This window comes from Marinobacter sp. X15-166B, from assembly GCF_001752365.1.
Lineage (GTDB): Bacteria > Pseudomonadota > Gammaproteobacteria > Pseudomonadales > Oleiphilaceae > Marinobacter.
This window is the reverse complement of record NZ_MEIY01000001.1, coordinates 2,206,984-2,263,797: the sequence shown is the minus strand read 5'-3', so window position 1 is coordinate 2,263,797 and position 56,814 is coordinate 2,206,984. Positions and strand designations below refer to the sequence as shown.

The window sequence follows — 56,814 nt, the reverse complement described above, 5'->3', positions numbered from 1 at the left end:
GTTTCGTTGATATCCATAAAACTTCACCCTTCATAAACAACGGAAGCACCGACCTGCGATGCACTTGAGCACATTGTACACACCCTGCGGGATACTCACCAAACAGGTTCGCTCTCTTCGGCCCGCCAATACCGCCACGGCGTTGTCATGCTAGGGGTTACCCGCTAGACTTGGATGTCTGCCAGCACATAGGCACCCCAGACCACCAACCTTCCCGCGAACCGGTGCAATGAATGCATGCCGGTAGTGTCGTTGTTCCCGGCTGGGCATGGTCTGACACTTCCACGATTGACGGTTTATATACAGAAGGCCGAGAACATGGCAACAAGACATTTCCTGACCCTCAACGACATGACGTCCGCTGAGCTGACCGATCTATTGGCGCACGCCAGCAAACTGCGTCAAGCCTGGCGAAAGGGAGCAACCCGGGATTCATTGAAAAATCGCGTGCTGGCCATGGTGTTCGAGAAATCGTCAACACGCACCCGGGTTTCGTTCGAAGCCGGCATGACCCAGCTTGGCGGCGCCGCCTTGTTCTTGTCGCCCCGGGACACCCAACTGGGCCGCGGCGAGCCGATCGAAGACTCCGCCCGAGTGATATCCAGTATGGTGGATGCGGTCATGGTGCGCACCTTCGCCCATGATATTGTCACCCGGTTTGCCCAAGCCTCCCGCGCCCCGGTCATCAATGCGCTGACGGATGATTACCACCCCTGTCAACTGCTGGCAGACATGCAGACCTACCAGGAGCACCGCGGCAGCATTGCCGGCGCAACAGTCACCTGGGTGGGAGATGGCAACAACATGTGCAACTCGTACATCAATGCGGCACGTCAGTTCGGTTTTAACCTGCGCATTGCCTGCCCCCAGGGCTATGAACCCGACGCCAGTCTGGTCGCGGAAGCCGGAGACCGGGTCCGGATCATGCCTGACCCCGCCGAAGCCGCCCGCGACGCCCACCTGCTGGTCACTGACGTGTGGGCCTCCATGGGTCAGGAAGAGGAGCAAAAGGCCCGTAAACAAGCCTTTGCCGGTTACCAGATCAATCCCGGGCTGATGCAACTGGCGGACAAAGACGCGCTGTTCATGCATTGCCTGCCCGCCCACCGCGGCGAAGAAGTGTCAGCAGACATGCTCGACCACCCGGGGTCGGTGGTGTGGGATGAGGCCGAAAACCGCCTCCATGCGCAGAAGGCGCTGTTGGAATTTCTCATTCTCGGCAAACTGGACTGACGTACATATGAGCAAGGGGCAACTCGACAACCCAGGCTGGCACCTTGAGGTCAAAAACCTGTCCTGCGGGTATGAGGGCGAGGCGGTGGTCCGGGACATCAGTTTCGTGCTGGGCTACGGCGACATTGGCTGCCTGCTGGGCCCCAGCGGGTGCGGCAAAAGCACCACTTTGCGGGCGCTGGCGGGTTTTTTGCCCATCTCCGGCGGTGAAATCCGGCTGGAGTCCCGCCCCATCAGCCTGCCGGGTCGCATGCTGCCCCCGGAGCAGCGCAAAATCGGGATGGTGTTTCAGGATTACGCTCTGTTCCCCCATCTCACCGTCGCCGACAACGTCGGGTTTGGCCTGCACAATGAAACCAAAACGGAACGGCGCCGCAAGATCATGGAACTGCTCGATCTGGTTCATTTGCAGGATCTCGCCAACCAGTACCCCCACGAGTTGTCGGGCGGTCAGCAGCAGCGGGTCGCCCTGGCGCGTGCTCTGGCACCGCAACCCACCCTGATCCTGCTGGATGAACCCTTTTCGAACCTGGACTCGGATTTACGGCGGCGGCTCAGCATCGATGTGCGCGAAATCCTGAAGAGTCTGGGCATCAGCGCCATGCTGGTTACCCACGATCAGCACGAGGCATTTGCCATGTGCGACCAGGTGGCCGTGCTGAAAGCGGGGGAAATTCAGCAGTGGGACGTGCCTTACAACCTGTACCATGAACCGGCCAACCGTTTTGTGGCCGGTTTTGTCGGTCAGGGGGGGTTCATACCGGGTGTCGCCCTGGGGCCGGATACGATCAAGTCCGATCTGGGGACAATTCACGGCAATCGCGCTTATAACTGGTCTGCTGGCACGTTGGTGGATGTGCTGATTCGACCGGACGACATCGTGTACGATCCGGAGTCGGCCCTGAAACCCAAGGTGGTTGAAAAGACCTTCGCCGGCACTTCCACCCTGTACCGCTTCCGCCTGTCGGACGATACCGAGTTTGAAGCCCTGTTCCGCAGCCACCTGGACTTTCACCTGGGCGAAGCCGTGCCTGTGGCTGTAGACGCGGATCATTTGATCGCGTTTGAGCGCCTGTAAGGCAGTCACGCCATCGCAGCCGGTTGCTGACAGGCTCGCCCCATGCGAAGCCAGCCGCCGGTTGTCACCCGGCCGCGCCACCTTGGCGGCGTGGCCACACCAGACTGAATTGCGCACCACCCAGGGCGTCGCTGCGCCCGACGAACGCCTGACCGTTGTGCCAGTAAAGAATGCGCCGCACGATGGACAACCCCAGCCCATAACCGCCTGAAGTCCGCGTCCGACTGTCGTCCAGCCGGGAAAACGCCGTGAACACTTTCTCCCAGTCCGCCTCCGGGATGCCGGCACCGTCGTCTTCGACGTCAATACGGCAATTCTCTGCGTCCAGCCGACAACGTACCCGCACTTCGCTTTCGGCATAGCGGGCCGCGTTGCCCACCAGATTCTGAATGGCCCGGTGCAGGTAGCGAGGCTCTACCTCGGCCAGCGCACCTTGCGCCGCCTCTCCGGCAAAATCAGCACGGATGGCAATACCGGGCTTCACCTGCTGTTGCTCCGCCACAACCTGGCGCACTATATCGGCCACCGAAGATTCCACCAACGCGAACACAGGGCCGCCCTGCTCCAGCCGCGCGTAGGTCAGAATCTCGTCGATCAGCTCATCCAGCTCCTGGATATCGCCGTCTATGCCTTCCAGCTGTCGGTGCAGGGTTTCGGGGCTGTTACTGCTTTCGATCATCTGGACGCCAAAGCGGATGCGTGCGACCGGGGTCCGCAATTCGTGAGAGACGGCGTGTATCATCTCCCGTTGCACCCCGACCAACCGCTGGATATGCTCGGCCATGCCATTGAACGCGGCCGCCAGCCGGTACACCAGATCCGCCGGTTGCGCCTCCATCCGCGCGCTCAGGTCGCCACGGGCAATGCGTGCCGCCACAGACTCGGCAGCTTGCAGGTTGCGATCCAGAATGCGCAACGCCAGGTACAGCAGCAGCGCGACTGAAAGCGCCGCCAGGATCACACTCAGCGCCACCACCGGCAGCGACCAGGGGTTAAACGGGGCCGGCACCGCTTGGTGCACCAGTGTGCCATCATCCAGACGCATCAGCACACGACCATGGCCAGCGGAGTCCCGATAGAAGGCCAGGCCACGCTCAGAAACCCGCTGCAACACCGCCGCCGGGGGAATCATCGCGTCATCACGCACGGTCACCAGCCCCACCTGCAGGGCCCGGGACAACTCGGCCAGCACATGCTCGCGGGCGGCCTCCGGAACTTCGTTCAGATGCCACAGGGTAATTAACGCAATCGACTCGGCCACATCCCGATAAACGGATCGGAACAACATGCCCTGAATATCGCCGTTGCGGGCTTGCACCAACACCCGCAGACCGAGGCTGTTCTCCAGCGCCACCACCTGGCCGTAACCAAGCCGCTCCTGAACCCGCCGGCTGAGGCCGCCGGCGGGTGCGTCCAGGACGGTGAAGTCATAATAATCGCTGAGCCATTGGTAACGCGACTCGGGGGACGGCATGCTGGCGAGCCACCGCATCAGCGGCGCCGGATAATGCTCGTTCCAGGCCTGCAACCGAACCGAGTTGATGCCCCAGAACACCCCCAGAGAAAGGGCCAGCACAAAGGCGACCAGAACGGCCAGGCGGGCATACAGGTTCAGGAAGGCCTTAGGCGTTGCAGTCACTGCATCAGGCTTCTTTCACGAACAGATAGCCTTTGCTGCGCACGGTCTTGATACGCCGGGGGTGTACCGGATCGTCCCCGATTTTCGGCCGGATGCGGGACACCCGCACGTCAATCGACCGGTCCTGGCCGTCGTATTCAATACCTCTGAGCGCAGTGAATATTTCTTCCCGGCTCAGGATCCGTCCCGCGCTGCTTGCCAGCAGCCACAGTAAATCAAACTCGGCACTGGTCAGATCGATGCTCACATCATTGAGCCAGGCTTCACGCATGGATCGATCCACCACCAGCTCATTGAACTGAAGCCGCACTGGCTCTTCGCCGTCCCCTGCACCGCTGCTCTCGGACACCCGTCGCAGCTGTGCGCGGATGCGCGCCAACAGCACCCGCGGCTGCACCGGCTTGCCGATGTAATCATCGGCGCCCATTTCCAGTCCAAGCACCTGATCCAGATCGTCAGTGCGCGCCGTCAGCACAATGATCGGACCGGCATACACCGGTCGCACCCGCCGACAAATAGAAAGTCCGTCTTCACCCGGCAGCATCAGATCCAGAACCACCAGGTCGGGCTGTTCATTCTTGATACGCTCAACGGCGCGACCACCATGATTTTCCACGGTCACGGAAAGTCCGTTTGACTCAAGGTACTCGCGGGTGAGGTTCGCCAGCCGCTCGTCGTCCTCTACAATGAGGATCCGCCAACTTTCATTTGTCTGTTCCACACCATCCATCTCTATCTTATTATTCCAGGGAGGCCTCGCTTATCCGCGTCGCCCGACATTTCCCGATTCTTCCTGTTAACCCCAGGCCGGTCGCCTGAGTCCCGTTGCGGTTAAGAAGACCGGTTGTTTTTATAACGTTTCAAATATCCCTCAAAACTATACCTCGGCCCACCCGATTGTAACACCCTGTGACACCATCACCACTGAGCCGGTCATTTTAAGCTCTCAATACAAGGGCATACCGGCTTCAATTTCATCTTCGCTGGCGTCGCGCCGGGCGACAATTTCCAGCTCAAAATACAACGTCAGTCCCGCCAGTGGATGATTGGCGTCCACCCGAATGAGGTTGCCGTCAATGCCCACCACCTTTACCACCTGAGCCTCCGCGGCAGTATTGGTCTGAAAAATCATACCAACGTGCAGATTCTCTACGCCCTCAAACGCCGAACGCGGCACCTTGCGTACCAGCTCGGCCTGATGCTCACCGTACGCCATTGCCGGGGGGATGGTCACTTCCAGGCAATCGCCGGGACCGCGATCACGGACGGCTTCCTGAATACCCTTGATGACACGGTCCGTGCCCAGCAAAAAGTGCAGGGGTTCACTGCCCTCGGAGGTATCGACCACCTTTCCCTGCTGATCTTTAAGACGATAATGAACGGTGTATACGGCTGATTTTTGCATTACGAATTCGTGGTTCCTTTGGGGACAGGGGTTGAAACGGACGAGATGAGCTCGCGCAAGGCGTATGTTAACAGACGCCGATCCAGCCGCGCACGCAGGCCCGTGGGCCGACTCAGCTGCATGCGTTGGAGCAAGGGTTCCAGCCCGGAGTGATCGCCTGAGTGCATCAGCGCGCGCCAGAGTGTGACCAGTTTACCACGTCGGGTCGCGGTTACCGCCTGTAATCGGCCCAGGGCTTTGGCCAGGGTGCGCTCCTGACCGGTCAGGTCAGTGCCAAAAGGAAACTCGGGAAACATTCCGGCGTACTCTTCACAACCGAAGGCCTGCGCCAGGGCCGCCGGGGTATTCTTGCGCCAGTCCGCGGGCAGTTTGAATTCCGCGGCCACCTTGCCCGCCTTTTGGGCCTGTTTCAAGAGTTCGGCCTGAAAGCGGGCATCAGCGATGCGGATCAGCTGCAAACAGACCGTTTCATCGGACCGTCCTCGCAGGTCGGCGATGCCGTATTCGGTAATCACGATATCCCTCAAATGACGGGGTATGGTGCAATGCCCGTAATGGAAGACGATGTTGGACACCGTCTTGCCGGCGGATTTCCGGGTACTTCTGAGACAGATAATGGAGCGGGCGGCTGGCAGTTCGTGGGCCATGGCCACAAAATTGTACTGTCCGCCCACACCGCTGACCACGCGGCCATCGTCGAGGCCGTCCGACACCACTGCCCCACCGAGGGTACAGATCATCGCCGAATTGATCAGACGGCTCTCGCGCCGCTGGGCGACTTTCAGCGCCTGCAACCCGAAGCGGTGGTCATACAAATGGTTGATGTAGTTGACACTGGTCATGCATATTTTATCCCGCACCTTCGCTGGCAAGGTCCGCAACCGCCGATAAAAATCATTCGGTCCCAGAAAAAAGCCGCCGTGCAGGACCGTGCCACCCGCCAGGCGCTGCCCCAAGACACTGGTCGCCATCTGCTGTCGGGCCCGGGCACTGTCCAGATCAGGCACCACCGACTGTCCACCCGCCACCAGCAGGCCATCACGGAACGTCACCGCCTGGTGGAACACTCCGTGGTGTTGCAACCACTGCACATCTCTGGCTCGCATCGGCGACTCAATCAGCCGTTCGGCACGCAAACAATCGAGGGTCGCCATGGATACCTCGGGGGCAATTGCGCCTGCATTGACCAGCTCCTGCAGGCGGGCATGGCCGTAGACCTCACGGGTGAGCACCCCCGCTTCAAGCAGCTGCAGAAAACCGTCAACCAGCATTTCACTGCAGCCATAGAGTCCCTGCCGGAACACGTCATCACCGCCGATCCGCTGCGCGAGCGGAAAGCGCGCAGCGACATTCAGCGTCTGATACACACGCCGCCACTGGGCATTACGGGTATGACGTACAATCGTGCTGTGCACCAGTGCCGTTCCCAACGAACCGATCCCCACCTGCAAGGTGCCACCGTCTTTCAGCAAGGTGCTGGCGTAAAACCCGATGGCGTGGTCGGCCTGACTGACGGCCATCTGGGGCACTGAAAACAACGGATACTCTGTGGACGGGCAGGCAAACAGCAGATCAAAAGTAGCGGCAGGCACCTCGGCATCACGGCCCATATAGGGCAGGTTAGCGTTCACTTCGGCCACCAGGGCCACCGGCGCGCCCTGCTGTTCACGGGCGCGCAACTCGGGGAACAGGTCCAGACTCAGATCGGGGTTACAGCTGAGGCTGACCTGATCCCCGGCCGTGAGCGACGGGGCTACCAGCTGGGTCACCACGTTCACTCCCTGGGCGAGTATGTCGCGCAGGGCATGGGTGTAATTGGTGCACATGTAATGGCGCTGTTGATCAGGGTTTGTCAGGGCGCTGCCGGCTTTGAAAAAGAACTCTGACACTTTGACATTAGCGGGCAACCGCTGCCGGGCTGCATCGCGGGCGTACTCCAGTTCCGGGATGTCACTGTACAGACGCGCCACCAATGGCTTGAGAAAACGCCGCTCCAAGGACGACTGGCCAACCGGGGCGAGCATGGATAGCGCGGTGACAATATGCAGCTGAAGCTCCGGGTCCTGGCGCGCTCGCCGATAGAGTGCGTTGACAATCCGCACCGGTTTGCCCAAGCCCAGGGGCAACCCCAGCACGATGTGTTTGCCCACTCGCGCGATGATCGCATCCACGCAGGCGTGTTCATCGCTCACCGCGACAGGTTTTGACACTGGCATTGCCCCCTCCATCCCTGGCCAGACCTGATACAGGTTTAGCGGAATCATCACACGGCTGGGGGTGGCAAACAACGATTATTAACGGTTCTTCGGGGCGGTCAGACCGAGGGGAAAGGCGGGATTAAAACTTCCATTTCAGGTTGAGGCAGGCACCTTGCTGAAGCAACGCAATGCCGTGATCGGCTTGTGCGGGGTGCGACGCGTAGCTGCGTCCGGTCCGGGCGGACTTGCTGAACCCCAGGTTCAGCAGGCGCGAGCCGACACGGAGCCACTCGTCCTGCTCGGTGCGCTCGAAGTCACCCGACATCTGTTCCTGCAGCACATACACATCGGCCGACAGGGCACCCTTGTGAATCTGCTCGGACGCTTCTGCACGAACCACAAAGGTCACCAGATTGAGCACCAGAAGTGCGAGGAAAATGCGGATTATCATAACGGGAGCAGGCCACCTTGGGAACGCCGACAATTCTATGTTCCCTTGCGGCTAAAGTCTAACCCGGCGACCCATTTTTAATGTGATTTCCGGCACAAAACCCCGCAATCATTTTGTACCGGAAACCGCCTGTTGCGCGAGCATTGGCCAGCGCCCTGCAACATCAGGCACCCCGGGTGCCGGTCACAGGCAGCCGCCCGGTCAGGGGCATGGGTAAGTATAGATTTGATGCAACTGTTCGATCTCGGTCAGCACCTCGTCAGTGAGAACCACCCGGGTAGAGTCCAGGTTTTCCCGTAGCTGCGCCACACTGGTTGCGCCGATGATGTTACTGGTCAGGAAACCGCGACTGGTGACGTACGCCAGCGCCATGTGCACAGGTGACAGCCCGTGTGCTCGGGCCAGCTCCACGTAGGCCTGGATCGCCGCGTCGCTGTGCTCGCCGGTATAGCGGCTGAAACGGCTGAACAGGGTCAGCCGCGCCCCTTCCGGTTTCATGCCATGCAAGTATTTGCCGGATAAAGCGCCGAAGGCCAGCGGTGAATAGGCCAGCAACCCCACTTGTTCACGGCAGGCGACCTCCGCCAGACCTACTTCGAATGAGCGGTTCAGCAGGTTGTACGGATTCTGAATGGCAACCGGGCGGGGCCAGTTGTGGCTCTCAGCCAGGCGCAGATACTCCATGACCCCCCAGGGGGTTTCGTTGGACAGCCCGATGTGACGGACCTTGCCGGCCTGCACCAGCTCCGCCAGTGCCCCCAGGGTCTCTTCGATGGGCGTTGCGTCTTCCGCCGGGTCGTGGTCATAGCCAAGCCGGCCAAAAAAATTGGTATTACGATCCGGCCAGTGCACCTGGTACAAATCGATGTAGTCGGTCTGCAACCGCCGGAGGCTGGCGTCGCAGGCGTGCCGGACCTGCGCGGCGGTCAGGCGCGGGCCATTGCGGATGTGGCCGAGGCTGTCGCCGGGGCCCACCACTTTCGTCGCGATCACCAGCCGCTCCCGACCGCCCCGTGCGGCAAGCCAGTTGCCCAGGTACTGCTCCGTCAGCCCCTGTGTTTCTGGCCGCGGCGGTACCGGGTACATCTCCGCCGCGTCGATAAAGTTGACCCCCTCGGCGGTGGCCAGGTCAAGCTGCGCCCAGGCCTCGGCCTCGGTGTTCTGCTCTCCCCAGGTCATGGTGCCCAGGCACAGCTCGCTGACGCTGATATCCGTGTGGCCAAGTTTACGCTGTTTCATACTTCCTCCCGTTAAGAACCTCTGCCCCATGAATGCCCAGGGCCATAGAGTGTCATGCAGCGGTCATCGCACTGTCATGAGTGCGTCACTGTCGTTTTCCAGAATGGTCTCAGGATAGAGGTCTGAGTGCATGGCCGCCATCCAGACAACCTTCTACCGGAGAACCGGGATGCCAGAACCAGCTCCAAACCTACGGCCAAGCCGCCACATAGCCATCGTGTCGGAGACCTTCGCGCCCGACGTCAACGGCGTGGCAAACACCCTGAAACACCTCCGTCGCGGTCTGCTGCGGCGCGGCCACACCGTGTCCGTGATTCGCCCCCGCCAGCCTCACGAAAACCGTCGTGACCGCAGCAGTGCCGACAACCGCCTGCTGAGCGACGAGTACGTGGTGAGTGGCTTCCCGTTGCCGGGGTACACAGCTTTGCGCTTTGGCCTGGTGCGCTCCTCCGTGCTCATCCGGCTATGGCAAGCACGCCGTCCCGATGTCATTTACGTCGCGACTCAAGGGCCGCTGGGGGTGGCCGCAACCATCGCCGCACGCAAGCTCGGTATTGATCTGTGTTCGGGTTTTCACACCAACTTCCATGCCTACAGCCGTTATTACGGCGTCCGCTTTCTGGAATCCTGGTTGTGTCGCTACGGTCGCTGGTTCCATAACCGCACCCAGATGACCCTGGTGCCAACCGCAGAAGTGGCAACAAACGTGCGTGCGATGGCCATTCAGCCCACCGCCGTATGGAGTCGCGGCGTGGACTGTCAGCAGTTTTCACCCGCCAAGCGGGACCATCAACTGCGGGCGCAGTGGGGGTTACAGCCTGACAGCTGCGCGGTGCTTTACGTGGGCAGGCTGGCAGCGGAAAAAAATCCTGCAACTGGCGGTGGCCTGCTTCGAGCGGATTCGCCGCTTGCACCCAAGCGCCCGATTCATTCTGGTGGGCGACGGCCCGCTCAAACACCCGTTAAGCACCAGCCACCCAGACTATGTTTTTTGCGGGGTCAAGCAGGGCCACGACCTTGCAAGGCACTACGCCTCGGGGGATGTGTTTTTGTTTCCCAGTCAAACCGACACGTTTGGCAATGTGGTCACCGAGGCCATGGCCAGCGGTCTCGCGGTCACCGCCTTCAAGTCCGCTGCGGCCCGCGAGCACATCAACCACGAACGCAACGGGCTGGTCTGCGAACCGGGCAACGACAGCGCCTTTATTGACGCGGCGATGAAACTGGCGGGCATACCCGCGCTGCGCCAGCGCGTGCGCACCCAAGCCCGACTGGACGCCCTGGAACTGAACTGGCACACGCAAATTGCACGTTTTGAAGAACTGATATTCAACTTACCCAAAAAGGCCAAACACCATGTCATCAAGCAGAGCCGGGCGCTTCTTTGAACGGGTGGATCAACGGGAATATGCACTCTGTCAACGCATCAACCGGTCGCTCCGCTTTACCCCCATCCACAATTACTTCCAGGTGATCAGCCGCCTGGGTGATGGCTGGTTGTGGTATGCGCTGATCTTGGTCCTGCCGGTGCTGCGCCCTGACGACGGCCTTGGCATTGCGCTGGGTATGACCGGGGCGGGACTGGCCTGCGCCCTCACCTACAAGGCCCTGAAACACTGGCTCATCCGAGAGCGCCCGTTTATTTCTTTCCCGGCCATCCGTTGCGGCACCCCTCCCCTTGACCGCTACAGCTTCCCTTCTGGACACACCCTGCACGCGGCGTGCTTCAATACCGTGCTGGCACTGACCGCGCCAGCCATCGCCTGGGTTGTGCTTCCTTTTACCCTCAGTGTGGCCGTATCACGGGTCGTGCTGGGACTGCATTACCCCAGCGATGTGTTCGCCGGCGCGATCATTGGCGCGAGTCTGGGAGCGTTGATGTGGTTTGCACTGCTCCAGCACTGAGCCATCCTTGTCTGACGCCTCATCCAGCCCATTCCTGCCGGCAACGCGGCAGGCGCCCGATACCGGCGAGTCAGTCGAACAGCCGCAACTGAAAAGTCGGCGCTTCATCGTTGCGAAAGCGCACACCCAGGCCCAGCAACCGCACCGGGCGTTGCAGGTCGGTCATCAGTTCAGCGAGCAAGGGCGTAAAGTCGTCCCTGTGCGGTGTGCTGACCCCCTCCCGAACCCGCTCCAGCGTGTGGGTTGAGAAGTCGCTGTAGCGAATTTTAACAAACAGTTTGTGAATGGGCTTAGCGGCAGACTTGCGCAACAGCCGGGCCTGCAGATCATCCACCAGGCCCTGAAGTACAAACTCACAAGCCTGCTGGCCGGACATGTCTTCGGCGAACGTACGCTCCACGCTGACGGATTTGACCAGGCGCGTCGCCATGACCGGCCGATCATCTTCACCGTGGGCCATCTGATACAACCGGTAGCCCTGCTTGCCCAGCGCCTCAGTCAACACTTCCGGCCGGGTGGCTTGCAGATCCTGACAGGTCCGTATGCCCATGGATTCCAGCTTGCCCGCCGTCACCTTCCCCACCCCAAAAAGCCTGGTCACTGGTAACTGGCGCACAAACTCTGCCACATCCTGCGGCGGTATCACCATCTGGCCGTCCGGCTTGTTCCAGTCGCTGGCGATCTTGGCCAGAAACTTGTTCGGAGCGACCCCTGCTGAGACGGTAATGCCAACCTCTTTTCTGACCCGCGCCCGCAGGTATTCTGCCATGAGGGTAGCGCTGCCACGGTGAGCGGTCACATCGCTGACATCGAGAAAAGCTTCGTCCAACGACAAGGGTTCAACCAGATCCGTCAGTTCCCGGTAAATGGCCATGACCTGCTGGGAAACCGCGCGGTATTTGGCCATATTCAACGGCACGGTGACCAGATCCGGACACAACCGACGCGCTTCGCCCCCGGGCATGGCGGATCGCACGCCGTAGGCCCGGGCCTTGTAATTGCAGGTCGTCACCACGCCCCGGCCCGACGCCCCGCCCACCGCCAGAGGCACGTTGCGCAAGCTGGGGTCATCGCGCATCTCGACCGCGGCGTAAAAACAGTCGCAATCAAGGTGGATAATTTTTCGCTGGCTCACCTTCCAAACCACCTCCCGAAAACAAATTGTACGCTACCGCATTAAACTACGTTTAAGAAGCCGGTCTTCCGGGCTGCGACATTTATACCCTCTGCGTCTTGCGGTAACATACCTGCTATCCTTGATTCACTGCACTCATTCGATGGATGTTAAATCAAATGTCATTACCTTCTTCAGATCAGCAGCGCATCGAAATTGAAGCCGCTGCGTTTCGCAGATTGGTCAGCCACTTGCAGGAACATACCGAGGTTCAGAATATTGACCTGATGAACCTGGCCGATTTCTGTCGCAACTGCCTGTCCAAATGGTACCGGGCAGAAGCACTGGAACGGGGCGTTGAATTGACCGACCCGGAAGCCCGTGAGCTGATTTACGGCATGCCCTACGACGAGTGGAAAGAACGCTACCAGCTAGGCGCCAAACAACCCCACAAGGGTGCACAACCTGGATGACCATTGCAGAGGCGATCAATATTCATCTGGCTGCGCTGCGGGCCGGACGTTCCGATTTTGAAGACACGCTGGCGTTGGTCGAGCGCTTTTTTGACTATACGCCAACCGGTTTTCACAATGGCTCGCTCGTCAACGCCGCCAATGAAAACCCCGGCTCGTGCAAAGTGTTCGCCCTCGGTCAGTATTGCAATCTGAACGAACCGGACACGCTGCTGTGCTTTGGTCGCCATTACCAACAGGTTCTTGACCATCCCGCCGGTGAATGCCACAGCAACATCCGGCAATTTATAAGCACGGGTTGGTCCGGCATCCGCTTTGAGCAACCGCCCCTGCGGCGGCGCCCGACCTGCCCACCCGACGCCAATACGGAAGGCACCCACGCATGATGGCTACCCAAACCACCGAACAGTGTTTCCAACTGAAGAGTGCCTCGGTTTCCTTAACCGCTCTGGAGCTCTACTACTTCGACAGTGACGATTTTGAAGCCACCCTGCGGGATAAAATCAGCCAGGCTCCAGGGTTCTTCCGTGACATTCCGCTGGTGATCAGTCTGGAGAAATACCGCGGCGTCGACAGCGAACTCGACTTTTTCAGCATGATCGGCACCTGCCGCCGGCACAACATCCACATCATCGGGGTGCGCGGTGGCAGCGACGATCAGCGGCGGCTGGCCCGCAATGCGGCTCTGGCGCTGTTGCCTGCCACACCGCCAAGACAGACACCGGAAGCCACCGAAACCGCTGTGACCGCCCCCAAGGAAGCAGCGCCTGCCGAGCCCGCTCCTGAGCTGGCCTTGGCAAAAGTCGTGACCCAGACGGTGCGCTCGGGGCAACAGGTCTACGCGCCCTCCGGTGATCTGGTGATCATGGCGCCGGTACAGGCTGGCGCCGAAGTGCTCGCGGCGGGTAATATCCATGTGTATGGCCCGCTGCGGGGCCGGGCTTTGGCAGGAATACACGGCGCCACTCAGGCCCGCATTTTCTGCCAGTCACTGGAAGCTGAGCTTGTCTCCATAGCCGGGCATTACAAAATCTCCGAAGACCTGCAGGACAGCGGCTGGCAGTCTGCTGTCCAGTTTCAGCTTCGGGGGGACCTGCTGGTGGCTTCGCCGCTGGACAAAAACTGATACAACGCAACTAAATACACCGAGAAGGGATTGCAATCTTGGCTAAAATCATTGTCATTACCTCAGGAAAGGGTGGCGTTGGCAAAACCACCACCAGCGCGTCCATCAGTACCGGTCTGGCCAAGCGCGGCCACCGGACCGTGGTTATCGATTTCGACGTCGGCTTGCGGAATCTCGACCTGATCATGAATTGCGAACGCAGGGTTGTGTACGATTTCGTCAACGTAATCCAGGGTGAAGCCACGCTGAATCAGGCGCTGATCAAAGACAAGCGGGTCGATACGCTGTACATCCTGCCCGCGTCCCAGACCCGTGAGAAAGAAGCTCTGACCAAAGACGGGGTGGAAAAGGTCATTAACGAGCTGTCGGAGACCTTTGAGTACATCATCTGCGACTCTCCGGCGGGGATAGAACACGGTGCCCTGATGGCCCTGTATTACGCCGATGAGGCGATTGTTGTCTCCAACCCGGAGGTGTCGTCGGTCAGAGACTCGGACCGCATTCTGGGTATCTTGCAGAGCAAATCCCGGCGCGCAGAACTGGGCCTGGATCCGGTGAAAGAACACCTGATGGTGACCCGGTACAACCCGCTGCGGGTCGAAAAGGGGGAAATGCTTTCGGTTGCGGACATCGAAGATATTCTGTCCATTCCTCTGCTGGGCGTCATTCCCGAGTCTCAGGTGGTGCTCAACGCCTCGAACCAGGGCATGCCGGTGATTCTTGATCTGGACAGCGACGCTGGCCAGGCCTACGACGATTCCGTTGCCAGATTGTTAGGAGAAGAACGTGAGCACCGGTTTATGACGGCACAGAAAAAGGGATTTTTCTCTCGCATGTTCAAGGGGTAATGGTAAATGAGCTTTCTGGATTATTTCAGGACTAAAAAGACCAACACCGCCAACGTGGCCAAGGAGCGACTGCAAATCATCGTTGCTCATGAACGTGGCCAGCGCGGGCAGCCGGATTACCTGCCACAGCTGCAGCAGGAGTTACTGGCCGTTATTCGTAAGTACGTGCAGATCGATGACGATATGGTGCAGGTAGAAATTGACCGCAACGACAGCTGTTCGGTTCTGGAACTGAACGTCACACTCCCCGAATACTGAGCCGCAGCCGGGCGTTTGCGCGGGCCGGATGAACCGCTCACCGGCCGGCGCACCTCCACTTGCCCCCTCACCCGCAACGCGACCGCAACCGCCCGCCGATCGTTGACCTCAACGTGGGGATGACGAGCCCTCCGAGAACCGTTAAGCTCTTATTCAGACTGTAAATAACCGTTTTCATCCTATGCCGGCGAGCCTCCCCGATGACCATTTTTGCAAATGCCATCTTCACACCCAGCAGCAAGGCGCTCCCCAACCATGAACCACAGATCGGTTGAGCCGGTTGCACCCCATAACATCGTCGTCTGCCAGAGAGGTAACGAGCCCTATGCCCAAAGCTTCACACGCTCGCAAAAAGTCGTACGTCCTCGACACCAATGTGCTCATCCACGACCCGAGTGCGCCACTGAATTTCGAAGAGCACGATGTCATCATTCCCATGACCGTGCTGGAAGAACTCGACAGTCTGAAAACCGGCAAACAATCGGTTGCGGCGGACTGCCGTCAGGCCATCCGTACCATTGACCGGCTGCTCGGCGACGCCGGCCCCCGGGAGATTGAACAGGGTGTCCCCATTGTACGGGCATTGAAAGCCGAGCCGCTGGGTACGCTGTCCATTCTGATGAGCACCGAACACACCGGCAACCACGCCCTGCCGGAACACCTCAACGACAACAGGATCATCAACTCCCTGGCGGCCTTGCAGGCCCAGCAGGAAAATCGCGACATCATTCTGGTCAGTAAAGACATCAACATGCGTCTGAAAGCACGCGGGTTCGGGGTCGAGGCCCAGGATTACCACAGTGATCAGCTGCTCGATGACATCAACCTGCTGCCGACCGGATACAAGGAGTTCGCGGGTTCGTTCTGGGACACCATCAGCAAGGTGGAAACGCTTCAACGGGCAGGGGTTACCGAGCACATTCTCAAACGGGAAGGTGAACTGGCCAGCCTCAACATCAACGAGTTTGTCGTCGATGAGCAGGGCTTTACCGGCAAGGTTTCCGAAGTGCAGGATGACAAGCTGGTCATACAGGATCTGCACCAGCACGACCTGATGAACGAAGAAGTCTGGGGGTTGGTGCCCCGGGACCGGTATCAGGCGCTGGCCCTCAACCTGTTGCTGGACCCGGACGTGCATCTGGTGAATCTGACCGGTTCGGCGGGGTCAGGGAAAACCATCCTCGCGCTGGCGGCGTCCATCGAAATGACGGTGGCCAACAAACAGTACAAACGCATCATCGTAACGCGCAGCACCCAAGGGCTGGATGAAGACATCGGGTTCCTGCCCGGGACCGAAGCTGAAAAAATGGAGCCCTGGCTTGGCGCCATCGTCGACAACCTGGAAGCGCTGCACGAGGACGATGAGAACATGACGGCGAGTGTGGACTACATCCTCAGCAAGGTGCCGCTGCACTTCAAATCCATGAACTACATCCGCGGCCGCAGCTTCCAACGCAGTCTGATTATTATTGACGAATCCCAAAACCTGACACCGCACCAGATGAAAACCATGCTCACCCGTGCCGGCACCGGCTCCAAGGTGATCTGTCTGGGTAACCTCGCGCAGATCGATACGCCCTACCTCAGCGCCCTGAGTTCAGGACTGACCTACATGACCGAACGCTTTAAAAATTTCAGCCATGGCGGGCATATCCATCTGCAAGGCGTGCCCCGTTCGTTGCTGGCCGAATACGCAGAAGCCAATCTGTAAGGCCCGGTCGGCCCCAGAGGCTACCAGACCGGTAGCCTCTGATACACCCCGCAGCGATCAGGCCAACGCACCCGTATTGGCGTCTTGCTGGAACTCCTTCGCGGCCTGCTGGCGCAACAGGAATCGCTGAATTTTGCCACTGGAAGTTTTGGGCAAGGCGTCCACAAACTCGATCTCACGGGGAAACGAGTGCGTCGACAGGCGCTTGCGCACATGCTGTTGCAGCGCCTTCACCAGCGTCTCATCGGCGGCTGTACCCGGGCGGGTCACCACATAGGCTTTGACAATCGTCCCCCGTTGGGTGTCCGGTTTGCCGATCACGGCACTTTCAACGACCGCGTCATGCTCCAGCAAGGCGCTTTCCACCTCCGCCGGCCCGATGCGGTAACCCGCGGACGCAATGATGTCATCGTCCCGGCCGGCATAAGAAAAAGACCCCTCGCCATTATTGGTAACCACATCACCGGTCAGATAGTAACGACCGTGGAACGGGGATTTTTCGCCCCAGGTGTAGCCTTCGAAGAAATGCAGTGGTGAATTGGCCGTATCTACCGCCAATTCCCCGGTCTCACCCACACCCACTTCCTGGTAATTCGCGTCCAGAGCGACCAGACGGTATCCCGGCAAGGGGTATCCCATACTGGCTTCACGGTAGGGGTGGGCCAGCTCGTGAAAGTTGGCTGAGGTCATGCCGGTCTCGGTTTGCCCGTAATGATCGTACACCTGGCAGCCGAATACCCGATTCATCCAGGTCACCACTTCCGGATTCAGCGCTTCCCCCGCACTGCTGGCCACCCGCAACCGAACGGTCGGGTAATTCGCAACCACTTGTTCATCGGACATCAGCAGCCGGTACACCGTAGGAGCCGCCGCCAGGTTGGTAATAGCATACCGGCGCATGAACTCACAGGCGTTGTCGGTGGTGAATCCGGCTTCATTGAGGTGGGTGGTGCAACCCAGCAGCAGGGGGCCCAGGATGGCGTAGTACAACCCATAGGCCCAACCGGGATCGGCCACGTTCCAGAAATTATCGTCCTGACGCAAACCCACCGCGTAGCGCATGTACACATAGAACGCGGGCAACGCCTTCACCGGCACCGATACACCTTTGGATTTACCGGTGGTGCCGGAGGTAAACATTTGCAGGAACGGGGCGTCGGGGCCCAGCCTTACCGGTTTGAATGTATCCGCTTGCGTTGCCAGCGCGTCTTCGAACAGGGCATCCGCCTCACCGGCGAAGGCATCACCGGCCCCGGCCAGCAACAAGGTCTCCGGCACCCCCTGTACGTCCTTCAGCTTGGGCCATTGTTCCGGATTGGTGACAATCAGTTTGGTGGCGGCCTGTTGGATACGGTACTCAATGGCACCGGCGCCGAAGGCGGTGAACAGGGGCTGATACACCGCCCCTGCCCGGAGTGTGCCAAGGACGGTAATCAACAGTTCTGGCGTACGCGGCAACAACCCGGCCACACGATCGCCCGGGCCAATACCCCGGGAGGCCAGAAACCCGGCAAATTGGGCCGAGCGTCGCTGCAACTCAGCAAAGGTCATCTCGCCACGTCGGCCGTCTGCCCGCTCATAGCGCAAGGCTACGCGGCCGGCATCGGCTGCGTGACGATCACAGATCGCCTCGCAGACGTTAATGCCGTCGTTATAATCCCCTGCAAACTTCTGTAAGATTGTCTCGACTGAAAAATCCGCTGCCAAATCATCATACGTGATCACTGTCATATCAAAACCTGCCTGTTTGACTTGTTCTCTCGTGCCGGTACGGTGGGTGCAAGAGCGACCGCTGGATACGCTTGCTCCAAACAGGTTAAGCAATCGCTGTTGCGAACAAAATGACAGGATCGGGCAGATAATTTGACAAGTATTGCAACCTCCAGAGCCTCCGGTTCATGAAACATCTGACGTTTTCCTCCCACTATGCCCGCGCGATTCTGTATGGCCTCGAGCAAACCGGGGAGTCGGTGGACCCACTGCTGGCGCGTGGGGGCATTGATGCGGAGGTGATTCGTCAACCCAAAGCGCGGGTGCCCACCGATCAGTTTATCCGCCTGTTCCGGCTGGTGTGGAAACACATGGATGATGAGTTCATGGGGCGCACCAGCAAACCCTGCCGGCTGGGCCACTTTCACCTGATGGGGTCACTGGCGGTGCACGCCGCCAATCTGGAAGAAGTGATCCGGCAAAGCATTCGGTGCTATGGGCTGTTTTCCGAGGATATCGTGATCTCGCTCAATCTTGACGGCGCCGAGGCCGAATTGAGCCTGACCCACCGCCGCCCGGAACTGGACCCGGACGCTTTTCTGGTGGAATGGTTGTTGCTGGTCTGGCACCGGCTCATTGGCTGGTTGATCGGCCGTAAAATCATTCTCAGCCACACCACCATGACCGGCCCGCTGCCGGCCCATTTCGATGAATACCGTTTTATGTTTCCCTGCCGCTGCTCCTTCGAGCAACCCCGTAACAGCCTGTTTTTCAGCAAGCAGTATCTGAGCATGCCGGTGACCCGCAGTCCCGGGGAACTGGACAGTTTTATGCGCAAATCACCGCGGGACCTGCTGATCTGGGCCGACGACGACGACAGTGTCACCACCCGGGTACGCCAGTTGCTGGAACAGAGCGAAACCCGCCGCCTGCCCAATCTTGAACGGGTGGCCGCCCGGTTGCACATGACCTCTTATACCCTGTCCCGGAAACTGAAAGCGGAAGGGTCGTCTTATCAGAAGATCAAGGACAACCTGCGCCGGGATCACGCGGTGACCCTGCTGACCCGGCAACACCTCAGCGTGGCGGAAATATCCCACCAACTGGGGTTCGCCGAGCCCGGGGCCTTCTCCCGTGCATTCAAGCACTGGACCGGGCTCAGCCCCCTGGCGTACCGCCAGCAAGATCAATGATGACGGCCTGGCCGGTATTGCTTACAGCAGTTCCACCGCCACTGCGGTTCCCTCGCCGCCGCCAATACACAATGAGGCAACCCCACGGCTCAGGCCGCGCTGACGCAAGGCACTGATCAGGGTTACCAGAATGCGGGAGCCGGAAGATCCGATCGGATGCCCCAATGCGCAGGCACCGCCGTACACGTTGACCTTGTCGCCATCCAGCCCCAACTGCTGTATGGCCAGCAACGTGACCACCGCAAAGGCTTCATTGATTTCGTACAAATCCACGTCGTCCTGGCGCCAGCCGGCCTTGTCGAGCACCTTCTGGATGGCGCCGATGGGCGCCAGGGTGAATTCGGCCGGCAAACGGGCGTGGGTGGCGTGCGCCACAATGCGTGCTATCGGCGTCAACCCTTTTTCCCGCGCCACCGCCGCAGTGGTCAGCACCAGGGCCGAGGCGCCGTCACTGATGGAACTGGAATTCGCGGCCGTCACGGTACCGTCTTTTTTAAAGGCGGGTTTCAACTGAGGAATCTTTTCCGGTTTCGCGTTGCCTGGCTGCTCGTCGGTATCCACCACCGTATCACCTCGGCGCCCCGGCACCTTCACGGCGGCAATTTCCTCGTTGAACCATCCGTTTTGGATCGCTTGCAGGGATTTCTGCAATGAACCAATGGCAAACTGGTCCATGGTTTCGCGGTCAATGCCGTACTCATCGGCGCTGCGCTGAGCGAACACCCCCATCAGTCCGCCGTCATAGGCGTCCTCCAGACCGTCGAAGAACATCGAATCCATCACCTGCCCGTGGCCCATGCGCATGCCTGCGCGGGCTTTGGGCAACAGATAAGGTGCCTGACTCATGTTCTCCATACCGCCGGCAACCATCACCTTGTTGGTGCCGGCCCTGATCTGGTCATGGGCTAAAATCACCGCCTGCATGCCCGAGCCACACATTTTGTTCACCGTGGTGCAACCGGACGCATCCGGAATACCCGCGGCCCGGGACGCCTGGCGGGCCGGTGCCTGACCCAACCCGGCGGGCAACACACAGCCCATCACCACCTCGTCGATATCGGCCGGCGTCAGCCCGGCCTTTTCAATGGCTGCAGCAATCGCCACGGCCCCCAATTCCGGAGAACGCACGCTACTCAATGCGCCCATCATGCCGCCCATCGGTGTGCGGGCGGCCCCGGCGATCACAACAGAATCGTCATTCATCATACTGTCCACCTGTCAGTTGCTTAAGCTATCAGTCTTTACCCAGCACCGAACGGGCGATGACTTCTTTCATCACCTCCGAGCTGCCACCGTAGATCCGCTGTACCCGCGCATCGATGAACGCACGGGAAATCGGGTACTCGGTGGTGTACCCATAGCCGCCGAATAATTGCAGACAGCCATCGGCGACCCGACACTGCATTTCCGTGGCGCTGTATTTCGCCATGGAGGCGGTGGCGGCATCCAGCGCCCCGCGGCTGTAATCAGCGATGCACTGGTTCACAAAAGCCTGGTTGATACGGTAATCGGTTTCCATCTCGGCGATGCGGAACCGGGTGTTCTGCAGCTGTTTCAGCTTCTGCCCGAACAACACCCGTTGATCGGCGTAATCGATGGTCAGATCCAGCGCCCCTCTTGCCGCCGCGACTCCGATGGCACCAATGACCAGACGCTCCCTCGGCAATTCCTGCATCAGATAAGCAAAGCCCTGACCTTCTTCTCCCAGCAAGGCCGAGCGTGGCAGGCGGACATCCTCAAAAAACAACTCCGAGGTGTCGCCGCTGTGCTGGCCGATTTTCTCCAGGTTACGACCCACGCTGAAGCCCGGCAAGGAGGTGTCCACCAGAAACAGACTGATCCCCCGGGCCCCCGCTGACGGGTCGGTTTTGGCCGCCACAATCACCAGCCCGGCGTACTGTCCGTTGGTGATAAACGTTTTGGAACCGTTGAGAACATAACCGTCGCCGTCAGCCACCGCGCTGCTGCGCATGGCCTGCAAATCACTGCCGGCACCGGGTTCGGTCATGGCAATAGCCCCCACCACCTCGCCGGACGCCATTTTCGGCAGCCAGTACTGACGCTGTTGGTCATTGCCCAGATGACTGATGTAAGGCGCCACAATATCCGAGTGCACCATGACATTGGTGGCCAGCCCGCCGAACCCCATACGCGCCAGTTCTTCAACCACCACCACCGAATACTCGAACGGCACGCCGGAACCACCGTATTCTTCGGCCACGTCCACGCACAACATGCCCGCATGCCCCAGGGTGCGCCACAATTCCCGGGGCACAATGCCGTCGGTGTCCCACTGTTCATAGTAGGGTTGCACTTCCGCTTGCAGGGCTTTTACGGCCATCTCGCGGAACATTTTTAACTCGTCTGAGTCACCATAATTACGCATCACTATACTCCAGCGCTATTTATCAAACCGCAGCCCGCGGTTAGCGGGGGGCCATCCTCAATGCACAGTCCAGCCGAATGGTCTCGCCGTTCAGCACCGGGTTTTTAACGATCTGTTCAACCAACATGCCAAACTCCGCCGGTTTACCCAGCCGCTGGGGAAACGGTAAAGTAGCAGCCAGGCTGTCCTGAACCTCCTGCGGCATCCCTTCCATCATGGGCGTCATAAACAGCCCCGGAGCAATCGTGTTCACGCGGATACCGCTGCGCGCCAGCTCACGGGCCGCCTGTAAAGTCATCGCCACCACGCCCCCCTTGGAAGCACTGTAAGCCACCTGGCCGATCTGACCTTCAAACGCAGCCACCGATGCGGTGGCGATAATCGCGCCGCGCTCGCCGTCGGCGTTGGGTTCACGCTGAGCCATATCCGCTGCCGCCAGACGCATGAGGTTGAAGGACCCCACCAGGTTAACCTGAACCACCTTGTTGAAGCTTTCCAAAGCCATCGGGCCGTCTTTACCCAAAATTTTCGCCGCGGGTGCGATGCCGGCACAATTCACCGCCACACCGCACAACCCATGGGCATCGCGAGCCTGAGCCATGGCGGTTTCGGCACTTTGTGCCGAAGACACGTCGCACTGTACGAACACGCCGCCCAACTCCCGGGCAACGGCCGTACCGCGCTGTTCATTCAGGTCCAGAATGGCGACCTTGCAACCCGCTGCCGCCAACGCCCGCGCCGCGCCCTCACCCAATCCCGACGCGCCGCCCGTGACGACCGCCGCAACACCTTGAAACTCCATAACCGTCCTCACTTATCAGCTACAGTGAATATAATTGATATGAGTTTAGTCTGAACCACACGCAAGGCGGGAGCCATGACATATTTGCGCAGGAAAATTGTTAAAACCTGCACAGGGTATGGTGGGAGGGGTTGCGCTTCAGATCATCCGTAACGCGGTGGTTAACGAAGCTGGAGGAAGCAGGCCGGTCGACTGCCCGGCAACCCCCAGGGGTACGTGTGCCTCAGGTCCGCAATCTGGCAATGGCAATCAGGGAGGACAATCCGATGAGCGACAGGTTATTTGCAACCGATGTGCTCTTCTTTCAACGGCTGCTGAAATCCGAAGGATTTTACAAGGGCGCCCTTGACGGCATTTGGGGGCCCCTGTCGGAGGCCGCCTCAGCGAGTTTTGACGCCGGCTACGACGCCCTGAAAAGCGAATTGGGCACCTTTGACCGTCGCACCGAACTGCACATTGCGTCACTGTCCATGCGCGCCCAGAGAGAAGCCCGCCAGTTCATGCACAGGGCCCTCAGCCGCGGGGTGAATGTAAAAATCATCTCGGCCACCCGCACCTACGAAGAACAGAACCGGCTGTTCCGCCAAGGGCGTTTTGGTAACGCCGGTAACATTGTCACCAAAGCTCGCGGCGGCCGCAGCAATCACAATTTCGGGATCGCCTGGGACATAGGCATCTTCAGGGACGACGGCTCCTACTCCACGGACGCCAGCGACTACACCGCGGTCGCCGAATACGCCACCGGCCCACTGGTCTGGGGCGGTGACTGGGTGTCGTTTCCGGACCCACCCCACTATCAGCTAGCGACCATCCAACCAAAAATTGCCTGGGTCCGGTCGCGGTTTGAAAACGGTGAAGCCTACGTCGTTTAAGCGGCGGCGCGTGGCTTACTTCTGCAAATCGTCCCACGGGTGCGCCGGCATGACCGCGTCGCTGCCGTCGCTGTCCATGGAGTCGCGGAAATAGCTCATGGCTTTTTCGGCTTCGCCGAGCTCCTCAAACCGGGCGATGTGGTAGATGGCTTCGCCTTCGTTCACCAGGGGCAGATTATTCACGCAGATCACTATGCCCGAACAGGGCGAGCTGATTTCCCGTTCGACCGCTCCGAACGGGTCAGCGACCATGGCCAGCTTCTGGCCTTTGCGCACTTGTTGCCCCAACCTGGCCAGCGGCCGCATGATGCCGTCCATATCGGTCCGGACCCATTGCGAACTGGCGGCTATTTCGCTGCGTTTGCGTGGCGCCCTGGGGCCGGTTTTCGGGGGCACCATGCCCAACTCGCGCATCACCCGGATGACCCCTTTCACGCCGCTGGTGATCACCACATCGTCAAACCGGAGCGCCTCCCCCCCTTCGAAGGTGACTGCAGGAATGTCCTGGGAATCGGCGTACGCCCGCAAGCTGCCATCGCGCAAGCCCGCGTTAATGACCACGGGTGCCCCAAAGGCCTGCGCCATGCGAATGGTTTCCGGGTTTTTCAGTTCAGCGCGGATCTGCGGCAGGTTGAAGCGGTGAATGGCGCCGGTATGCAGGTCAATAATGTGGGTCACCTGCGCCATGATTTTGGTGCGCAGCAGGTACGCAATGCGCCCCCCCAGCGAACCGGTCTCCGTCCCCGGGAAGCACCGGTTCAGGTCCCGGCGATCCGGCAGATAACGGGTACGCTGCACAAACCCGAACACGTTGACGATGGGGACCGCCACCAGAGTGCCACGCAAGTGACGCAGTACCGAGCTTCTTAATAGCCTTCGGATGATTTCAACGCCGTTGATCTCATCCCCGTGAATCGCCCCGCACACCAACAGCACCGGCCCCTTGCGCCGACCGTGCACCACTTCGATCGGAATGTTCAACGGGGTGTGGGTATACAATTTGGCCACCGGCATCTCCACCGTTTGTCGGCTGCCTGGTCGAATATCAACATCTGCAATCCGGTACGGGGCTCGGGCCATATCATCCGGTTCCTTTGGTACGTGTTTTGTGGGGCTTCTGATTTTTTTCGATCCAGTTGAGGATCAAACCGGCAACGTTTTTACCGGTGGCGTTTTCGATGCCCTCAAGCCCAGGCGACGAGTTGACTTCCATCACCAGCGGCCCGCGGCTGGAGCGCAATAAATCCACCCCCGCCACATTCAGCCCCATGGCTTTCGCGGCGGCGACTGCGGTACGGCGCTCTTCCGGGCTGATGCGCACCAGTGACGCAGTGCCGCCGCGATGCAAGTTGGATCGGAACTCGCCTTCCAGCGCCTGGCGTTTCATGGCGGCTATCACCTTGTCACCGATGACAAAACAGCGAATATCGGCCCCACCGGCTTCTTTGACAAACTCCTGCACCAGTATATCCGCCTTCAACCCCATGAAGGCTTCAATCACGCTCTCCGCGGCCTTGCGGGTTTCCGCCAGCACCACACCGATGCCCTGGGTGCCCTGCAGCAGCTTGATCACCACCGGCGCACCGCCCACCATTTTGATCAACTCCGGCACGTTGTCCGGCTTGTTGGCAAACCCCGTTACCGGCATGCCCACCCCTTTGCGCGCCAGCAACTGCAACGAACGCAACTTGTCCCGGGACCGGGAGATGGCCACCGATTCGTTCATCGGGAACACCCCCATCATTTCGAACTGGCGCAATACCGCGGTGCCGTAAAAGGTGACCGAGGCGCCGATCCGGGGGATGACCACATCAAAACCGTCCAGGGTTTCGCCGTGGTAGTGAATCGACGGTTTGGCCGAGGTAATGTTCATGTAGCAATGCAAAACATCGACTACCCGCACCTCGTGGCCGCGGTTCAGGCCTTCCTCGACCAGCCGGCGGGTGGAATACAGTGATGGGTTCCGTGACAGAATCGCTATTTTCATGGGGTCACCTGCTCGCCCGCTTCGTCAGTCAGGTAAGATGATTCCGGAATTACGATGCAGCGCCCGGCCATTGCGGTCCGGCCCAGCAGCATGCGAAACCGCATGGTGTCCCGGTTGGTCAGGGTCATTTCGATGGGCCACTGCTGGCCGCCGATCTGCAGGCTGGTGGTGATCACCAAGCGCAGTTCCTTATGGCCGCCGGAATCGGTCACCTGGCGTTCATCCACCACCAGTGCATCGCACTCCACCACCTGGTGCATGTCCTGCTGATCGGGGTGCACCCAGAAGCGCACCCGCCGTTCGCCGTCGTCCGTGGTGTAGGGTTCGGTGCGGAAGGTGTGCAGGCAGGAGGTGCGGGCGCCGGTGTCCACTTTGGCCTTGATGCGCGGGATATCCAGGTCCGGGAGCGTCACCCACTCCCGCCAGCCCAACTGCATTCGGGTTGTGTGGTCAGTGTCCGACAACTCTGTGTGCGGCTCCGCCGTTGGCATTGACATCATCTTGTTCCTCTTCCTTGTTGTGCTGGGGGGTCACCAATTCGATACGGAAGGGTTCCGAGTGACTGCCAGCATAAATGCTGGTGTGCGGGAAGGGTATTTCTATGCCCTCCCGATCCAGCATGCGTTTAACCGCGACCATCATGTCGCTGTGTCCCTCACGGACATTGTCCTTGGTTACCCAAAATGAAAACTGCAGATCCACCGACGAGGGTCCAAACCCGGTGACCAGAACAAACGGCTCGGGCTCTTCGAGTGTACCGGGACTTTTCGCCGCCAGCGCCATCAGCAATTGCTCTACCCGCTCAATATCCTCGGCGAAGGCAATCCGGATACTCAGGTCCAGCCGTCGAATGGGGAAGCGTGACCGGTTCACCACCAGCGTCTTGATCAGGGTTTCGTTGGGGATCCGGATGTACAGATTGTCCGGAGTCCGCAGTTTTACACTCAACACATCAACCCCCACGACCTCCCCCAAGGTGCCATCCACCTCAATATATTCGCCGATCCGGAACGGACTTTCGACCAACAGGAACAACCCGCTGATCATATTCGACGCGGAGGTTTGTGACGCGAAGCCAATTGCAACGGTGAGAATACCGGCGGCGCCCAGCATCACATCCATCGAAAACCCGGCTTCGTACATCGCCGCAATGCCAAAAAACACCAGGATCGCGTAAAACACCAGCCGCCGCACCAGCACGGCGTGGTGACGGGACGCCCGTTTGTGCATCAGGTGATTGATCCACCGGGCACTCATGGAGGCCAACACCACCCCGGCGAGTAACAGCACAATGGCGCTGAACCAATGCTCCCACTGTATGCCGGAAAACACCCCCAACACGCTCAGTCCGCTCTGCTCGCTCATCCAAACATCCTGTCAATGGCCCGATGAAGGTAAACCCGCTCGCTGTAGTCCCGTGCGGGGGCAATCAGGGTGCAGTTTCCGGCCAGCTCAATCAGATTCTTGTCAATTTTCAACCGCGCCGAGTTCATCTCGGTTTCACAGGTTACCGTGACCCGCGGGGTCCACAGCTCGCCGTGCTCGTTTTCATGAAGCGACAACAACCGGGTAGGCAAACTGAACCGTTCCACCAGCAATGGCTCATCGCGGCGATTGCGGATACGCACCGGGGTCACCGCACGCCAGGGCCGGCGGGGTACCGCGTCCAGCAGCAGACGGGCATAGCTCGGCGCGGTGTAACACAAATCGCCCTCCATGGTGGACGGGCCCACCCAGGTCAAGGACGGTTCCGACAACGGCAGATCGACGAGCTCCTGCCGCTGCGGACCGACACAGATACGCATCCACACCACGGTGCCAACGTAGATGGTGCACTCACCGCCGGCTAGGATGGTCAGCGGCTGATAGGGCCGGATTACGGTGGGCAGTTTGGCCATCACGGGCAGATACACCACCGTACTCTTGTCTTCCGGACGCATGAACCGCTGCAACGTCACCTCCGTGCCGGGGAGGACGTAATTCACGGTCTCACTCCAGCGCAACCGGTCGGGTTCATCGCCCGAGCGGTCTACCCGGATCTGCCATTCGCTGTCCAGCATGGTGACCCACAATCTCAACTGGGCGAGCTCGTGGTACTGGGTTTCACCCGAGTTAAAGGTATAAGGCGTGTTCCAGCGACCGTCTTTCACGACCGCTTCCGGGTTCAATAAATGTGTCACTGCGCCTGCATCCTCCCTATGCCACATGGCCCTGTGGGGCGCGAATTAGACGGCCGCGGCGGGTGACGAACAATACGCACAAACGCTCACCACACCGCAGCCCAGCTGAATTCCACTATAATCCAATCAGAGAGCCCCGGCGAATACCCAAGTCAGTGATTTTATTACGCCACTCACACACTTGAGGATAGACCATGACACGTCTGGTCTGGTTTAGAAATGACCTGCGGCTGGCCGACAACCCGGCCCTGCACGCGGCCTGCCAGGGCGACGCCCGGGTGATCGCCTGTTTTATGGTCACCGTGGATCAATGGCAACTGCATGACTGGTCACCGGCGCGCCTGCGCTTGGTGGTGGATAGCGTCAACCAGGTCAGCAAGGAGCTGGCCCGCCTGGGTATTCCGCTGACCCTGCTCAGCGCGCACCGGTTCGCGGACGGCATCGACCAGCTGGTCGACTGGTGCCGCACGGAGGGCATCCGCCAGGTTTACTGCAATGAAGAATACGGTGTTAACGAGCGTCGCCGCGACACCGAGACGCGACAACGACTCGCAGCGCTTGAGATTGAGTGGCGGCCACACCACGACCAGTGCGTCGCCCCGGTCGGCAGCATTCTGACCCGGCAAGAGCGGCCCTACTCGGTGTTCACACCCTTTGCACGCACCTGGCGGCAGTGGACGGACGCTCAAGCTCTACCCATTCATCCCATCCCCAAGGCCCGTGGGGAGCCGGTTCACGCGGCGCAGCTGAACACCGACCTGCCCGGCTATGCCGCCGCCCCGCCACCACTGGTTGCCAGCGGTGAATCTGCCGCCCACGATCAGCTGGAAGCGTTTCTGACGGAACGCGGCGGGGACTACCACCAGGCCCGGGAATATCCGGCCCTGGCGGGAACCAGCCAGATCTCTCCCTACCTGGCCAGCGGAGTGCTCTCCGGACGTCAATGTTTACAGGCGGTGAGGCAGTGCGCGGACGACACGGCCGCACAGGAAGGGCTGCAGACCTGGGTCAACGAAATTGCCTGGCGCGACTTCTACATCCACATTCTGTACCACTACCCCCGGATCAGCATGCACCGGGCGTTCAAAACGGAGACCGAACGGTTGCAGTGGAACCCGCCAGGGGAAGCATTCGAAGCCTGGAAAGAGGGGCGTACCGGGATTCCCATCGTGGATGCGGCCATGCGCCAGCTGAATCAGACAGGCTGGATGCACAACCGGTTGCGCATGATTAGCGCCATGTTTCTCAGCAAAAACCTGTTTGTGGACTGGCGGCTGGGGGAAGCTTACTTCATGTCAAAACTGATCGACGGCTTTCTCGCCGCCAACAATGGCGGCTGGCAATGGAGCGCGTCCACCGGAACCGACGCCGCGCCCTACTTTCGGATTTTTAATCCGGCCACGCAAAGTGAACGGTTTGACGCGCAGGGCCGGTTCATCCGTCAGTATGTACCGGAAGTTGCCGACCTGGATAACAAACAGATTCATCAGCCCTGGGTGGGTGGCCACATCCCACCGGGCTATTGCCGTCCCATTGTCGATCTGAAAACCAGCCGACAGGAGGCAATTGCGCGGTTTCAGGCGCTAAAGAACTGACGGGGCCGCGTGGGCGGGGGCGCACACCGGACAACCGGGATCGCGGGCCAGTTTCAGCTCGCGCCACTCCATTTGCCACACGTCCAGCAGCAACAGACGCCCCACCAGCGTACGACCGATACCGGTGATCATTTTGATGGCTTCCATGGCCTGGCTGGCCCCGATCATGCCCACCAGCGGTCCGATCACACCGGCTTCGGAACAACTGAGGGATTCGTTGCCCTGCTCGGAATACAGACAATGGTAGCAGGGGCTGTCTGCCTGGCGCACATCGTACACGGTGACCTGACCTTCACCGCGAATCGCCGCGCCGGACACCAGCGGTACCTGCGCCGCCACACAGGCTCGATTGAGGGCAAAACGGGTGGCAAAGTTGTCGGTGCAGTCCAGCACCAGGTGGGCCTTGCGGGCCTCGGCGGTCAGCTCTTCCACCCCCATACGCTGCACCAGCGGCACCGCCACGATTTCGGGGTTAATGGAGCTGATCCGCCGCGCCAGACTTTCTGCCTTGGGGGTATCCAGCAGCGTCTGGTCAAAGGCGATTTGCCGTTGCAAGTTGGGCAGTTCGACCAGGTCGTCGTCCACCAGGGTCAGATGGCCCACCCCCGCGCCCCCCAGATACATGGCCACCGGACAACCGAGGCCGCCGGCGCCAATCACCAGCACCCGCGCCGCTTTCAGTTTGAGCTGGCCGGCCACATCAAACGCCGGCATCAATACTTGCCGACTGTAGCGCAGTAACTCGTCATCGTTCAGCATGGTCATACTCCTGCGCCTGGCGCTTTGCAACCCAGCGTCAGACGCTCGTTGCCGCCATAATCTTTACGGGTTTCGATGGCCTGAAACCCGGCCTGGTTGAATAAAGCCCGCACGGCGGTGCCCTGATCGTGGCCATGCTCGACCAGCAATACCCCCCCCGCCACCAACCAGGCGGGCGCTTCGGCCACTATATGGCGCAGATCGGTCAGCCCGTCCGCACCGGACACCAGAGCGGTGGCCGGCTCGAACCGCAGGTCGCCGTTGGTTAAATGGGGGTCGTCTGCCGCAATGTAGGGCGGGTTGGAGACGATCAGCTCGAATGACTGGGCGGGCAGACCGGCAAACCAGTGACTCTGCACCACCGTCACCGGCAAGCCAAGCCGCTCGGCGTTAGCGCGCGCCAGAGCCACCGCCGCGGGCATGAGGTCGCAGGCGCTTACCTGCCAGTCTGGCCGCTCACTGGCCAGGGCCAGCGCAATGGCGCCGGTACCGGTGCCGAGATCCAGCACCCGGGTCTGGTCCGGCACCGCCAGTCCCAACGCGGTTTCCACCAGACACTCGGTATCCGGTCGCGGGATCAGGGTGGCCGCGTTGACCTGCAGCGGCAGTGACCAGAAGCCCTGCTCACCCAGCAGGTGGGCGACCGGTTGGCCCGTGGCACGTTGGCGGACCAACTGCCAGAAACGCACCGCCTGGGCTTCAGCCAGGGGCCGTTCGGGCCAGGCCCGCTGACTGGTGCGACTCCAGCCGGTGGCATGCTGCATCAGCAACTCCGCGTCCAGCAGGGGGCTGTCACTGTCAATATCGGCTGCGGCCTGCTGCACGGCATCCACGGTGGTCAGCGCTGCGTCACTCATCGCCAAGGCTGGCCAGCAAATCGGCCTGATGCTCTTGCTGCAACGGCTGAATGAGCGGTGCCAGATCTCCGGTAATGATTTCATCCAGCTTGTACAGGGTCAGGTTGATGCGGTGATCGGTGACCCGGCCCTGGGGAAAGTTGTAGGTGCGAATACGCTCGGAGCGGTCGCCACTGCCGACCAGACTCCGACGGGCTTCGGCCTGGGACTGCTGGTGACGTTCCGCCTCCATGTTTTTCAACCGCGCCGCCAGCAGACTCATGGCCCGTGCCCGGTTCTTGTGCTGGGAGCGTTCATCCTGACACTCCACCACTATGCCGCTGGGCAGGTGGGTAAGACGAATGGCGGAGTCGGTTTTGTTCACGTGCTGGCCACCGGCGCCGGACGCGCGGAACGTGTCCACCCGCAAATCGGCCTTGTTGATTTCGATGGCTTCGGCCTCATCGGCTTCGGGCATCACCGCCACGGTGCAAGCCGAGGTATGTATACGGCCCTGGGATTCAGTTTCCGGCACCCGTTGTACCCGGTGCGCACCGGATTCAAATTTCAGCGCTCCGTACACCCCGTCACCGGCCACTCGACTGATGATTTCTTTGTAGCCACCGTGTTCACCCACGCTTTCACTGAGTACTTCCACTTTCCAGCGGCGGGTCTCGGCGTAACGCAGGTACATACGGAACAGGTCACCGGCAAAAATAGCGGCCTCGTCACCGCCAGTGCCGGCGCGTATCTCCAAAAACACGTTTTTGCCGTCGTCCGGGTCTTTGGGCAGCATCAGCGCCTGCAGCTCGAGCTCCAGTTGTTCGCTGCGGGCCACGGCCCGGGCCTGCTCTTCGGCCGCCAACGCACGCATTTCCGCATCGCTGTCGGTCATCAGTTCCTGCGCGGCGGCAAGGTCGTCCTGTGATTCTCGGTAGGCCCGAAAGCAGCGCACCACCGGTTCAACTTCGGCGTACTCCCGGGACAAATCGCGGAACCGGTTCTGATCGGCAATCACACCCGGGTCGCTCAACAGCGCACTGACTTCATCAAATCGTTCGGTTAACTGCACAAGACGGGACTTGATCGACGGCTTCATAGACGTTCCGAAGTGGTAGAAATCTCATGGTCCTGAGTTTCCAGCTGATGCAATTCCCGCAGCCACTGGGTAACTTCAACCCGCCCTTCGGCGGTGGCTTTACGCAATTGAACGGATGGTTCATGCAGGAGTTTATTGGTCAGACCCCGCCCCAGACTGCGCAACACAGTTTCAGGGTCGCCCCCGTTGCGCAGGGCGCGCAACGCCTTTTCAACTTCCCCATCGCGCAGGGTTTCCGCACGCTCACGGAACTGTTTCAGCGTGGACACCGCCTCCAGGGCCCGCAGTTGTCCGAGGAATTCCTCGGTGCCGGCACTGACGAGGTGCTCGGCCTCCCGGGCGGCGCCTTCCCGGGAACGAATGTTTTCTTCGATGACCTGACGCAAATCATCCACGGTGTACAGGTATACGTCGTCAAGCGTGCCCACTTCCGGTTCGATGTCCCGGGGTACGGCAATATCGACCATAAAGAAGGGGCGGTGCTTGCGCTGCTTCAGGCTGCGTTCCACCGCACCCTTGCCCAGTATCGGCAACGGACTGGCGGTGGAAGAAATAATGATATCCACTTCGCGCAGGTAATCGGGTATTTCCGACAACACAATCCCCCGCCCTCCCCGCGCCTCAGCCAGTGCCTGGGCGCGCTCCAGAGTACGGTTGGCCACCAGAAAATCGGTGACTCCCGCTTCTGCCAGGTGGCGCGCTACCAGTTCCATGGTTTGCCCGGCACCGATCAACAAGGCCTTGTGGCGGGACATATCCGCGAAAATATGGCGCGCCATACTGACCGCGGCATAGGCCACTGACACCGGGTTTTCACCAATCGCTGTCTGGGTGCGTACCCGCTTGGCAACCGCAAACGTCTGCTGGAACAGACGCGACAAAAACCGGCCGCTGGCTCCGTGCTCATGCGCCAGATCATAAGCGTCCTTGAGTTGACCGAAAATCTGCGGTTCCCCCAGCACCATGGAATCGAGCCCGGCGGCCACCCGCATCATATGACGGACCGCATCGGCGTCGCGATGCACGTACATGGCTTCTTCGAGCTCAGCCGCATCCAGACCGTGAAAGCCTGACAACCAGCGCAACACCGTCGGGGCGCATTCATCGTCACCGGCAAGATACAATTCGGTACGGTTGCAGGTAGACAATATCGCAACTTCCGAGGCACCGGTGGTGGCCCGTATTTCGGCAAAGGCCGCCGCCATGCGTTCGGGGGTAAACGCCACGCGTTCACGCAACTCTACCGGCGCCGTCCGATGATTAAGTCCCAGAGTGAGCAATGCCATAGATATAGGGAAGACAACCTTGTTGTGACCTGTTAATTCCGCCATTTTAGCGGCCTGGGACGGTATCTGCCACCCTTAAGCCGCGGCATGACGGGAAGTGCTGATCCCCCGGCCGGCGGTGGATCCGGGTTTGACTGCACGGGGGGTTGGGCAAGATCCGGCGCTTATGCCATCATAAGAGCGCGCCGGAACAGCGAGCTACTGACGGCTTTTCCTGCCTGGCGTGATGCCGCACCAACACGGGATACCTCATGCAAAAAACTGCCTTGTTACTCGCTACCAGCCTGCTGGCCACCTTTATAGCAGGTTGTGCGGCCCTGAAAAGTGAGCCTGCAGAATCCAGCGACACGCCCGCCGACCAGGTCATCCGCATTACGCCAGCGGAAAACACTGCGCCCGTTGAATATGCGGAGCTGGACCCGGAAGTCCTCTATTTACTCACCTCGGCCGAAATTGCCGCACAGCGGGGACGCTATGATATCACGCTGGGCAACTATGTCCGGGCGGCGGAAATATCCCGGGACCGGAGCGTCATTACCCGAGCCATGCGGATTGCCCAATCCCTGAACGGCGATAACGCCCAGCTGCGCCTGGCCCAATTGTGGCTGGAGGTTGAGCCCGACAGCATGGCAGCCCTGCGCATCCTTGCCATCCAGGCCGTTCAGCGCAACGATCTTAAAACCGCGCTGCAGCACATGGAGCGCATAATGGATCTGGGGGGCGATGCAGATTTCGACAATCTGGCGGCCCTCGCCTCCAATCTGCCCCCAGAGAGTCAGCAAGAACTGCTGGTTTTGTACCAGCAGCTCAGCGAGCGCTACCCGGACAATCTCGAAATTGAATACAGCATCGCCCTGCTGTTGAAAATAGCCAAGCAACCCAACACCGCGCTGGTGCGACTGGAACCGATCCTGCAACAGCACCCGAATTTTCAGCCGGCGCTGGTGCTGAAGGGAGATCTGCTGTATCAGGCCGGACAACCCACCGCAGCGCTGGATTACCTGCAACGGACCACCCGCCGCTATCCGCAGAACCGTCAGATGGGCACCCTCTATGGCCGCATGCTGGTCAGCGAGGGGGAGATGCAGGGCGCTCAGGATGAATTCGCCCGCTTGATGAAAGCATTTCCGAACATTCCGGGGCTGCGCTTATCCCACGCCCTGATCGCCATTGAAAACGGCGAACCGGAGCTTGCCCGCGATGATCTGCACCTGTTGATAGAACAAGGCCACCACCTGGACGAAGCCCACTTTTACCTTGGCAAAATCGCCGATGAGCAGGATCTGACGGAGCAGGCCCTGAGTTATTACGAGCAGGTGACCGAAGGCGGCCATTACTTTGCCGCGCTCGCCCGGATCAGTGCGCTGCGCGCAGCCGACGGTGATGTAGACGGCGCTCTCACCCGCCTGCAGCAACTGAAAGCGGTCAACCCGGAGCAAGCGGAAAGTTTCTGGCTGCTGGAGATCAATCTGTTGCTGGACTCGGACCGCCATCAACAGGCGTTTGAGACGGCCGGTGCGGGATTGGCAGCGCTGCCCGACAGCATTCGCATTCGCTATGCCCGCGCCATGATGCACGACCGGGACGGCAACATCGCTGATGCGGAAAAGGATTTACGCGCCATCCTTGAGCGTGAACCGGAAAACGCCGTGACCCTGAATGCCCTGGGCTACATTCTCACCTCGCAACCGCAGCGCCTGGATGAGTCGGAAGCCCTGATCCGCCGGGCCCTGCAATTGGCACCCGACAACGCCGCTATTATGGACAGCATGGGCTGGGTTCTGTTCTTACAGGGTCACCCCGCAGAGGCACTGGACTATCTGAAACAAGCGTACAGCGCCTACCCGGATCCGGAGGTGGCCGCCCACTTGGGCGAGGTGTTGTGGGAAATGGGTGAGCAGGAGCAGGCCCGCATCATCTGGCGCGAAAGCCTGCAGGACTTCCCCGAGCACCCCACCCTGATTGAAACCATCGAGCGTCTGACGGACGGGCCGACCCGGTGAGCCGTCACAGCGCGGCCATGGCCGTTGTACTGCTGGCGCTGGTACTGAACGGCTGCGCCTCCTTCAGGACCGACCCGCTGCCGGAAGGTCTGACCAGTCAGCCGCCGGCAGACTGGGCCGACCGCCAGCAGCGCCTGCAAACCCTGACCCATTGGCAACTTGCCGGCAAACTCGCGGTGCGGCAGCCGTCGGACAGCGCCAGTGCGGTCATCAACAGCTGGGTGCAGCAGCACGAACACTACGCACTGTCCTTGTCGTCGGCTTTTCTCGGGCTCGGCCAGACGCATCTGGAGGGCACCCCGGCCTACGTCGAACTGACCCTCCCCGACGGGGAAACCTATTACTCCACCGAACCGGAGGTATTGATCGAAGCGGCGACCGGCTGGCAACTCCCCATGGACAGCCTGGCCTGGTGGATTCGCGGGCTGCCCGGCCCGGACGCTGACTTCCGCCTCTTTTTTGACAGCCAGGATCAGCTGGCCATGATCCGACAGCACGGCTGGGAGGTGCGCTATGATCGCTGGCGTACTTTCTTTCCGGACCAGCCGGATCTGCCGGCACGTATCACCGCCACCAAAGATGACAAGCGCGTCCGTATCGCGGTCACCGCCTGGCGCGCTCTGAAAACCCGGACCCAGCCATGAGCCTGACCTTACCTTCACCCGCCAAACTCAACCTGTTCCTGCACATCACCGGTCGCCGGGCGGACGGTTACCATGAGCTGCAGACGCTGTTCCAGTTTCTGGATTACGGCGATGAACTCACCTTCACCGCCCGGACCGATCGGGCCTTGGTGCTGTCGCCGCCCCTGCCGGGGGTCGCCGACGCCGACAACCTGATCCTGCGGGCGGCCTCGTTGCTGGCGCAAAAATACCCGCAACAGGCGTCCGGGGTGACCATCTCCCTCAATAAGCGTCTCCCCATGGGCGGCGGCCTGGGCGGCGGCAGTTCCAACGCCGCCACCACTTTACTGGCGTTAAACCGGTTGTGGCGGCTGCACCTGACTCTGGACGAGCTGGCAGACATGGGGCTGGCACTGGGGGCTGACGTACCCGTGTTTGTGCACGGCTTCGCCGCCGTGGGCGAAGGGGTGGGCGAGCAGCTGACCCCCGCAAACCCGCCCGAGGACTGGTTTCTGGTGATCAATCCGGAATGTAACATCAACACCGGAAAGATTTTTTCCGCAGATGGCTTGACAAGGGACACGCCACGGATGACAATAGCGCCCGCTTTTGAGGGAGACGCCTCAAGGTACCGAAACGATTGCGAGGAGACAGTTTGCGAGCTGTATCCCGAGGTCCGAAAAAGCCTCAATTGGCTTTCACAATTTGGACCCGCAAAATTAACCGGTACAGGGGCTTGCATTTTTGGACGTTTCCCTTCAGAATCCGCAGCCCGGATGATCTGGGAAAGCAAACCCTCCGGCATCAAGGGGTTCGTCGCTAAAGGGGTGAATAGATCACCACTTCACCAACAGCTGACAGAACTGAAATGATGCCAACAAAGCACGACACTGGGGTGTCGCCAAGTGGTAAGGCAACGGGTTTTGATCCCGTCATGCGCAGGTTCGAGTCCTGCCACCCCAGCCATCTTTCTTCTGCTTCCTCTGACTCCTGCGCTGATACCAAAAAGGACTCAACCGTGTCCAAATTGATGATCTTTACCGGCAACGCTCACCCTGAACTTGCCAAACGTATTGCCAAAAAACTCCAGGTTCCCGTAGGCAAGGCCCATGTTGGTGCATTCAGCGATGGTGAAACCACCGTTGAAATCAACGAAAACGTGCGTGGCCACGACGTTTTTATCATTCAGCCTACCTGCTACCCCACCAACGACAACCTGATGGAACTGGTCATGATGGCGGACGCCCTGCGGCGCGCCTCGGCCTCGCGCATAACCGCTGTTATCCCCTATTACGGTTACGCCCGTCAGGACAGACGCGTGCGCTCGACCCGAGTGGCCATCAGCGCCAAAGTTGTTGCGGGCATGATCGCCAGCATCGGCGTTGACCGCGTGCTCACGGTCGACCTGCATGCCGATCAGATTCAGGGCTTCTTTGACATCCCCGTGGACAACATTTACGCCACACCGGTGTTACTGGAAGACATCGACAAGCAGCGTTTTGAAAACGTGGTGGTGGTTTCCCCGGACGTGGGCGGCGTAGTGCGCGCCCGCGCCATTGCCAAGCGCATGAACGACGCCGATCTGGCCATTATTGACAAGCGTCGCCCCAAAGCGAACGTGTCCCAGGTCATGCACATTATCGGTGACGTCGAAGGCAAAACCTGCATCCTGGTGGACGACATCGTCGATACCGGCGGCACCCTGTGCAAAGCGGCCGACGCTCTGAAGGAGCGCGGGGCCGAGCGGGTCGTGGCCTACATTACCCACCCGGTACTGTCCGGCAAGGCCATCGACAACGTCAACAACTCCATTCTTGACGAACTGGTGGTCTGTGACACCATTCCGCTCAGTGACAAAGCGCAGCAGTGTGATAAAATCCGCCCCCTTGGCATGGCCGGCCTGCTGGCCGAATCCATTCGCCGTGTCAGCAATGAAGAGTCCATCAGCGCCTTGTTCGAATAACGTCGGTTGGACAGGCGCACACGGACACACGCATTCAAACCAGGAGCCCTGCACGGCTCCTGGTTTGTTTAACCCGCCGGGAATTTTGGTTCCGGCTTTTAAACCATGCTCGCCTGCAGCCAGGTCTGGTCGCGGACAGCTCAGGTGACGATTGAGGTAATAATCATGTCCCAGGAATTTGTTATTGAAGCATTCCTTCGTGATGACCAGGGGAAAGGTGCGAGCCGCCGCCTGCGTCGCGAAGAAAAGAAGATCCCTGCCGTTATTTACGGTGGTGGCAAGGACGCTGTGTCCGTGTCCATCTGGCACAACGAGCTGAGCAAGGCCATCGAGAATGAATCCTTCTTCTCCCAGGTTCTGACCATCAACCTCGATGGCAAAAAAGAAAGCGTCATCATCAAGGACCTGCAGCGTCACCCGTACAAGCCGCTGCTGAACCACGCAGACTTCCAGCGCATCAGCCAGGACGAAGTAATCCACGTTCACGTGCCGATTCATCTGCTCAACGAAGACGCCGCCCCGGCGATCAAGACCTACGGTGGCGTGGCTTTCCGCCTGTTGACCGAAGTCGAAGTCGTGTGTCTGCCAAAAGACCTGCCATCGTTCATCGAAGTGGATCTGATGGATGTGGAGATGGATCAGGTCATTCACCTGAGCGATCTGCAGCTGCCCGAGGGCGTACAGATAGTTGCTATCCAGCACGATCTGGAGCACGACCAGGCCGTCGTCAGCATCAACAAGCCACGTGGCGCGCAGGTTGATGAAGAAGCAGAAGACGCTGAAGAAGAAGGCGGCGAAGAAGGCGAGAAAGAGGCCTAAAACCTCTCAGGGTGACGGTAGATGACACAGGATATTGTCATGGTGGTTGGGCTGGGTAACCCCGGCTCTGATTATGAGAATACTCGTCACAACGCCGGCGCGCTGTTCGTCGAAGCCCTGGCCCGCCATGCGGGTCAGGTGCTGCGCCCCGAGAAGAAATACCACGGCCACTATGCCCGCATCCAGTGGCAGGGGCTTGATCTGCATTTACTCAACCCCACCACCTTCATGAACCGCAGCGGCCAGGCGATCAAGGCGCTGGCGGATTTTTACAAGATCTCTCCCGAACATATCCTGGTTGCCCACGACGAGCTTGACCTGCCCCCGGGTACCGCCAAATTCAAAAAAGGCGGCGGCCACGGCGGTCATAACGGCCTGCGGGACACCATTGCCCATCTCGGCGGTAACCAGTTTCAGCGTCTGCGCCTCGGCATAGGCCACCCCGGCGACAGCCGGCAGGTTACGGGCTACGTGCTCGGACGACTGGGCAAGCGGGAAACCGAACAACTGGACGACCTGATTGACGAGGTCATCCGGGTGTTGCCAGACGCGGCCAACGGTAAACTGGCGGCGGCCATGAACCGGCTCCACAGCTATACCCCTGTGCCCTAGCGCCCTGCCCGGCACACTCGCACCAGACATTGGTCGCCGGTATAATTCCGGCATTTTCACACACTCGTTTCGCATTCAGCAGAGGCTTTTCCATGGGTTTTAACTGCGGCATCGTCGGCCTGCCCAACGTCGGCAAATCCACCCTGTTCAACGCATTGACCAAGGCCGGCATCGGTGCCGAAAATTTCCCGTTTTGCACCATCGAGCCCAATGCGGGGGTCGTTGCCATGCCCGATCCGCGTCTGGACAAACTGGCCGCCATCGTCAAACCGGAACGCACCGTGCCCACCACCATGGAATTCGTAGACATTGCCGGATTGGTGGCGGGCGCCTCCAAAGGGGAAGGCCTGGGCAACCAGTTTCTGGCCAACATCCGCCAGACCGACGCCATCGCCCACGTGGTGCGCTGCTTTGATGACCCCAACGTCATTCACGTAGCCAATCAGATCGACCCTGCGGCCGACATCGAGATCATCAACACCGAACTGGCACTGGCCGACATGGACACGGTGGAAAAAGCCATCAAACGGGTGCAGCGGGTGGCCAAGAGTGGCGACAAGGACGCCAAAGCCCAGTTGGAAGTCTTCGAACGCCTATTGCCGGTACTGAACGAAGGCAAACCGGTGCGCAGCATGGGGCTGGATGACGACGACCTGCTGCTGATCCGCGAGCTGTGCCTGCTGACCATCAAGCCCACCATGTACATCGCCAATGTCAGCGAAGACGGCTTTGACAACAATCCCTATCTGGACACTGTGCGCGAGATCGCGGCCGCCGAGAATGCGGTGGTGGTGCCCATCTGCAACAAGATCGAATCGGAAATTTCCGAGCTGGACGATGACGAAAAGAGCATGTTCCTTGACGAAATGGGCATGGAAGAACCCGGCCTGGACCGGGTGATCCGCGCCGGTTACCGGCTGCTGGACCTGCAGACCTACTTCACCGCAGGCGTCAAGGAAGTGCGGGCCTGGACGGTCAGAGTGGGCGCCACCGCGCCCCAGGGAGCGGCGGTCATTCATACCGATTTCGAACGGGGCTTTATTCGCGCCGAAGTGATCGCCTACGATGATTTTATCCAGTACGGTGGTGAGGCCGGTGCCAAAGAGGCCGGTAAATGGCGTCTGGAAGGCAAGGATTATATTGTGCAGGATGGCGACGTCATCCACTTCCGGTTCAACGTCTAAGCGGTCGCATTCGCTCCGGTGCCCGTCCCGGCGGGGGTGGGCACCGGCACCGCATTTGTTCTCTCTAACCGGGCGGCCAATCCAACACCGCAGAAGGAGCATGTGTGAAGACTCCCCTTATTACCAAGCAGGGTTACGAAGACCTGCGCACCGAACTCGACACTCTGTGGCGGGTGGAGCGCCCCGAAATCACCAAAAAAGTGACCTGGGCGGCGAGTCTGGGCGATCGCAGTGAAAACGCCGATTACCAGTACAACAAGAAACGGCTGCGCGAAATTGACCGCCGGGTGCGCTACCTGCGCAAGTGCCTGGAAAACCTGAAGGTGGTCGAATACCACCCGCAGCAGGAAGGCAAGGTGTTTTTCGGGGCCCGGGTCGAGATAGAAAACGAAGACGGCCAGACGTTGAACTTCCGTATTGTGGGCTACGACGAAATTTTCAATCGCAAAGATTACATCTCCATCGACTCACCCATGGCCCGGGCGCTGCTGAAGAAAGAAGTGGGGGACGAAGCCGAAGTCACCACCGAAGCCGGCACCGTCATCTGGACCATTGTCTCCATCGACTATGGCCGCCCGACAGCCTGAGCGGGGCAGCCATGCTATTCAGCACAGAGGGAAAGCAGGCTCAGGGGCCGGCAGTGACTCGGAGCTGAACTGTCCGGTAATTTTACACATGCGCCGCAACGAAAATATAACCGGTTGAAATAAAGACGCTTTAAACGATGGCCCGGGGTTTGCTTGGGTTTCACCATGGGGGGTGGTCGCCCCTTCCTGAGGAAGGCGACACATCCACAACTGTGCTGAAACTGGAGCTCCAATAATGAAAAAACTCCTGCAGGGCGTAGCCCTAGTCTCCACCGCAGCGGTCTGCCAGACCGCTTCCGCACTGGTGATTGATGCCACCTCAACCGACGGTACCGCCATGGCGAATGCCTTGCTGGGATCGGGTGTCACCATCAGCAACGCCAATTACATCGGCGGCCCGAATCAGTCCGGTTTTTTTTCCGACGGGGCTGCGGTGCTGAACATTGATGAAGGCCTGATCATGACCACCGGCGACGCCACCGACGCACCCGGGCCGAATTCCGCCGGCGGCACCACCACGGTTGTTGGCGGTGCCGGTGATGCCGATCTGAGCGCGCTGATTGGCGGAGCGACTACCAATGACGCCGCGGTGCTGACCTTCGATTTCACCACCACCACGGGTGACCTGTTTTTCAATTACGTGTTTGCTTCCGAGGAATACAACGAGTTTGTGGGCACACAGTTTAACGATGTCTTTGCGTTCTTTGTCAACGGCGTCAACATCGCCGAGGCGCCCGACGGCCAGCCGGTCAGTATCAACAACGTCAACTGCGGAAATCCTTTTTCGGGTGCCGGTCCGAATTGCGATTTTTACAACAACAACGAGACAGGCGTTTTTGATATAGAGTACGACGGCTTCACCGACGTGTTCACCGCCTCCGTACTTGGCCTGGATCCCGAGGCCACCCATTCCATGAAAATCGCCATCGCCGACACCGGCGATTCTTCCTGGGATTCTGCAGTCTTTCTGCAAGGGGGCAGCTTCACGGATGCGCCGCCTCCCGTCAGCACGGTTCCGGAGCCGGGCAGCCTGGCACTGATGCTGCTGGGCCTGGGCGGCCTGCTGGCCAACCGGCGTCGACTGCACAGCTGAGGCTGTCGCCCGGGGAAAACCACCAGCCTCCTTCGGGAGGCTGTTTGCTGTGCTAGGCGCCCGCCACCACCGCGCGGCGTTCCAGTAACTTGTCCAGCCAATCCGGATCCATCTCCGGTTCGGAGGACAACAGCAGATCGGTGTAATCCTGATGGGGGGGCGTGAAGATGGTGGCCCGGCAGCCGCTGTCCACCACTTGTCCGGCCTGCATGACCACCACCTGATCGGCAATGGCCCTGACCGTGGCCACATCGTGGGTAATAAACAGGTAAGACACCCCGAACTGCTCCTGCACCCGGTTCAGCAACTTCAATATGCCTTCGGCCACCAGTTGATCCAGCGCCGAGGTGACTTCATCGCAGATGATGAAATCCGGCTCGGCAGCCAGCGCCCGGGCGATGCAGATGCGCTGCTTCTGCCCTCCTGACAACTCCGCCGGGCGGCGGTCAATGAACCGGTCCGGATCCAGTTCCACCAGTTGCAGCAGCTCTTTTACCTTGGTGCGCACCGCACTGCCGCCAAGCCCGTGGTAAAACTTCATGGGTCGCCCGATGATTTCGCCGATGGTCTGGCGCGGGTTGATCGCGGTATCGGGGATCTGGTAAATCATCTGCACCTTGCGCAGCATGTCCTTGTCGCGCTTGCGGTAATCGCCCGGCAGAACCTCACCGTTGTAACGTACCTCACCGCTACCCGGCGCCAACAAGCCGCTGATGACCCGCGCGGTGGTGCTTTTGCCACTGCCCGACTCACCGATCACCGCTACCGTTTGCCCTTTATAGACGCTGAACGATACATCCTCGAGCACCTGCTTGGCACCGTAACCGGCGGTGACGTTACGCAACTCCACCAGTGGCACCTCCGCGTCCGGACGGGGCTTGGGCGCCGTCTGGAACAGGCGCACCGCCCACAACGACTGGGTGTAACTTTCCTGGGGCGCGGCCAGCATCTGGCGGGTTTCAGCCTCTTCCACCAGCTTGCCATGACGCAACACCATGATGCGGTCAGCCATTTGCGCAACCACCGCCAGATCGTGGGAAATGTATAGCGCGGCGGTGCCAAACTTTTCGACCACTGCACGGATAGACGCCAACACCTCTATTTGGGTGGTCACGTCCAGCGCGGTGGTGGGTTCGTCAAAGATGATAAGGTCCGGCTGGCAGGCCATCGCCATGGCGGTCATCGCCCGCTGCAACTGGCCACCGGAGACCTGGTGCGGGTATCGTTCACCGATGTGCTCCGGGTCGGGCATGTTCAGACTGCGGTATAGCTCGATGGCCCCGGCACGCGCGGTGGCTCTGTCACTTACCCCGTGATGCAACGCAGCCTCGATGTGCTGGTCGATCAGCCGGTGCGCCGGATTGAATGAGGCCGCAGCACTCTGGGCCACGTAGGCAATGCGCACCCCGCGCAACCGGCGCAGGGTTTCTTCGCTGGCCCCCACCAGGTCCTCACCGTCGAAGCGCACTTGCCCCCCGGTGATTTTGCAGCCGTCCTTGCAATACCCCATCGCCGCCAGCCCCAGGGTGGACTTGCCCGCACCGGACTCGCCAATCAGACCCAGGATTTCACCCCGGTGAAGGGTCAGGTCGATGCCCTTGACGATGTCCTGCCACGCATCCTCGCTGTGGCCGGCGATGCGGAGGTCGCGGATTTCAAGCAGCAGGTCGGTCTTGTCATTGTTCTGCGTTATGGTCATTTGGCTCACCCCTTCAATCCGCTCGATTTGTGCAACATCCAGTCCACGACAAAGTTCACGCCCACCGTCAGAATGGCTACCGCGGCAGCCGGCAACAGCGGCGAGATGTCACCAAAGGTAATCAGTATGGCGTTGTCCCGCACCATGCTGCCCCAGTCGGCGGTGGGCGGCTGAATGCCCAGTCCCAGGAAGGACAACGCACTGATGAACAGAAATACAAAGCAGAACCGCAAGCCGAACTCGGCAATCAGCGGCGCGATGGTGTTGGGGAGAACTTCCCGGGTGATCAGCCACCACAGGCCCTCGCCACGCAACTTGGCGGCTTCCACAAAGTCCAGGGTCACCACCCCCATCGCTACCGACCGCGCCAGACGAAACACGCGGGTGGCGTCCAGCAAGGCAATTACCAGAATCAACGAGGTGGCGGTGGTGCCCACCACACTGAGGATCAGCAGCGCAAAGATCAGCTGGGGGATGGCCATCAGCACGTCGACGATGCGCGACAACCCCTGATCCACCCAACCGCCTTTTACGGCCGCGACCAGCCCCGCCAGTCCGCCGATCAGAAACGCCAGCGCGGTGGTTATAAACGCGATCCCCACGGTATTGCGGGCCCCGTACAGCAACCGGCTGTACATATCACGCCCCAGATTGTCGGTACCCAGCCAGTAGTCGCCACTCCAGGGCGCGAACCCCTCCCCCACCACCTCGGTTTCGCCATATGGCGCCAGCGCGGGGGCAAACACGGCCACAAAAATATACAGGGCAATGACCGCCAGGCCGAATTGCGCACTCAGGGGTGCCTGCCAAATCTGTTTAACCAGTGATTTCATGATCAGCCCCTCGGATGCATCAGACGTGGGTTGGTGGCGATCGCCAGAACGTCCGCCAGGGTATTCAGGGCGATATAGGTCACCGCGAATATCAGGCTGCAGGCCTGCACCACCGGAATATCGCGTTTGGCGACCGAATCGACCAGCAACTGCCCCAGTCCGGGGTACACGAATACCACCTCAACCACCACCACACCCACCACCAGGTAGGCCAGGTTCAAGGCCACCACGGTCACAATGGGCGCCAGGGCATTGGGCAGAGCGTGGTAATAGATGATGCGGGATTTTTTAACCCCTTTGAGGCGCGCCATCTCGATGTACGGGCTGGCCAACAGGTTGATCAGCGCCGCCCGGGTCATGCGCATCATCTGGGCGATCACCACCAGACTCAGGGTGAGGACCGGCAATAACGAGCGCTCCAGAACGGTCAGAAACGAGTCCTCCGGGGTGATGTTGGCGATACTGGGCAGCCAGTCCAATTTCACCGAGAGGAACAAAATCAGAATGTAGGCCACAAAAAACTCCGGGAAGGACACCGTGCTCAAGGCGGTGGTGTTGAGCATGCGGTCAAACCAGGAGTTGCGATACAGGGCCGCGAGCATCCCCAGCACCAACGCGACGGGCACCGAGATCAACGCGGCCAGTCCGGCCAGACGCAGGGTGTTGCCCAGCCGGGCCGACACCAGCTCGCCGATTTCCCGTTGATTGGCCAGCGAGGTGCCAAAGTCACCCTGCAACACGCCCGCCATCCAGCCGATAAAGCGCTGCACCGGTGGCTGATCCAGGCCCAACTGGGCCCGGAAGGCCGCCACCGTATCCGCAGTGGCGGCCTGTCCCAGCATGGCCTGCGCGAGATCTCCCGGCAGCAGCTCAACGGCCATGAAGATGATGACCGACACCGCCAGCAACGACAGCAGACCCAGAGCGACCCGCTGCGATAACAATCGAACAATACTTACCATGACCTGACTCCTGTGGGCCGAACGCTTCCGCTGGGGTCACAGACCTGAGCGCATGGCTCAGGCCTGCCACCAGCGCTCAATGACACGCAGACCATCCAGCTCGCCAAACGGCGCGGTGGTGCCGCCATGGGTGACGCGTGTCGAGCGGGCGGCCACGGAACTGGCGAAGACCGGGATGATGGAGCCGCCGTCATCGCAGCACAATTGCTGCATCTCGTTGTACATTTCCCGGCGCAAGCCATCGTCAAGCTCACCGCGGGCCTGGGTCAGCAGTCGATTGAAGCGCTCGTTGGCCCAGTAGGTTTCGTTCCAGGCCGCCGCTTTGGCGTAACCGAGACTGAACATGCGATCGGCAGTCAGGCTGCTGTAGAAAAACGACGTGGTCAGGGGCTGGCGCATCCACACGCTGGACCAGAAACCATCCGCCGGTTCGCGCACCACATCGATGTCGATGCCCGCTGACCGGGCATGCTCCTTGAACATCACCGAGGCGTCGACCGCACCGGTGTAAGCAGCTTCCGAGGCATGCAGTTTGATCCTGAGATTATCGAGACCCGCCTTGCGAAGGTAAAACCGCCCTTTTTCAGGATCATAGGGACGCTGAGCCAGTGCCTGATTGAAGTACCGGTTGCCCGGCTGAATCGGGTGGTCGTTACCGACGCTGCCATACCCCCGCAATATTTTGTCCAGAATCGCTTCCCGGTCGATGGAGTGTTTCATCGCCAGGCGCACGTTGTTGTCTTTGAATTCCGCGCTGTTCACCAGCATGGGGAAGGTAAAGTGCTGCGCCCCCTTGGTTTCCTCGATCACCAGTCTGGGATTGCGCTTAAGGAGGGCGATGGTTTTGACATCGACCTTGTTGATCACGTCGACTTCGCCGGTTACCAGGGCGTTGACCCGCGCTGCACCGTCGGTGATCCCCAGAAGTTCAGCGCGGTCAAAGTGGGCGCGGTCCGGTTTCCAGTAGTTGGGGTTGCGTTCCAGAACCATGCGCACCCCGGGCTCGAAACTCTTGATGACATAGCCGCCGGTGCCGACACCTGCCTGCCAGTCAATGCCGTCGCCCTGTGCGGGCATGATCGCCAGATGGTAGTCCGCCATGATGTAGGCGAAGTCGGCATTCCCGGCTTTCAACTCGATCACCACCGTGCTGGGGTCCGGTGAACGCACGGTCTGCACTTCACTGAGCACGGTTTTGGCCGCTGAGGTTGAATCGGTGCGCAGGTGGTGGTTGATGGACGCCAGGACATCGGCCGCTGTCAGGGTTTTGCCGTTATGAAACTCCACCCCCGGACGGATTTTGAAGGTCCAGATGCGGGCGTCGGGTGAATAGCTCCAGGACTCCGCCAGTTCGGGAATGGCCCGGCCGTCTACGTCAATTTCCACCAGCGTGTTGTACACCGCCGAGAAACCAACAAAAGTGAAGGTGTCGCTCCAGGTGCCCGGATCGTAGGAGTCGGTGGTGTTGCCACCGGCCAGTCCCAGCTTCAGGGTGCCCCCCTTTTTGGGTTGGGAAGTCGCCGCCCAACCGGCCGCCGGTAACCCCATGGCTGCGCCCGCGCCCACCACGCCGGCCGCTGCGCTCAGCTTCAGAAAATTGCGACGGGAAAACGGTTTGCCGCTACGATCCACGATATTGTTCATTGTCACACCTCTGTTTTTGTTTTAATTGTCCACCGCGCAGACCGGTCAGCCAGGCTGTTTGGCTCCGCGGGTTATATGTTTGACTTCCAGAAACTCATCGAGCCCCCAGGGGCCCAGTTCACGACCTATACCACTCTGTTTGAAACCGCCCCAAGAGGTCTCCACAAACAACTCCTGCGGCCCATTAATGAACACATGTCCCACCTCCAGGGATGCAGACAAACGTTGAATACGTTGCTCATCCTCGGTAATCACCCCCGCGACCAACCCGAAACAACTGTCATTGGCCAGGGCAAGCGCTTCCTCTTCGGTATCAAAGGCACGGACCGCCAAGACCGGTCCGAATATTTCTTCACACCAGAGGGCACTGTCCAGCGGCACCTCGGTGAAAACCGTGGGCTGCACAAAATAACCCCGCTCCTGACCGGGCACGGAACCACCGCCGGCGACCAGGGTGGCGCCACACTGTTTGCCCTGGGCGATAGCCGACAGCACCTTGTCGTACTGATCCCGGCTGGTGAGCGGCCCCATGGCGACCTGCGGCTCGAACGGGTCGCCCACCTGAATGCCCGCGACCGCCTGCACCAGGGCATCCAGCAATTGCGGGTAGATGCTGCGTTGCACCAACAGACGCGAAGTGGCAGAACACATTTGTCCGGCATTGGCGAATATGCCGCCACAGATCCACTCTACGGCAGCATCGATCCGGGCATCGTCAAACACCAGCATGGGTGACTTGCCCCCTAACTCAAGACTGACGCCCTTCACGCTTTGAGCGGCGGTGGCCATGATCCGGGTGCCCGTGGCGGTGCTGCCGGTGAACGACAGCTTGTCGACCCCCGGATGCTCACACAAAGGCGCTCCCACGCCCTGTCCGGTGCCGGTCACTATGTTGAGCACACCGGCCGGCAGGCCAACCTCCCGCGCTATGTCCCCCAACTCCAACTCGATCAGGGGCGTGATCTCGGAGGGTTTCACAATAACGGTACAACCGGCGGCCAGCGCCGGCGCAAGCTTCCAGGAGGTGGTCACCAGCGGATAATTCCAGGGGACAATCAGACCTGCCACTCCGGCGGATTCAAACCGGGTCCGCGAGGTGAATTCGGTGCTCGGCAACACCACCGGCTGGTTCTGGCGCTGCTCCAGTTGCTCGGCAAGCTTTGCATAATAGGCAAAACAGGCGCTGACCAGATCCATGTCATACTCTGCCTCGGCCAGGGTTTTGCCATTATTGAGCGTTTGCAGGGGGATCAGCCGGTCCTTGCGTTGCTGCACCGCCTCCGAGATCCGGCGCAGATAGCCCCCTCGCTCCCCCCCGCTCAGACTCCGCCATGCCGGTAACGCGCGCCGGGCTGCCTGCACCGCCCGCTCCGCATCTTCAGCGGTCGCGGCGGCCACCGTGGTAATCACCTCTTCTGTGGCCGGGTTGATCACCTCCAGGGTGCCCTGCCTGACTGGCGCCACCCACTGACCGTCTATAAAAAGCTGCGTTTGGTAGTGCACTCAGTCACCCCCCGTTTGTTGTTATCGCTTTTTTAACCGAGAATCTTGCCCGGATTCAGAATATTGTCAGGGTCCAGCAGGGCCTTGAGTTGCCGCATCAAGGCCAACTCTGCCGGCTCTCTGCTGACCGGCAGATAGGCTTTCTTTTCCAGCCCGATGCCGTGCTCCGCCGATACGGCGCCCCGATAGTGCTGCAGACAGTCATAGACGACGCGCTCGATCCGGTCGCGGGCAACCCGGTCATGCAACCCCACGGTCAGATGCAGATTGCCGTCGGCCAGATGCCCGAACACCAGCAGCACCGCGTCACCGCTCACCTCCGCCAGCCGGGCCTGCAACTGACGGACATAGGCATCCATATCCCGAATGGGCAGGCTGACATCAAACCCCAGCGTGGTGGTAAAACACCGTTCTTCCGGTTCGGAGGTCTCCCGGATCGCCCACAGGGCGGCCCGTTCCGCCGCCGATTGGGCAACCACCGCGTCGTCCAGCAATCCGGCTTCCAGCGCCTGCTCCAGCGCCACCTCAAAATGCTGGCGCAAGGCATCGGCCTGGTTCGCCTGACACTCCACCAGCGCATAAAAGGGGTAAGGGGCGGCAAACGGCGACTCAAGTTTTGACAATGCGCCGGTATTGAGGGCAAAAAAGTCGCCCCACATCACCTCAAAGGCATTCAGACTGCCACTCAACGACCGATCCAGGTGCTTCAATAATCCGGTGACCTGGGCAAACGACTGGCAGGCAACCAAGGCGGTTGTCTCGGCGCTTTGCAGCTCCTCCAGACGCAGCACGGCCCGGGTCACGACCCCCAGGGTGCCCTCACTGCCGATGAACAGCTGCTTGAGGTCATAGCCGGTGTTGTTTTTGAGGTAACCGTTGAGCGCTGTCACCACCGTGCCGTCGGCCAGCACGACTTCCACCCCCAACACCCGTTCACGCATCATGCCGTGACGCATCACCCCGAAACCGCCGGCATTGGTGGCAATCATGCCACCGATGGTGCAACTGCCTCGGGCCCCCAAATCAACCGGAAACATCAGCTGATGACTGACCGCCCGTTCCTGCACCGTTTGCAGAATGGCTCCGGCTTCCACCGTCATGGTGCGTCCCAGCTCATCCACGCTGTCAATCGCGGCCATGCGCTCGAGGGACAACATCACCCCGTCAGGCCCGCAGGCAGTGCCTTCAACCAGTCCGGTATTGCCGCCCAGAGGCACCACCGACATGCCCCGCTCATGGCAGCTGCGCAAACAGGCCGAGACTTCGGCCACCGACCGGGGCCGCAGAATCGCCGCCGCCTGCATGGGTTCGGGATTCCAGTAGGTACTGGCCCGGCTGCGCACGTCGTCGCCGGTTAACACCCCCTGCGGCCCCAAAAGCGCTTGCAACTCCATAACCAGATCCGTCATGGCTTTATCTCCCGGTGCGCTGACCACTGACTCACACCACGCTCTCATGCACTTCAATCAGCGTCACACCAGGAACACCCAGGGCTTCGCTGAGCGCCTGCCTTAGCGCGTCCATGGAGTCGGGCCGGGCCACGCGACAGCCAAACCCTGCGGCTATTTTGAGGTAATCGGGATTACGCGGTGTCACTCCAATGGGCGGGATGTCGAGGTCGACCATGTCGTCACGGATCTGTCCCAGACTGTCGTTGTTCCACAGCAGTACGAGCAACGGACGGTCCAGTTCTTCAACCGCGGTCGCCAGTTCCTGCAGGGTGTAAAGAAACCCTCCGTCACCCGCCAGCACCACGCCGACGCGGTTTGGCGCCGCCAGTTTGGCACCTATGGCGGCCGGCAGTCCGTAGCCCAGGGTGCCGAAGCCCACCGGGTGCAGCCAGGTCCGCGCTTGCTCTACCGGGTAATAATGGTTACCGGTGTAGGCAATCTGTGTCATGTCGGTGGCGATGAAGGCATTGTCCGGCAGCACCGAGTGCAATACATCCAGCACCCGGGTATGTGTTTGTTGCAGGGGTTCATAGCTCTCGGTTATCTGGCTGCGCAAACCGGCCAGTTGCGCCACGACCCGGGGGTACTCGGGATTGGCGCTCGTACCCGCCAGGGCCATCAGCAACTGGCGGGCAAACGAGGCCGCATCGGACAGGATTCCCAGGGTGGCGGGATGGCGATCATGCAACTTGCGGGTGTCAATATCGACGCGCACCAACCGGCCGGTCAGGGTCAGTTTGTCCCGCCACAGATCGGTGGACGCCAGTTCGGTACCGATGGCGAGCACTACATCCGCCTGCTCGACAAACTGCCACCCCTGCTCCAGACACAGCACCGCGCCGGCACACAGCGGGTGCGACTGGGGCAGCACGCCTTTGCCCGCGACCGTGGTGAATACGGCAGCACCCAGCTGGTCCGCCAGCTGCACCAGTTCCGCACTGGCGGCTATGGCACCACCACCGGCAATAATGACCGGCTGGCTGGCCTGCTGGAGCAGGCCTGCCGCCGCCGCAATATCCTGTTGGGTGGCGGCCGGCCGCCGGGCGGGGGTGGTCACCGGCTGGGTCCAGTCCCGGGTGACCGGTTCGGCCAGCACATCCATGGGGATTTCGATATGGACCGGTCGTGGCCGTTCGCTGTTGAACACGCTGAAGGCCCGGGCGATCAGATGGGGAATGTCTTCGGTCGAATAGGCGGTGGCACTGAAAGCGGTCAGCGGTGCCGTGATGGCTCGCTGATCCTGTGTTTCATGCAGCTCCCCCCAGCCTTTGCCAAGGGTTTCCACGTGATTTACGCTGCTGATCACCAGCATGGGGACCGAGTCTGCGTACGCCTCGCCGATGGCGGTGGCCGCATTGGTGAGCCCCGGCCCACTGATAACAAAACATACCCCGGGTTTGCCGCTGGCACGGGCGTAGCCGTCGGCCATAAAACCGGCCCCTTGCTCGTGCCGGGTGAGGACGTGCCGGATCGAGCTGCCGGGCAGGCCACGGTATAGTTCCAGCGTGTGCACCCCGGGGATTCCAAAGACGGTGTCTACACCGTAGTTTTCGAGCAGCGCAACCAGGGCTTCGCCGGCGCTCTGTGGACGTGTCTGCAGCATGGCAACCTCACTAAAGTACTTATTATTGTGTAGCAGTGTGTAACCGCCTGAACCCATACTGACAGTGCCTGCAAATTCGCACTTAATAAATTTCGACAGAATATTGCGATTTAACGTCACCAGGCGCCCAAGGATGAGCACAGCATGCATCTATCACCGGTGCTGGCGTGCGCACTGAATACGGCCAGGCAGAGTGCCCGCGCACAGAAAATCCGACCCACCAGCTCTTGCGAACATGACACGCAAGCAACTGATTTTAATTGCAAAACAAAGAGAAAGTGATTGTACCGACCGGCTAAAGGGAACAAGTTAGCAGTCCGACCCTTGACAGGCTATGCGTCCAGGCCTAATATACGCGCCTCGTTTGGGACAGCGCTGTCCGGAACGATTTGGCAAGGTAGCTCAGTTGGTTAGAGCACAGCACTCATAATGCTGGGGTCGGCGGTTCGACTCCGCCCCTTGCTACCAGATTTCAAAGGCTTACAGCTTACCCTGTAGGCCTTTTTTTCGACTGTGGGCATATTGTGGGCACTGCGGAATTTCACCACCGCCACCCCGTCCGAATCCGGCCCCCGTTTTTCGGCGATCAGCTCCACTGCATTCGCCAGCTCGGCAACCTCTGCCGACGAGTAATGAGTGGTGACCGATCCCCGGTTGTGGCCCAGCAGTTCGGCCCGCGTTTCCTCGTTCACCCCTACGGCTCTTAACCGTCGTCCAAACGTGTGCCGCAAATCGTGACCGCGGACGTGCACCAGGCCCGCTTTTTTCCTGCCCTTCCTCCAGGCGTTGTTGAAGATCGACGCTACCGGCCTCCCTGAGAACGTGAACACGCTTTCTTCGTGTCGCCCTCGCTGGCGGTTCACCACGGCTCGCGCCGTTGTATTGAGCACCACAAGGCGGTCACAGCCGTTCTTCGTAATGCTGGCGGGCAGAATGAACCCGAACCCCTTATTCGGCAGTGTTACCTCCCAGCCCCACTGCAGCGCACAGATCTCGCTTTCCCGGCAACCGGTGTGCACCGCGAATTCGGCCATCTCCCTGACGTGGTCCGGCAGCTCCTGTAGCAGCCTGCCCTGCTCCGCCCAGGTGATGGGTGCCGGTGCCCGGGCGTCCTGCCATTCCACATCCGGAATCATGGGTGCCGTCTCCAGCCAGGTCATGCCGTATTCATCCCGCCACAACTCCGCGCACAATCTCAGTATGCGCCGGGCCACTGCGAGCGACCGGTTGACCGTCGATGATTTCACGCCCTCTTTTTTACGAGCCTCGACAAATTCCTGCAGCGATCCCGAGTGCACATGATTCAAAGGCATTTTGCCGATATACGAGTCCAACGCCTTCAAGTCTTGCACGTCTCGTTTTATACTGCGCTTGTGTGCATGGTCCCGCACATATTTGAGAGCTGCTTCCCGCCAGATTCGGTTCGGCCGCACGCCGTACACCGAAGCCTGGCGGATCTCTTCAAGCCGCCGGATGAGATACTGCTCAGCCTCTACCCGATTGCCCGTGCCAGTGCTTTCTCGAAGCCTCCGTCCGTTAATTCGTTTCTCGATGTGCCAGACACCACCCCGAAGGGTGAGCCCGCTGATGTTTTTTGACATAATTCCTTGCTCCATTCTCGGGCTGGAGCACGCCCTCGCCGAGAAATATATTCGTCCAGTGCCCGGTCCAATTCAAGCCGGCAAAACCCAATACCCTGCTCGCCTATCTCTATTTCACTGATAAACGGGCGGATTTCATTAGAAAAGATATCCCGGCCCATGCCGCAATACGCGGGCGCCTGGCCCGCCCGCACGATTCTGGGTTGAAGTGTTACCTTCACTGATCACCTCTCTTAACATTCCAGCCGGACTCGTCAACGACGACAATCACGCCAACGATTTCAGCTGCTCGATATGCGCCAAACGCAAACATGGTGCCGCCTATATACGCCAGGACCACAAAGGCGGCGACAGACTTAAACGCTTTAACCCATTTACTCACCTCGCTCACCTCCCGCCTTGTCGGCACGCTCACGCAGCATGCACGCCATTTCCCGCAGAACATCGAAACTAGAAGCGCCAAAAACCTTTTTCAATCGCAAGCACTCACTGGCTGCGAGCTCTATGATTTCTGCCTGCTTGTTAAATATTAACGCCTCAGTTTTCGCCCCTCCCTCCGGATCCGCACCCTGTGCACTGGTACCCTCATCAGTGAGGGCACCATCTGGCTCAACCATATTGCTGACCTCCGCAAAATGGTTGGCCTGCCACCCGCGCCAAGCGTATTCAGCAATGTCGCTCATATACTGGCCGCTGCCATATCTCTCGAAACTATTCACCTGTAGCTCAGATGCGGCCCACGCCTCAAAAGCTTTTCTGTTAACACTCATCAGTAATACCTCGACTCAAAACACGCCGACGGCGGGGCCGGCTGGGTTAGAAACCGGGTCACCGGTGATGCTGGCAACTCGTCCAGCTCGACCGCCTTTCGCCGTTTCCTCGACTCATGGTTAACACGGCTGACACTGCAGCCCACCATCTGCGCTATCTTTGCTGCGGTGTGGTTCCCCGCGGTTTCGGCCGCCGCTTGTACAATTTCATACTCAGCTTCGACGATAGCCTGCTGCTGAGCGGTTAGGCTGGTCGCCTCCCGGGCCCTCGCCCTGACAATGATCTGCTCTGACACACCGAGCCGCTTTGCGGTTCTGGCTGCGGAGTATCTCGCAACCGTAGCCCGTGCTTGCTGGCGGACATCATCAAGCCGATGCAGCAGTTCCAGATCGATGTCGCCTACCTTCAATTTTCTGCGCATTAGTAGTACCTCGAATTACGGCAAGCCGATTTAGGGGCCGGCATGGTCAGGAACCGAAACGCGGGCGTATTAGAGAACCCCTGAGCCTGTTCTTCGCTGATCTCGCGTGTGTTGATGATCCGGTGAACTTTGTTGAAGCCCATACGCGCAACTTTGCACATCTGCTCGACGGAGTTTTCGCGCCGCTTCAAGGCGGCCGCCTTCATGATGTCGTGATCTTTTTTGACCTCGGCCAACTGCTTGTCGTTCAAGCTGGTAGGCCGGCCCGCCCGGGCGTTTATCACTCTCAGCACGGGAACCCCAATTCGTGCAGCGCTCTCTTTCGCGGTGACTTTGGCCAGCTCTGCGATCGCTTCGCGCCGCAGGTCGTCCATGCGATAAATAATTTCAACCCTGGGATCCATCGGTAACTCCATTCATCTCATAGCCCTTCATACACGCCGCGCCCTCTGGCAAATCGAACGGGCAATCACAGCTCGGATAGTTACAGGACAGCTTTGCCGGTCGTTTTAAATCCGCATACACCAAGGAGAGCAGGTATTCGGTCTGATCCACAAAGCCCATTCGTGACGCGCCTTTCCGGATGCTGTGGCGTTCACTCTCGGCCAGCTCCATTTGAAAGGTCGCCATGCCCAGACGTTTATCCCGCTCCCGCTGGCGGCGCTTCCGCTCTGCCGGTGTCATGGCCATTACGCGGCCTCCTTGACGGCCTGAATGATCCGTTTTACCGGCTCGGGGCACACCGCATTGCCCATCAGGTGAACGGCCAGCCGGTGGTTGTCCGGCAGCTGGTAGGTATCGGGGAAGCTCATCGCGTCCCGACACTCGAACCGGGACAGCATGCGCATGCGACCACCGTCAATGATTGCCCAACGGTCCCGGGTTGTGATCGTGCCGATGGGTCGGTTCAGGCTGCGCCCGGTCTTTGTGTTTCCGTAGTAGGAAATCAAAAACCGGTCCCCGAACGCCTCGCGGCCTGACCTGACCCGCTCAAGCGTGGCCTTTGCCCGACCTGGTTTGTCGATCTGCGACCAGTTGCCCGCGTCAAAATCGATGAAGCTGCTGGCGGGCTTGTGGTCCATTTTGGGCAGATCCAGAACCAGCGGGGTCTTTGTCTTTGTGAGTACCAGGAACATGCGCACCCGATTTTGAGGCGCGCCCAGGTCGGCGGCGTCCACAACGTGCGGGCTGACCGAATATCCCAGGGCTTTCATGGCCAGCTTCCATGGGCGATACAGTCGCCAGTCCAGAAACTCCGGCACATTCTCGACAATTGCGACCTGCGGCTGGTGGTATTCTGCGGCGGACACCACCGCCCAGGCCGTGCTCCGGCTAGCATCGTGCTGCGGGTTGCCGTGGGCCTTGCCTCGCGCCCGGCTGTGACCCTGGCAGCAAGGAGAGGCCAGCATCAAGTCGTGCTCTGGTACCAGTGACCAGTCCGCTTGGTGGAGATCCTGTAGCAAGTGCTGGGTGTCCGGGTGGTTCTTGGCGTGCCACTCCACCGCCTCTGGCCAGTGGTTGGCCGCCCAGACCACGTTGCACCCGGCCAGCGCTGCGCCGGTCGAGAATCCGCCAGCCCCTGAAAATAAATCGATTACGTCCATTAAGATTCTTTCCTTCGTTCTTCCAGATAATCCCGGTTCGACTGTTGCCACGTTTCATAGCGCTCTACGCTGTAGCCCGGCCCTGCCATGGATCGGATGGTGCGCTCATCGCTGCACACTTCGGCAATGATCGCTGGCGGTGCGTAGTAGTAGTGCCAGAGCTCCACATCGTCGCGGGGTTTCTCGCCTCTCCACGTCTGGGCAATCCAGCCCATATCGAACACCTGGTCGGTCCGTTGTGCGCTGAGCACGTCAGCCCGTAACTTGTGATAGGCGTCATCGATGTCTGACAGGCGATGGGACGGCAGATCGAATGTCTGGCTCTCCATCCACATGGCCCCGCCCGGGGTTCTGCACAGCGCTCTGACGCCGATCATCCAGTTACGCGGGTAATTCAGCAGGTGGCGCGCCAGATCCTCACCCATTGGGCACCAGCCGCCCATGCGCATGAACGC

57 protein-coding genes, 2 tRNA genes and 2 pseudogenes (2 of these 61 cut by a window edge) are annotated in these 56,814 nt (G+C 60.1%); 25 read left to right on the top strand and 36 right to left on the bottom strand.

Translation table 11 applies throughout. From position 1 onward, the window contains the following. Positions 1-17: the 5' end (the start) of a Grx4 family monothiol glutaredoxin gene (gene grxD / locus BG841_RS10710; RefSeq protein WP_070057649.1), read on the bottom strand. It extends 310 nt beyond the left edge of the window; only the first 17 of its 327 coding nucleotides appear in the window; the start codon lies at positions 15-17; its stop codon lies beyond the left edge, outside the window. 301 nt (positions 18-318) lie between these two features. Here grxD and argF point away from each other — a divergent pair, with 301 nt between their 5' ends. Both argF and BG841_RS10700 read left to right on the top strand, forming a co-directional pair. Beyond that, positions 319-1,233 (top strand): ornithine carbamoyltransferase, encoded by a 915-nt coding sequence (gene argF / locus BG841_RS10705; protein ID WP_070057648.1) that lies wholly within the window; start codon positions 319-321, stop codon positions 1,231-1,233. Positions 1,234-1,240: 7 nt separating this feature from the next. Next, on the top strand, positions 1,241-2,311 hold the full coding sequence (locus BG841_RS10700; protein ID WP_070057647.1) for an ABC transporter ATP-binding protein: 1,071 nt from the start codon (positions 1,241-1,243) through the stop codon (positions 2,309-2,311). Between the two features lie 64 nt (positions 2,312-2,375). On the opposite strand, the gene BG841_RS10695 is transcribed toward BG841_RS10700, so the two are convergent. The 6 genes from BG841_RS10695 to BG841_RS10670 form a co-directional block, all read right to left on the bottom strand. After that, the gene (locus tag BG841_RS10695) at positions 2,376-3,950 is read right to left on the bottom strand and encodes an ATP-binding protein (RefSeq protein ID WP_070057646.1); all 1,575 of its coding nucleotides are present in this window, start codon (positions 3,948-3,950) and stop codon (positions 2,376-2,378) included. Between the two features lie 4 nt (positions 3,951-3,954). Beyond that, complete coding sequence (locus BG841_RS10690) at positions 3,955-4,680, bottom strand: response regulator (RefSeq protein ID WP_070057645.1); 726 nt, start codon at positions 4,678-4,680, stop codon at positions 3,955-3,957. A gap of 216 nt (positions 4,681-4,896) precedes the next feature. Continuing rightward, positions 4,897-5,355 (bottom strand): FKBP-type peptidyl-prolyl cis-trans isomerase, encoded by a 459-nt coding sequence (locus tag BG841_RS10685; RefSeq protein ID WP_070057644.1) that lies wholly within the window; start codon positions 5,353-5,355, stop codon positions 4,897-4,899. After that, positions 5,355-7,571 (bottom strand): acetyl-CoA hydrolase/transferase C-terminal domain-containing protein, encoded by a 2,217-nt coding sequence (locus BG841_RS10680; protein ID WP_070057643.1) that lies wholly within the window; start codon positions 7,569-7,571, stop codon positions 5,355-5,357. The genes BG841_RS10685 and BG841_RS10680 overlap by 1 nt, the downstream gene beginning before the upstream one ends. 121 nt (positions 7,572-7,692) lie before the next feature. Then, on the bottom strand, positions 7,693-8,004 hold the full coding sequence (locus BG841_RS10675; RefSeq protein ID WP_070057642.1) for a hypothetical protein: 312 nt from the start codon (positions 8,002-8,004) through the stop codon (positions 7,693-7,695). A gap of 201 nt (positions 8,005-8,205) precedes the next feature. Further along, positions 8,206-9,243, bottom strand: coding sequence for an NADP(H)-dependent aldo-keto reductase (locus BG841_RS10670; protein ID WP_070057641.1), 1,038 nt, complete (start codon positions 9,241-9,243; stop codon positions 8,206-8,208). Between the two features lie 130 nt (positions 9,244-9,373). Here BG841_RS10670 and BG841_RS17620 point away from each other — a divergent pair. The 3 genes and pseudogenes from BG841_RS17620 to BG841_RS10660 all read left to right on the top strand — a co-directional run. Beyond that, positions 9,374-9,946, top strand: a pseudogene (locus BG841_RS17620) (glycosyltransferase); the annotation flags it as partial. A 205-nt stretch (positions 9,947-10,151) separates the two neighbouring features. Then, positions 10,152-10,631 carry a glycosyltransferase gene (locus BG841_RS17615; RefSeq protein WP_322853371.1) on the top strand — a complete coding sequence of 160 codons (480 nt, stop codon included), beginning with the start codon at positions 10,152-10,154 and terminating at the stop codon, positions 10,629-10,631. Further along, positions 10,600-11,148 (top strand): phosphatase PAP2 family protein, encoded by a 549-nt coding sequence (locus tag BG841_RS10660; RefSeq protein WP_070057640.1) that lies wholly within the window; start codon positions 10,600-10,602, stop codon positions 11,146-11,148. The genes BG841_RS17615 and BG841_RS10660 overlap by 32 nt, the downstream gene beginning before the upstream one ends. A gap of 70 nt (positions 11,149-11,218) precedes the next feature. On the opposite strand, the gene dinB is transcribed toward BG841_RS10660, so the two are convergent. Next, the gene (gene dinB / locus BG841_RS10655) at positions 11,219-12,283 is read right to left on the bottom strand and encodes a DNA polymerase IV (protein ID WP_070057639.1); all 1,065 of its coding nucleotides are present in this window, start codon (positions 12,281-12,283) and stop codon (positions 11,219-11,221) included. A 158-nt stretch (positions 12,284-12,441) separates the two neighbouring features. On the opposite strand from dinB, the gene BG841_RS10650 reads away from it, so the two are divergent. From BG841_RS10650 to BG841_RS10625, 6 genes are all read left to right on the top strand, one after another. Then, positions 12,442-12,735 (top strand): DUF1244 domain-containing protein, encoded by a 294-nt coding sequence (locus BG841_RS10650; RefSeq protein WP_070057638.1) that lies wholly within the window; start codon positions 12,442-12,444, stop codon positions 12,733-12,735. After that, a complete protein-coding gene (locus BG841_RS10645; RefSeq protein WP_070057637.1) occupies positions 12,732-13,121 on the top strand; it encodes a HopJ type III effector protein in 390 nt (129 codons plus the stop codon). Before BG841_RS10650 ends, BG841_RS10645 begins: the two co-directional genes overlap by 4 nt. Further along, entirely contained in the window at positions 13,118-13,861 is a 744-nt protein-coding gene (minC, locus tag BG841_RS10640; protein ID WP_070057636.1) for a septum site-determining protein MinC, read from the top strand. Before BG841_RS10645 ends, minC begins: the two co-directional genes overlap by 4 nt. Before the next feature lie 38 nt (positions 13,862-13,899). Beyond that, positions 13,900-14,709 (top strand): septum site-determining protein MinD, encoded by an 810-nt coding sequence (minD, locus tag BG841_RS10635; RefSeq protein WP_070057635.1) that lies wholly within the window; start codon positions 13,900-13,902, stop codon positions 14,707-14,709. A gap of 6 nt (positions 14,710-14,715) precedes the next feature. Next, on the top strand, positions 14,716-14,967 hold the full coding sequence (minE, locus tag BG841_RS10630; protein ID WP_070057634.1) for a cell division topological specificity factor MinE: 252 nt from the start codon (positions 14,716-14,718) through the stop codon (positions 14,965-14,967). A 325-nt stretch (positions 14,968-15,292) separates the two neighbouring features. Next, positions 15,293-16,678 (top strand): PhoH family protein, encoded by a 1,386-nt coding sequence (locus tag BG841_RS10625; RefSeq protein WP_070057633.1) that lies wholly within the window; start codon positions 15,293-15,295, stop codon positions 16,676-16,678. 57 nt (positions 16,679-16,735) lie between these two features. On the opposite strand, the gene BG841_RS10620 is transcribed toward BG841_RS10625, so the two are convergent. After that, positions 16,736-18,409 (bottom strand): AMP-binding protein, encoded by a 1,674-nt coding sequence (locus tag BG841_RS10620; protein ID WP_070057632.1) that lies wholly within the window; start codon positions 18,407-18,409, stop codon positions 16,736-16,738. A gap of 167 nt (positions 18,410-18,576) precedes the next feature. Between BG841_RS10620 and BG841_RS10615 the strand changes: the two genes are divergently transcribed. Further along, entirely contained in the window at positions 18,577-19,581 is a 1,005-nt protein-coding gene (locus BG841_RS10615; protein ID WP_070057631.1) for an AraC family transcriptional regulator, read from the top strand. A 21-nt stretch (positions 19,582-19,602) separates the two neighbouring features. Here BG841_RS10615 and BG841_RS10610 read toward each other — a convergent pair whose 3' ends face one another. From BG841_RS10610 to BG841_RS10600, 3 genes are read right to left on the bottom strand one after another with little or no spacing between them, the layout of a single operon-like run. After that, positions 19,603-20,784, bottom strand: a complete 1,182-nt coding sequence (locus BG841_RS10610; protein ID WP_070058788.1) for a thiolase family protein — start codon at positions 20,782-20,784, stop codon at positions 19,603-19,605. 31 nt (positions 20,785-20,815) lie between these two features. After that, a complete protein-coding gene (locus tag BG841_RS10605; RefSeq protein ID WP_070057630.1) occupies positions 20,816-21,967 on the bottom strand; it encodes an acyl-CoA dehydrogenase family protein in 1,152 nt (383 codons plus the stop codon). Positions 21,968-22,007: 40 nt separating this feature from the next. Beyond that, entirely contained in the window at positions 22,008-22,769 is a 762-nt protein-coding gene (locus BG841_RS10600; RefSeq protein WP_070057629.1) for an SDR family NAD(P)-dependent oxidoreductase, read from the bottom strand. A gap of 266 nt (positions 22,770-23,035) precedes the next feature. Here BG841_RS10600 and BG841_RS10595 point away from each other — a divergent pair, with 266 nt between their 5' ends. Beyond that, complete coding sequence (locus BG841_RS10595) at positions 23,036-23,641, top strand: M15 family metallopeptidase (RefSeq protein WP_070057628.1); 606 nt, start codon at positions 23,036-23,038, stop codon at positions 23,639-23,641. Between the two features lie 15 nt (positions 23,642-23,656). Here the strand turns inward: BG841_RS10595 and BG841_RS10590 are convergent, their stop codons facing one another. The 5 genes from BG841_RS10590 to BG841_RS10570 are packed head-to-tail and all read right to left on the bottom strand — an operon-like array spanning position 23,657 to position 27,808. Further along, complete coding sequence (locus BG841_RS10590; RefSeq protein WP_070057627.1) at positions 23,657-24,721, bottom strand: succinylglutamate desuccinylase/aspartoacylase family protein; 1,065 nt, start codon at positions 24,719-24,721, stop codon at positions 23,657-23,659. 1 nt (position 24,722) lies between these two features. Then, the gene (rimK, locus tag BG841_RS10585) at positions 24,723-25,628 is read right to left on the bottom strand and encodes a 30S ribosomal protein S6--L-glutamate ligase (RefSeq protein ID WP_070057626.1); all 906 of its coding nucleotides are present in this window, start codon (positions 25,626-25,628) and stop codon (positions 24,723-24,725) included. Further along, the gene (locus tag BG841_RS10580) at positions 25,625-26,125 is read right to left on the bottom strand and encodes an ATP-dependent zinc protease (protein WP_070058787.1); all 501 of its coding nucleotides are present in this window, start codon (positions 26,123-26,125) and stop codon (positions 25,625-25,627) included. Before BG841_RS10580 ends, rimK begins: the two co-directional genes overlap by 4 nt. After that, positions 26,079-26,993: a mechanosensitive ion channel family protein gene (locus BG841_RS10575; protein ID WP_070057625.1), complete on the bottom strand. Its 915-nt coding sequence runs from the start codon at positions 26,991-26,993 to the stop codon at positions 26,079-26,081. The genes BG841_RS10580 and BG841_RS10575 overlap by 47 nt, the downstream gene beginning before the upstream one ends. Beyond that, the gene (locus tag BG841_RS10570; RefSeq protein ID WP_228141640.1) at positions 26,990-27,808 is read right to left on the bottom strand and encodes a hypothetical protein; all 819 of its coding nucleotides are present in this window, start codon (positions 27,806-27,808) and stop codon (positions 26,990-26,992) included. The genes BG841_RS10575 and BG841_RS10570 overlap by 4 nt, the downstream gene beginning before the upstream one ends. Before the next feature lie 194 nt (positions 27,809-28,002). On the opposite strand from BG841_RS10570, the gene phrB reads away from it, so the two are divergent. Continuing rightward, positions 28,003-29,403, top strand: a complete 1,401-nt coding sequence (gene phrB, locus BG841_RS10565) for a deoxyribodipyrimidine photo-lyase (protein ID WP_070057623.1) — start codon at positions 28,003-28,005, stop codon at positions 29,401-29,403. Here phrB and BG841_RS10560 read toward each other — a convergent pair. From BG841_RS10560 to hemA, 4 genes are read right to left on the bottom strand one after another with little or no spacing between them, the layout of a single operon-like run. Next, positions 29,392-30,162, bottom strand: a complete 771-nt coding sequence (locus BG841_RS10560; protein ID WP_070057622.1) for a HesA/MoeB/ThiF family protein — start codon at positions 30,160-30,162, stop codon at positions 29,392-29,394. The genes phrB and BG841_RS10560 overlap by 12 nt on opposite strands. A gap of 2 nt (positions 30,163-30,164) precedes the next feature. Further along, positions 30,165-31,019, bottom strand: coding sequence for a peptide chain release factor N(5)-glutamine methyltransferase (prmC, locus tag BG841_RS10555; RefSeq protein WP_070057621.1), 855 nt, complete (start codon positions 31,017-31,019; stop codon positions 30,165-30,167). Next, the gene (prfA, locus tag BG841_RS10550) at positions 31,012-32,097 is read right to left on the bottom strand and encodes a peptide chain release factor 1 (protein ID WP_070057620.1); all 1,086 of its coding nucleotides are present in this window, start codon (positions 32,095-32,097) and stop codon (positions 31,012-31,014) included. Before prfA ends, prmC begins: the two co-directional genes overlap by 8 nt. Beyond that, entirely contained in the window at positions 32,094-33,383 is a 1,290-nt protein-coding gene (hemA, locus tag BG841_RS10545; RefSeq protein WP_070057619.1) for a glutamyl-tRNA reductase, read from the bottom strand. Before hemA ends, prfA begins: the two co-directional genes overlap by 4 nt. 251 nt (positions 33,384-33,634) lie before the next feature. Between hemA and BG841_RS10540 the strand changes: the two genes are divergently transcribed. The 10 genes from BG841_RS10540 to BG841_RS10495 all read left to right on the top strand — a co-directional run bounded on the left by BG841_RS10540 (position 33,635) and on the right by BG841_RS10495 (position 42,267). Next, positions 33,635-35,386 (top strand): tetratricopeptide repeat protein, encoded by a 1,752-nt coding sequence (locus BG841_RS10540; RefSeq protein ID WP_070057618.1) that lies wholly within the window; start codon positions 33,635-33,637, stop codon positions 35,384-35,386. A gap of 17 nt (positions 35,387-35,403) precedes the next feature. Further along, entirely contained in the window at positions 35,404-36,030 is a 627-nt protein-coding gene (gene lolB / locus BG841_RS10535; RefSeq protein ID WP_070058786.1) for a lipoprotein insertase outer membrane protein LolB, read from the top strand. Continuing rightward, entirely contained in the window at positions 36,027-36,881 is an 855-nt protein-coding gene (gene ispE / locus BG841_RS10530) for a 4-(cytidine 5'-diphospho)-2-C-methyl-D-erythritol kinase (protein ID WP_070057617.1), read from the top strand. The genes lolB and ispE overlap by 4 nt, the downstream gene beginning before the upstream one ends. Before the next feature lie 19 nt (positions 36,882-36,900). Continuing rightward, a tRNA-Gln gene (locus BG841_RS10525) sits at positions 36,901-36,975 on the top strand. A gap of 52 nt (positions 36,976-37,027) precedes the next feature. Beyond that, entirely contained in the window at positions 37,028-37,972 is a 945-nt protein-coding gene (locus BG841_RS10520; RefSeq protein ID WP_070057616.1) for a ribose-phosphate pyrophosphokinase, read from the top strand. Between the two features lie 165 nt (positions 37,973-38,137). Continuing rightward, on the top strand, positions 38,138-38,791 hold the full coding sequence (locus tag BG841_RS10515) for a 50S ribosomal protein L25/general stress protein Ctc (protein ID WP_070057615.1): 654 nt from the start codon (positions 38,138-38,140) through the stop codon (positions 38,789-38,791). A 21-nt stretch (positions 38,792-38,812) separates the two neighbouring features. Further along, positions 38,813-39,403 (top strand): aminoacyl-tRNA hydrolase, encoded by a 591-nt coding sequence (pth, locus tag BG841_RS10510; protein ID WP_070057614.1) that lies wholly within the window; start codon positions 38,813-38,815, stop codon positions 39,401-39,403. A 92-nt stretch (positions 39,404-39,495) separates the two neighbouring features. Continuing rightward, on the top strand, positions 39,496-40,587 hold the full coding sequence (ychF, locus tag BG841_RS10505; RefSeq protein ID WP_070057613.1) for a redox-regulated ATPase YchF: 1,092 nt from the start codon (positions 39,496-39,498) through the stop codon (positions 40,585-40,587). 104 nt (positions 40,588-40,691) lie between these two features. Next, positions 40,692-41,174 carry a transcription elongation factor GreB gene (gene greB, locus BG841_RS10500; protein ID WP_070057612.1) on the top strand — a complete coding sequence of 161 codons (483 nt, stop codon included), beginning with the start codon at positions 40,692-40,694 and terminating at the stop codon, positions 41,172-41,174. A 235-nt stretch (positions 41,175-41,409) separates the two neighbouring features. Then, entirely contained in the window at positions 41,410-42,267 is an 858-nt protein-coding gene (locus tag BG841_RS10495) for a choice-of-anchor L family PEP-CTERM protein (protein WP_070057611.1), read from the top strand. A gap of 52 nt (positions 42,268-42,319) precedes the next feature. On the opposite strand, the gene BG841_RS10490 is transcribed toward BG841_RS10495, so the two are convergent. From BG841_RS10490 to BG841_RS10460, 7 genes are read right to left on the bottom strand one after another with little or no spacing between them, the layout of a single operon-like run. Beyond that, the gene (locus tag BG841_RS10490; protein WP_070057610.1) at positions 42,320-43,966 is read right to left on the bottom strand and encodes an ABC transporter ATP-binding protein; all 1,647 of its coding nucleotides are present in this window, start codon (positions 43,964-43,966) and stop codon (positions 42,320-42,322) included. 5 nt (positions 43,967-43,971) lie between these two features. Further along, positions 43,972-44,799: an ABC transporter permease gene (locus BG841_RS10485; RefSeq protein ID WP_070057609.1), complete on the bottom strand. Its 828-nt coding sequence runs from the start codon at positions 44,797-44,799 to the stop codon at positions 43,972-43,974. A 2-nt stretch (positions 44,800-44,801) separates the two neighbouring features. Beyond that, positions 44,802-45,761, bottom strand: coding sequence for an ABC transporter permease (locus tag BG841_RS10480; RefSeq protein WP_070057608.1), 960 nt, complete (start codon positions 45,759-45,761; stop codon positions 44,802-44,804). 57 nt (positions 45,762-45,818) lie between these two features. Beyond that, the gene (locus BG841_RS10475; RefSeq protein WP_070057607.1) at positions 45,819-47,405 is read right to left on the bottom strand and encodes an ABC transporter substrate-binding protein; all 1,587 of its coding nucleotides are present in this window, start codon (positions 47,403-47,405) and stop codon (positions 45,819-45,821) included. Between the two features lie 45 nt (positions 47,406-47,450). Next, positions 47,451-48,908 carry an aldehyde dehydrogenase family protein gene (locus BG841_RS10470; RefSeq protein ID WP_070057606.1) on the bottom strand — a complete coding sequence of 486 codons (1,458 nt, stop codon included), beginning with the start codon at positions 48,906-48,908 and terminating at the stop codon, positions 47,451-47,453. A 32-nt stretch (positions 48,909-48,940) separates the two neighbouring features. Continuing rightward, a complete protein-coding gene (locus tag BG841_RS10465; protein WP_070057605.1) occupies positions 48,941-50,317 on the bottom strand; it encodes an FAD-binding oxidoreductase in 1,377 nt (458 codons plus the stop codon). Positions 50,318-50,348: 31 nt separating this feature from the next. Further along, positions 50,349-51,962, bottom strand: coding sequence for a 5-guanidino-2-oxopentanoate decarboxylase (locus tag BG841_RS10460; RefSeq protein ID WP_070058785.1), 1,614 nt, complete (start codon positions 51,960-51,962; stop codon positions 50,349-50,351). 391 nt (positions 51,963-52,353) lie between these two features. Between BG841_RS10460 and BG841_RS10455 the strand changes: the two genes are divergently transcribed. Further along, positions 52,354-52,430 (top strand) — tRNA-Met (locus BG841_RS10455). Positions 52,431-52,594: 164 nt separating this feature from the next. Here the strand turns inward: BG841_RS10455 and BG841_RS17715 are convergent. The 8 genes and pseudogenes from BG841_RS17715 to BG841_RS10425 form a co-directional block, all read right to left on the bottom strand. Further along, a pseudogene (locus BG841_RS17715) lies at positions 52,595-53,563 on the bottom strand (tyrosine-type recombinase/integrase); the annotation flags it as partial. 217 nt (positions 53,564-53,780) lie between these two features. Then, on the bottom strand, positions 53,781-53,945 hold the full coding sequence (locus BG841_RS17070) for a hypothetical protein (RefSeq protein WP_158007609.1): 165 nt from the start codon (positions 53,943-53,945) through the stop codon (positions 53,781-53,783). After that, positions 53,938-54,333 carry a hypothetical protein gene (locus BG841_RS10450; protein WP_070057604.1) on the bottom strand — a complete coding sequence of 132 codons (396 nt, stop codon included), beginning with the start codon at positions 54,331-54,333 and terminating at the stop codon, positions 53,938-53,940. Before BG841_RS10450 ends, BG841_RS17070 begins: the two co-directional genes overlap by 8 nt. After that, positions 54,333-54,755, bottom strand: a complete 423-nt coding sequence (locus BG841_RS10445; RefSeq protein WP_070057603.1) for a hypothetical protein — start codon at positions 54,753-54,755, stop codon at positions 54,333-54,335. Before BG841_RS10445 ends, BG841_RS10450 begins: the two co-directional genes overlap by 1 nt. Continuing rightward, complete coding sequence (locus tag BG841_RS10440; RefSeq protein WP_070057602.1) at positions 54,755-55,159, bottom strand: hypothetical protein; 405 nt, start codon at positions 55,157-55,159, stop codon at positions 54,755-54,757. The genes BG841_RS10445 and BG841_RS10440 overlap by 1 nt, the downstream gene beginning before the upstream one ends. Next, complete coding sequence (locus BG841_RS10435; RefSeq protein WP_070057601.1) at positions 55,143-55,445, bottom strand: hypothetical protein; 303 nt, start codon at positions 55,443-55,445, stop codon at positions 55,143-55,145. Before BG841_RS10435 ends, BG841_RS10440 begins: the two co-directional genes overlap by 17 nt. Further along, positions 55,445-56,359: a DNA cytosine methyltransferase gene (locus BG841_RS10430; protein ID WP_070057600.1), complete on the bottom strand. Its 915-nt coding sequence runs from the start codon at positions 56,357-56,359 to the stop codon at positions 55,445-55,447. Before BG841_RS10430 ends, BG841_RS10435 begins: the two co-directional genes overlap by 1 nt. Continuing rightward, positions 56,359-56,814, bottom strand: partial view of a hypothetical protein gene (locus tag BG841_RS10425; RefSeq protein ID WP_070057599.1) — the 3' portion only. 138 nt of this gene lie beyond the right edge of the window; 456 of the gene's 594 nt are visible here — the last part of the coding sequence; its start codon lies off the right edge, out of view; it ends in the stop codon at positions 56,359-56,361. Before BG841_RS10425 ends, BG841_RS10430 begins: the two co-directional genes overlap by 1 nt.

Bases quoted from the DNA above. Each gene is read 5' to 3' on its own strand.
- argF (WP_070057648.1), top strand. From the start codon at position 319: ATGGCAACAAGACATTTCCTGACCCTCAACGACATGACGTCCGCTGAG.
- BG841_RS10700 (WP_070057647.1), top strand. From the start codon at position 1,241: ATGAGCAAGGGGCAACTCGACAACCCAGGCTGGCACCTTGAGGTCAAA.
- BG841_RS10690 (WP_070057645.1), bottom strand. From the start codon at position 4,680: ATGGATGGTGTGGAACAGACAAATGAAAGTTGGCGGATCCTCATTGTA.
- BG841_RS10685 (WP_070057644.1), bottom strand. From the start codon at position 5,355: ATGCAAAAATCAGCCGTATACACCGTTCATTATCGTCTTAAAGATCAG.
- BG841_RS10680 (WP_070057643.1), bottom strand. From the start codon at position 7,571: ATGCCAGTGTCAAAACCTGTCGCGGTGAGCGATGAACACGCCTGCGTG.
- BG841_RS10675 (WP_070057642.1), bottom strand. From the start codon at position 8,004: ATGATAATCCGCATTTTCCTCGCACTTCTGGTGCTCAATCTGGTGACC.
- BG841_RS10670 (WP_070057641.1), bottom strand. From the start codon at position 9,243: ATGAAACAGCGTAAACTTGGCCACACGGATATCAGCGTCAGCGAGCTG.
- BG841_RS10660 (WP_070057640.1), top strand. From the start codon at position 10,600: ATGTCATCAAGCAGAGCCGGGCGCTTCTTTGAACGGGTGGATCAACGG.
- BG841_RS10650 (WP_070057638.1), top strand. From the start codon at position 12,442: ATGTCATTACCTTCTTCAGATCAGCAGCGCATCGAAATTGAAGCCGCT.
- BG841_RS10645 (WP_070057637.1), top strand. From the start codon at position 12,732: ATGACCATTGCAGAGGCGATCAATATTCATCTGGCTGCGCTGCGGGCC.
- minC (WP_070057636.1), top strand. From the start codon at position 13,118: ATGATGGCTACCCAAACCACCGAACAGTGTTTCCAACTGAAGAGTGCC.
- minE (WP_070057634.1), top strand. From the start codon at position 14,716: ATGAGCTTTCTGGATTATTTCAGGACTAAAAAGACCAACACCGCCAAC.
- BG841_RS10625 (WP_070057633.1), top strand. From the start codon at position 15,293: ATGCCCAAAGCTTCACACGCTCGCAAAAAGTCGTACGTCCTCGACACC.
- BG841_RS10620 (WP_070057632.1), bottom strand. From the start codon at position 18,409: ATGACAGTGATCACGTATGATGATTTGGCAGCGGATTTTTCAGTCGAG.
- BG841_RS10615 (WP_070057631.1), top strand. From the start codon at position 18,577: ATGAAACATCTGACGTTTTCCTCCCACTATGCCCGCGCGATTCTGTAT.
- BG841_RS10610 (WP_070058788.1), bottom strand. From the start codon at position 20,784: ATGAATGACGATTCTGTTGTGATCGCCGGGGCCGCCCGCACACCGATG.
- BG841_RS10605 (WP_070057630.1), bottom strand. From the start codon at position 21,967: ATGCGTAATTATGGTGACTCAGACGAGTTAAAAATGTTCCGCGAGATG.
- BG841_RS10600 (WP_070057629.1), bottom strand. From the start codon at position 22,769: ATGGAGTTTCAAGGTGTTGCGGCGGTCGTCACGGGCGGCGCGTCGGGA.
- BG841_RS10595 (WP_070057628.1), top strand. From the start codon at position 23,036: ATGAGCGACAGGTTATTTGCAACCGATGTGCTCTTCTTTCAACGGCTG.
- BG841_RS10590 (WP_070057627.1), bottom strand. From the start codon at position 24,721: ATGGCCCGAGCCCCGTACCGGATTGCAGATGTTGATATTCGACCAGGC.
- rimK (WP_070057626.1), bottom strand. From the start codon at position 25,628: ATGAAAATAGCGATTCTGTCACGGAACCCATCACTGTATTCCACCCGC.
- BG841_RS10580 (WP_070058787.1), bottom strand. From the start codon at position 26,125: ATGTCAATGCCAACGGCGGAGCCGCACACAGAGTTGTCGGACACTGAC.
- BG841_RS10575 (WP_070057625.1), bottom strand. From the start codon at position 26,993: ATGAGCGAGCAGAGCGGACTGAGCGTGTTGGGGGTGTTTTCCGGCATA.
- phrB (WP_070057623.1), top strand. From the start codon at position 28,003: ATGACACGTCTGGTCTGGTTTAGAAATGACCTGCGGCTGGCCGACAAC.
- BG841_RS10560 (WP_070057622.1), bottom strand. From the start codon at position 30,162: ATGCTGAACGATGACGAGTTACTGCGCTACAGTCGGCAAGTATTGATG.
- prmC (WP_070057621.1), bottom strand. From the start codon at position 31,019: ATGAGTGACGCAGCGCTGACCACCGTGGATGCCGTGCAGCAGGCCGCA.
- prfA (WP_070057620.1), bottom strand. From the start codon at position 32,097: ATGAAGCCGTCGATCAAGTCCCGTCTTGTGCAGTTAACCGAACGATTT.
- hemA (WP_070057619.1), bottom strand. From the start codon at position 33,383: ATGGCATTGCTCACTCTGGGACTTAATCATCGGACGGCGCCGGTAGAG.
- BG841_RS10540 (WP_070057618.1), top strand. From the start codon at position 33,635: ATGCAAAAAACTGCCTTGTTACTCGCTACCAGCCTGCTGGCCACCTTT.
- lolB (WP_070058786.1), top strand. From the start codon at position 35,404: ATGGCCGTTGTACTGCTGGCGCTGGTACTGAACGGCTGCGCCTCCTTC.
- ispE (WP_070057617.1), top strand. From the start codon at position 36,027: ATGAGCCTGACCTTACCTTCACCCGCCAAACTCAACCTGTTCCTGCAC.
- BG841_RS10515 (WP_070057615.1), top strand. From the start codon at position 38,138: ATGTCCCAGGAATTTGTTATTGAAGCATTCCTTCGTGATGACCAGGGG.
- pth (WP_070057614.1), top strand. From the start codon at position 38,813: ATGACACAGGATATTGTCATGGTGGTTGGGCTGGGTAACCCCGGCTCT.
- ychF (WP_070057613.1), top strand. From the start codon at position 39,496: ATGGGTTTTAACTGCGGCATCGTCGGCCTGCCCAACGTCGGCAAATCC.
- BG841_RS10495 (WP_070057611.1), top strand. From the start codon at position 41,410: ATGAAAAAACTCCTGCAGGGCGTAGCCCTAGTCTCCACCGCAGCGGTC.
- BG841_RS10490 (WP_070057610.1), bottom strand. From the start codon at position 43,966: ATGACCATAACGCAGAACAATGACAAGACCGACCTGCTGCTTGAAATC.
- BG841_RS10485 (WP_070057609.1), bottom strand. From the start codon at position 44,799: ATGAAATCACTGGTTAAACAGATTTGGCAGGCACCCCTGAGTGCGCAA.
- BG841_RS10480 (WP_070057608.1), bottom strand. From the start codon at position 45,761: ATGGTAAGTATTGTTCGATTGTTATCGCAGCGGGTCGCTCTGGGTCTG.
- BG841_RS10475 (WP_070057607.1), bottom strand. From the start codon at position 47,405: ATGAACAATATCGTGGATCGTAGCGGCAAACCGTTTTCCCGTCGCAAT.
- BG841_RS10465 (WP_070057605.1), bottom strand. From the start codon at position 50,317: ATGACGGATCTGGTTATGGAGTTGCAAGCGCTTTTGGGGCCGCAGGGG.
- BG841_RS10460 (WP_070058785.1), bottom strand. From the start codon at position 51,962: ATGCTGCAGACACGTCCACAGAGCGCCGGCGAAGCCCTGGTTGCGCTG.
- BG841_RS10450 (WP_070057604.1), bottom strand. From the start codon at position 54,333: ATGAGTGTTAACAGAAAAGCTTTTGAGGCGTGGGCCGCATCTGAGCTA.
- BG841_RS10445 (WP_070057603.1), bottom strand. From the start codon at position 54,755: ATGCGCAGAAAATTGAAGGTAGGCGACATCGATCTGGAACTGCTGCAT.
- BG841_RS10440 (WP_070057602.1), bottom strand. From the start codon at position 55,159: ATGGATCCCAGGGTTGAAATTATTTATCGCATGGACGACCTGCGGCGC.
- BG841_RS10435 (WP_070057601.1), bottom strand. From the start codon at position 55,445: ATGGCCATGACACCGGCAGAGCGGAAGCGCCGCCAGCGGGAGCGGGAT.
- BG841_RS10430 (WP_070057600.1), bottom strand. From the start codon at position 56,359: ATGGACGTAATCGATTTATTTTCAGGGGCTGGCGGATTCTCGACCGGC.